Here is a 45,409-nt window from a genome sequence, read left to right on the forward strand (position 1 = left end):
ACGGTGACACCATCAGCTGACCGCGAGTGGCATTGAGCACCAAAAGCTTCTTGTCGATGTCGGCAGCCAAGACCTGGTCGACCCCTGTGATGGCCGGTACACCCAGCGCCCGGGCCAGAATAGCGGCATGGGAGTTGACCCCGCCAAGCTCTGTCACTATCCCGGCCAACTTTTGCCGCGGAAACTCGGCCAACAAGGTAGTATCCGCCTCACGGGTCACCAGAATAACCGGCTTATCGGCATTGAGCTCCAACCGTTCCGGCTCAATCAACTGGCGCAGCACCTTCTGCCCCAGGTCACGGATATCGCTGGCCCGCTCTTTGAGATAGGGGTCTTCCATCGCCATAAACTGGGTGATGTAACGCAAAGACACGCGACTGACCGCCGACTCGGCGCACCAACCCGCAAGCACCTCATCGCGATATTCGCCCCCAAGGCTGGCCTCTTCCAGCAAGAGTTGCAGCGCCGAGAAGATAGACACCACCTCTTCATCCTGCTCACGGTCAAAACGCTGTGCCAGGGTACTCAGGGTGTTACGGCAACGCTCGATTGCTGTCTTGAGGCGCTCAAGCTCATTGGGGATATCTGCTGCGGTTTGATCCGGCTGCTCCAGTGATATCTGCCCGCCCAGCACCAAAGCATGGGCAATGGCGATACCATTGGAGGCCGGCGTGCCCTGAAACAGGATTTGCAGCTGATCTTCCTTGACGCTGGCTTTTTGTTTGAGGCCGCGAATGGCCATGGCCAACTGCGCCGCCAGCGTCATTAGAAAGGCTTCTTCCCCTTCACTGAACTGACGGGCACTGGGCTGCTGCACTACTATGACGCCAAGCAACTGTTTCTGATAGATAATGGGCGCGGCGAGAAAGGCGCGATATTCCTCTTCGGCCACTTCGGGAAAGAGTTTGAATCTGGGATGGGCTCTGGCATCAGCAAGGTTGATAGCTTCTTCACGCTCGGCAACCAGGCCTACCAGACCTTCGGTCAACGGCATGCGAACCCGGCCGACGGCACTGGGTTCCAAGCCATCTGTGGCGGAGAGGACCAACTCATTTTTATCCAGAATATAGATAGAACAACACTGAGTGCTCATGGCGGCCTTTATCTGGCCGACCAATAGCTCAAGGGCAGCCTCAAGATCCCTTGCGGCCGCAACTGCCTGAGTAATATCCCTGAGCGTGTTTAACACCTGTTCCCCCTTTCGATATCAAACCTCAGCCTGCTGCTCTTTGTCGTCCCCGTCGGCGTGAAGGCTCCCGTGTCTGCAATGCCAGAGCCGTGGTGGCGAACTCTTTCATAACCTTACGGTAGACGTCACGTTTAAAAGATACGACCTGACGCACAGGGTACCAATAACTTACCCAGCGCCAGTCATCGAACTCAGGATGGCCGGACGAATTCAAGTTGACGGCACTGTCCTGACTCTTGAGCTGGAGCAAAAACCATTTCTGCTTTTGGCCGATACAGACAGGCTTGCTGTCCTGGCGCACCAAACGCTTTGGCAATCTGTATCGCAACCAGGAGCGGGTGGATGTCAGTATCTGCACATGTTCCGGCCTGAGCCCTACTTCTTCATACAGCTCTCGATACATGGCATCTTCAGCGGATTCACCGTCATCCAATCCCCCTTGGGGAAACTGCCAGGAGTGCTGACCGAAACGCCTGGCCCACATTACTTGGCCAAATCTGTTACAGATAATGATGCCCACATTTGCGCGAAAACCGTCGCTGTCAATCACATGGACTCCGAAAAAGCGATAAATTTCAATGATTCGATTGTTTCACAATCCCACGTCGGCAGCAATTCTCTATTTACGGCTTTTTCTCTGGATAAGCAAATGGAGTTTCCCACTTTATCAACAACCGCTCTGCCATGTTTGAGTGGATATCCACAAAAACTGTGGATATCTCTGTTTGAAACTCGACTGAACTTCTGGAAACGCTGTTTTTTGCAACCCTTACAGTCTAAGCCCAAAAGTAAAAATCAAAACAAAATCACTTTAAATACAAAAAGATAGACACATAAAAAAGAAAGCAATCGACAGCAACCCTATCAACAGAGCACTTTTTAACCAACGAGTAATCAGAACCGACTTGCGGGCAATATCACAAAACTTTATTCACACCCCATGGCCAAAAACTTGGCTTAAAGGTCCAAAATGGTGTCAAAACCCGGTTGACACTCACCATTATTTGCTTTATTAAAGCCAAAAATACTCAGTTATCCCAAAATGTTGTGGATAAGTTTGTTGGCAACACAGGGGAAATCGGCGAGTAACTCAGGAAAACCATTATTCGGCGGTCAACCAAAAACACTTTAGCCAATAAAAACATTAAGATACAAACTTGCACACAGGGGATTGGCTTGGTTTGCACAGTGGCGGTCGGTTTTTGTACAACCTTGTTATCCAGTGCCGCTCAGGTAAAATCAGCGCCATGAAAACCAATATCATGCCGCCAAGCTCATTGGCACAACTACTGCAGCGCGCTGACGATATCGCCGGGCTGACTCTTGGACAGCTCGCCGAATCCTTAGGGGTAGCCGTGCCCAGAGACTTTCGCCGCGACAAAGGTTGGACCGGACAACTGCTGGAACTGGCATTGGGGGCGACAGCGGGCTCCAAACCTGAGCAAGACTTCCTGCATCTTGGGGTAGAGCTTAAGAGTATCCCGATAGATGAGCGCGGCATGCCGCTGGAAACCACCTATGTTTGTGTCGCGCCGCTGACCAATATCTCAGGACTGCGCTGGGAACAGAGTCTGGTGTATCACAAGTTGCAGCGGGTACTGTGGATCCCGGTTCAGGGAGACAGAGAACTTTCTCCGGGTGTTCGACGTATCGGCTCACCGCTGCTGTGGGAACCCAGCACAGAGGAAGACAGGCTATTGCGCCAGGACTGGGAAGAGATCATGGAGCTTATCAGCATGGGCAAAGTCAGCAAGATCACCGCCAGGCACGGTGAGGTATTACAGCTCAGACCCAAGGCGGCCAACAGCAAAGTGTTGACCGAAAGTATTGCCGAAGACGGCAATATCCAGATGACAAACCCAAGGGGCTTTTATCTCAAGACCCAGTTCACCAAAGGACTACTTGAGCGCTTTTTTGGCTGATATCGACTCTAATCCGCACTTGCCTTGATTAAGATCACAATTACCACTGGAAATCAGAGGGGTATATTCTATAAACTAGCGCATCCTGAGAAGGCCCCTTAAATTTAGGATAGATTTCACCTCGTGAGAGCGCGTCGCCAGGCCAAAAAGCTTCTGTTTGCCATTATGGCATGGACGGGAGCCATGGCAGCTTTTGTATTTTTTCGCTATGCCCAAACCACTGAGCTGCCTCAGTGGGCTGTCGGCTCGGCGGATCTCGCGACCCTGGCCGCCTACATGGGAGTAATTTTCGGCAGTCTGCATTGGATGTCGAACCTGATAGCCGATTTCAGTGCCATCAATCGCCTGCCCTACGTCTTCTCCGTCATCTTCAAAGGGCTGTTTCTGCTCTTGGGCGCCACTACTTTGGCTTATATGACCCAGTACCTCAATATGTGGGCCATAGAGAACCATATGGCGACCTTGAGACAGATGCTGACAGTGCATATCCTCTATAGCCCCTCATTCCAGGCGCTAATCATCTATCTGGTGGTCGTACGGGTCGGGCTCGCCTTTATCGAACAGATGGCCCTGCTGGTGGGGCCCAGGATCCTGCTGAATATAGGTCTGGGTAAGTATCATAAGCCCAGATACGAGCAGCGACTGTTTCTCTATCTCGATATGGTGGCTTCCACCACCCATGCCGAATCTCTGGGGGATTACCGCTTCAGTCGACTGATCCAGGACAGCTTCAGCTTACTTTCCGACACAGTCACCAACAATGATGCCGAGATCTATCGTTACATGGGTGACGCTGTGCTCATTCACTGGCCATTGGAAGACGGCATCATCAACGACAGATGCATGAACATCTACTTTGAATTCAGCCAGCAGCTCAATTGGCAGCGACGCTATTTTGAAGAACATTACGGCTTTGTTCCCAAGTTCAAGGCGGCAGCTCATTGCGGCCAAGTGGTTGCAGCCGTGGTTGGGGTGCAAAAGCAGGAGATCAGTTTCTTCAGCGACGTGCTCAACACCTTGGCGAGACTGCAGGATCAGTGTAATCCCTTAGGACAAAGGATGCTGCTCTCCGGCGCGCTGGTAGCGAGGCTGGAAAACGACGACAGTGAGTATCAGCTCACCAATCTGGGACCGGTCAAGCTCAAGGGAAAACAACACTCCATTGAAGTTTTCGGGGTTAAGCCCAAACAAGGTAATCAGTCATAAAAAAACGGCCCATCAAAGGGCCGTTTTTTATTGATATGGATTGAATCCAAGCCTAAACCTGCTGCTGCAGCAGCTGCTGGATCTCCAACCCCAAAGTTCTGAAGGTCAGGATCCGGCTGGTTGTCTGACGCCACACCAAGCCTATCTCACGAAATGGTGCCTCCCCTGGAGGGCTCATCACCGCAAGATCCGTGTCTTTCAATATCCCTGCATCTATTGCCATCTGCGGCAGGAAAGTCGTGCCCAGTTTACTGTTCACCATCTGTACCAAGGTATGCAAACTGGTGGCGGCGAAAGGATTGACCTTGGCGCTGTCACCCAGCTGGCAGGCACTGATGGCATGACCGGTAATGCAGTGCTCACTCTGCAACAGAAAAATACTCTCATCCGGCAGCGCCTGATAGTCCACCGGTTCATGAATATCGGCAGACAAGTCCTTGTGCACCACCATCTTGAAAGGGTCTATACCCACCTTCATGCTGTGATAGCCGGAAGTATCGGCCGGCAGAGCTAACAACAACAGATCCAGCTCGCCCTTACCCAAGGCAGTCAACAAACGCTCTGTGGTGTCCTCTTTCAGCAGCAGACTCAGATCCGGATAGGACTTCTGGCACTGCTTAACTACACGGCTCAGCAGGAACGGAGCAATGGTGGGAATACAGCCAAGCCGAATCTCCCCTGTCATGGGTGCGCCCTGGTTCTTCACCAGCTCCACCAAATCGTCGACATCGGTCAGAATCTTCAGCGAACGCTGCACCACTTCTTCACCAATAGCAGTAAACATAAAGGACTTGTGGTCCCGCTCGATCAGCTGATAGCCCAACTGCTCTTCCAGATTCTGGATCCCGCTGGAGAGTGTCGATTGGCTCACATGGCACACCTTGGCCGCCCGGTTGAAGTTCTGCTCCTGATGCAGATTCACCAGATAATAGAGGTTTTTCAAACTGGGTAAGTGTTTCATTTTGTCGATTACCAATTAAGTAATGCATTAGAAAGTTCTATCTAATCTAACACAAAAAGTCTGCCGAGCAGCAGTATCAGATCAGGAGTGTGACCGAGGCGATAAATCATCCAGGTAAGAAATCCATTGCTGAAGCGGAAATAGCAGAAAACCCAAGCCTTGACGGCTAAGGTTCAGGTATTAGAAAAGGGGTAGTGGCGGGAGTTTCTGAGTACCTTGGCAGCGCCGGAGTTTCTCTCCGGCACCCAAGGCCGGAATTTATGCTTTGGCTTCGAGGAAAGACTTAAGTTGCTGCAGATCTTCACCGGCATGTTCAACAATGATTGTCAGCCACTCTTTGTGCCCGGCTTCCCATTCTGCTTCTTCACCGTGTTGCAGTTGCTGTGCTGTCTGTTGGATCCGTTTCAATCCTACAGAGCCGGCAGCACCTTTGAACTTGTGAGCCTCGGCACACAGGGTATCCTTGTCTCCGGCCGCCTCGGCCTTTTGCAGGTTCGCGACATACTCTGGCAGCAACTGTTCAAATAACACCACACTCTTGAGTAAGGTGCCGGCACCTATAGCACTACAGTACTGCTCCAGGGTATTGAGATCTAAGATAGTATCCAGTTCAGTTGTGGCCATGAAGGCGCTCCTCGAATGTGTCAGATTTACCACATCATACCCGCTAAAATTGCAGGTGCAACTTATAGGCGTCAAACGGGTCAAAACTTTCTTGCATTTAACATTAGTGATACAAAAAGCGAGAACAACTCATACAAAAGTTTATAGGCTATTGATTTAAATTGATTAACCCAGAGCCCTGCCCGCCCTTGGCCGCCAACTCATCCACCAGTGCTACCAAACCTATCCAGCGCTGAGCGCACCAATCCGGCGCCAGCAACACGGGACGACTGGCATAGGCGGTCACCCGATGAAACACTATCTCTTTTGGCGTATGACGGATCAACTGCGCCGCACTGATAACATACTCCTCCAGTGTCGGCGGCTGCAACCTGCCCGCTTCCCAGGCCTTGGCCATGGTACTGCCGGCCACTATATGCAGGGGGTGCAGTTTAAGACCCTCCACTCCAGAGTCCAAAACCGCATCCAGAGTTTGTAGATGCTCCGTCATACCTTCTCCCGGGAGTCCGAGGATCAGATGAGTACACACCTTGAGTCCGCGACTACGGGCTCGTAAGACGGCATCCTGATAGACGGCAAAGTCATGGCCACGGTTAATCCGTTTGAGCGTGGCATCGTGAGCACTCTGTAAACCCAGCTCCAACCAGACTTCACTGCCGTTTTGTTGATATTGCGCCAGCAGATCAAGCACTCTATCCGGTACGCAATCCGGGCGGGTACCGACACACAAACCCACTACCTGCTCGCTCTGCAGCGCCTCATCGTATTTACGCTTGAGCTCGGCATACTCTTCATAGGTACTGGTATAAGCCTGGAAGTAAGCCAAAAACCGCGAAGCCTTTGCCTGCATCTTCTGTTTGCCGGCCTCGAGCTGAGCCGCAATCGACAAGTCGGTTCCATGTTCATGACTGAAGGATGCGACATTACAGAAAGTGCAACCACCGCGCCCCAGAGTTCCGTCGCGATTGGGACAGGTAAAACGCGCATCCAGAGTCAGCTTTTGTAACCGTTGACCAAATTGTTGCCGGCAGTATTGACCAAAGGTAGTGACAAAGTCGTCCAGTCCCATTTGCTTCTCTCAAAAAAGTCGCCAGTCTAACGACTCCTGTTCAGGGCCGCTCTGCTCCAGGTCAATTTATGTCACAAATGACTGCTGCTTTTGCTGGTGATCGAAGACCAATTCGATTGGATGCAACCCGATCCAGCTCACACTTTTATGAATATTTAGTCACTCCAGGCAATTTTTTAACGCAAGAGACAATCAGGCTGGAAATCAGTTTTTCTTCTGCAAGGATAATTCGAGGCTATTTGTTAAAATTAAGTGAACATCAAATCACCCCAAAGTAGATTTTCTTTTCATTCATAGTGTTATACAGCTCAATTTTCAGTTTACGTTAACGTAATGCAATTAAAGATTCTGTATGAAACACCCCAAATATCATCAAATATATGCAATATTTAGGTTTGACCTTTAGCAAGTCTCAGGATAATTTGGATGGTTCGGGTGCATATCTATAGAGTTTGGTACTCTCTCCCGAGTAGTAATAGTGATGTTAAGGGAGGTTTTGTATGAGCTTGTATCATCCCAGTTTCGAGCGGGATAACTGTGGTTTTGGATTGATAGCCCAGATGGATGGCGAAGCCAGCCATCGCATTGTTCGCACGGCAATCCATGGCCTCGACCGCATGAAACATCGTGGTGGTATTGCAGCTGACGGACGCACTGGCGACGGTTGCGGTTTGCTGATGCAAATGCCCACAGGATTCTTTGAGGCCATTGCGGCCGAGCAGGGCTGGCATCTCAGCCGTAAGTTCGCCGTTGGCATGCTGTTTTTAAACCAGGACGAAACCCTGGCAGCCGAAGCCAGAATATTGCTTGAGCGGGAACTGGAGAAAGAGACCCTGAGTATTGCCGGCTGGCGTCCGGTTCCGGTTAACCCGGAAGTGCTCGGCGAGATAGGCAAGTCCAGTTTGCCGCAAATTTGGCAAGTGCTCATCAATGCTCCCATTGGCTGGCGTGAAAAAGATCTGGAGCGGCGCCTCTATATGGCTCGCCGCCGCCTCGAGCAGCAATTGACTCAGGATAAAGACTTCTATGTAGCCAGCCTTTCCGGCCAGGTCATTGTCTACAAAGGCTTGATGATGCCGGCCGATCTGCCGGCCTTTTATCCGGATCTGGCCGATATTAGGCTGCAAAGCTCTATCTGCCTGTTCCACCAGCGCTTCTCGACCAACACCTCACCCAAGTGGCCACTGGCACAGCCGTTCCGTTTTCTGGCCCACAATGGCGAGATCAATACCATCACGGGTAACCGCCAATGGGCTCGGGCGCGGGCTTACAAGTTCAATTCACCGCTGCTGCCTGACTTGCAGCAGGCCGCCCCGTTTGTCAATGAAACCGGCTCAGATTCATCGTCACTGGACAATATGCTGGAGATGCTGCTGGCCGGCGGCATGGACCTTTACCGCGCCATGCGTTTGCTTATCCCGCCTGCATGGCAGAGTAACCCCGAGATGGATGAAGAGCTCAAGGCCTTCTATGACTTTAACTCCATGCATATGGAGCCTTGGGATGGCCCGGCCGGGATAGTCATGACCAACGGTCGCCACGCCGCCTGCGCGGTTGATCGCAACGGGCTGCGGCCATCACGCTATGTAATCACCAAAGACAGAATTCTCACTCTGGCCTCGGAAGTGGGTATCTGGGACTATGGCCCGGATGAAGTGATTGAAAAAGGCCGGGTCGGCCCGGGTGAACTTTTGGTGCTCGACACCCTCAGCGGCCGTCTTTATCAGTCATTCGAAATCGATAACGACCTCAAACGTCGTCACCCCTATAAGGAGTGGATGGCAAAGAATAGTCAGACTCTGGTGCCGGCTGAGCAACTGTCGCCGCAGGATCAGGGCGTCAGTGAATTCAACCAGGGCACTTTGCTGCAGTACCAGAAGCTGTTCGGCTACAGCCGAGAAGAGCTTGAGCAAGTGATCTGGGTACTGGCCAGCAAAGGCGAAGAAGCCACCGGCTCCATGGGCGATGACACTCCGATGGCAGTGCTGTCGAAGAAACAGCGCTCACTGTATGACTATTTCCGGCAAAAGTTTGCCCAGGTCACCAACCCGCCAATCGATCCGCTGCGGGAGAAACATGTGATGTCGCTGGCCACCTGTATCGGCCGCGAGCAGAACCTGTTTAACGAAACCACGGGACACGCCTATCGGGTGATGTTCAATTCGCCTATCTTGCTGTTCAGTGACTTCAACCAACTGCTGAGTCTGGACAGCACCTATTACCGTGCCAACAAGGTTGACCTTAACTATCCGGCCTCCGAAGGCCTGAGTCAGGCAATCAAACGGATCACGGATGAAGCCGAGCGCCTGGCACGCACCGGCACTACCCTGATAGTGCTCTCGGATCGCGCCGTCAGCAAAGATACCCTGGTCATTCCGGCCGCCATGGCGGTAGGTTCAGTGCAGCAGATGCTGGTGAACAAGAGCCTGCGCTGTGACACCAACATCATAGTGGAGACGGCCTCGGCCCGGGATCCGCACCATTTCGCGGTACTGCTGGGCTTTGGCGCTACGGCCATTTACCCCTATCTGGTGTACGAGTCCATTGCCGAACTCGCCAAGCGCCATCAGGCCGAGGATATCGTCAATCTGATGCTCAACTTCCGCTACGGCATTGAGAAGGGGCTGCGCAAGATCATGTCCAAGATGGGGATCAGCACAGTCGCCTCCTATCGCTGCAGCCAGCAGTTTGAGGCCATAGGCCTGGCCGACGAGGTCATTAAACAATGCTTCAACGGCGTGGTCAGCCGTATTCAGGGTGTGGGTTTCGATGGCATAGAAGCCGATCAGCAACTGCTGAGTCAGGCGGCCTTCCGCCCCCATGTGCCGCTGCCGCAGGGCGGTTTGCTCAAGTACGTTGAGGGCGGCGAATACCACTGCTTCAACCCGGATGTGGTCAACACCCTGCAACAAGCTCTGAAAGAGGTGGATTACCCGCTCTATAAACGGTTTGCCGAGTTGGTAGACCAAAGGCCGGTCGCCACCTTGAGGGATCTACTGAGCATCAAACAGCAGCGCGAGAGCATAGCGCTCAAGGATGTGGAAGGGGCCAAGACACTCTTTCCCAGATTCGACAGCGCCGCCATGAGTATCGGCGCCCTGAGCCCGGAAGCTCACGAAGCGCTGGCCATCGCCATGAACCGTCTCGGCGGCCGCTCAAACTCAGGCGAAGGCGGTGAAGATGCCCGCCGATTCAACAGCGAGCGCAATTCGGCCATCAAGCAGATAGCCTCTGGCCGCTTTGGGGTAACCGCCCATTATCTGATTAACGCCGAAGTGTTGCAGATCAAGGTCGCCCAGGGTGCCAAGCCCGGTGAAGGCGGTCAGCTGCCCGGTCATAAGGTCAGTGTTGAAATCGCCGGCCTCAGGCATGCCCGCCCGGGCGTGACACTTATTTCACCGCCGCCGCACCACGATATCTACTCTATCGAGGATTTGGCGCAGCTGATCTTCGATCTCAAGCAGATAAACCCCAGGGCGCTTATCTCGGTCAAGCTAGTCTCTGAGCCGGGCGTTGGCACCATAGCCACAGGGGTCGCCAAGGCCTATGCCGATATGATTACCGTTTCCGGCTACGATGGCGGCACAGGCGCCAGCCCGCTGACATCGGTCAAGTATGCCGGCAGCCCTTGGGAGTTGGGCCTTGCCGAAGTTCACCAGTCTCTGGTGGCCAATGGTCTGCGACATAAAATACGCCTGCAGGTGGATGGTGGTCTCAAGACTGGCACAGATGTTATCAAGGCAGCCTTACTGGGTGCTGAGAGCTTCGGCTTTGGCACTGTGCCCATGATAGCGCTCGGCTGCAAATACCTGCGTATCTGCCACCTCAACAACTGTGCCACCGGGGTCGCCACTCAGGACAAGACCTTGAGAGACAAGCACTATCATGGCTTGCCCGAGCGAGTGATGACTTACTTTGAGTTTGTCGCCGAAGAGGTTCGTGAATGGATGGCCAAGCTGGGGGTCAGTGAGTTTGAACAATTGGTAGGACGCAGCGATTGGCTGCAGGCCATCGAAGGCCAGACCGCCAAGCAGCAGGGACTGGATCTTACCCCTATTATGTTCAAACCCGAAGTATTGCCAAGCACCGGTCTGACCTGGAAAGAGACCAATACGCCGGCAGATCCCGGCAGCCTGAACCAGGAACTGCTGGCCAAGTGCGCCGAGCGCGCCACCAAGGGCGAAGGTTTCGATGTCTGCTTCCCCATCAATAACACCGACCGCTCGGTAGGCGCCGCGCTTTCGGGCCATATCGCGGCAACCTGGGGCGTAAAAGGCTGTCCCAAGCCGATAAGGCTCAGCTTCAACGGCAGCGCCGGTCAGAGTTTCGGGGTCTGGAACAGCCCTGGACTCGAGCTGTCACTGTGCGGCGACGCCAACGACTATGTGGGTAAAGGTATGTCCGGCGGCAAGATCGCCATCTATCCGCCGCTCGGCAGCGCCTTCCAATCCGAGCGCAGCGCCATTGTCGGTAATACCTGCCTCTATGGTGCCACCGGCGGCAAGCTGTTTGCGGCGGGACGAGCCGGTGAGCGTTTCGCGGTCAGAAATTCAGGAGCGCTGGCGGTAGTAGAAGGGGTCGGTGACAACGGCTGTGAATATATGACAGGCGGCATAGTGGTGGTGCTGGGTACCACGGGCGTCAACTTTGGCGCCGGTATGACCGGCGGTTTCGCCTATGTGTTCGACCAATTCGGCCGCTTCAACCGTAGGGTCAATACCGAACTGGTCGACACCCTCAAGCTGGAGTCGCCGATTCATCAGCAACACCTCAAAGGGCTGATAGAGCAGCATGTGGCCGAGACCGGCAGTGAACACGCCAGTGCCATTCTCAGTGAGTTTGAAAACTGGCTCGATTGTTTTGTCCTGGTCAAGCCCAAGAATATTCAGGTTTCGGATCTGCTCAAACTGGAACAACCGAGCCCGGAACTGGCCGTAAAAGCGGGGTAAGCGAGCATGAGTAACGATTTTCAGTTTATCGAAGTGGGTCGTATCGACCCGAGCAAGCAGGCTATCTCACGCCGCAAGACAGAGTTTATTGAGATTTACCAACCCTTTGCCCAGGCGCAGGTCGACCAGCAGGCCGACCGCTGCCTGGACTGTGGTAACCCTTACTGCGAGTGGAAGTGCCCGCTGCACAACTACATCCCCAACTGGCTCAAGCTGGCCAAACAAGGACGTATCCTGGAAGCGGCAGACCTGGTGCATGAAACCAATACCCTGCCGGAGGTCTGCGGCCGAGTCTGCCCGCAGGACAGGCTCTGTGAAGGTGCCTGTACCCTGAATGATGACTTCGGCGCCGTCACCATAGGCAATGTGGAAAAATACATCACGGATACCGCCATCGCCCAGGGCTGGCGCCCGGACATGAGCCAAGTGACGCCCAGAAGCGAGCGGGTCGCGATCATAGGCGCGGGGCCGGCCGGTCTTGGCTGCGCCGATATCCTGGCCCGCAACGGAGTCAAGGCGGTGGTCTTTGACAAATACCCTCAGATAGGCGGCCTGCTAACCTATGGTATTCCCGCCTTTAAGCTCGACAAGTCAGTGATGGCGACCCGCCGCAGCGTGATGGAAGACATGGGGATAGAGTTCCGCCTCGGCGTCACAGTCGGCCAGGATATTCCCTTTGCCGAGTTGCTGGCCAACTTCGATGCCGTGTTCCTCGGCATGGGTACCTATAACGCCATGCAGGCGGGCCTGCCCGGTGAAGAGGCCGAAGGGGTTATTCAGGCCCTGCCCTACCTGATTGCCAACACCCGTGAGTTAATGGGGCAAGCCGATCCGGCGCAGCCCTATATCGACCTCAAGGGCAAGAAGGTGGTAGTACTCGGCGGCGGTGATACCGCCATGGACTGTGTGCGCACGGCGGTGCGCCAAGGCGCCGAGTCGGTTATCTGTGCCTATCGCCGCGACGAGGAGAATATGCCGGGTTCGCGCCGTGAGGTGCAAAATGCCCGCGAAGAAGGGGTCGAGTTCCTGTTCAATCGCCAGCCGGTGGCGATTGCTACAGACGATGGCAAGGTCAAGGGAGTCGAATTTGTTGAAACCGCGCTAGGCAACGCCGATGCCAGTGGTCGTCGGCGTCCTGAGCCCATCCCGGGCAGCGACCAGCTGCTGGACGCCGACGCCGTGATTGTAGCCTTCGGTTTCCAACCCAGCCCGGCGCCCTGGTTTGCCGAGTTTGATATCGCCCTGGATCAATGGGGCCGGGTAAAAGCCGAGAAAGAAGCGGCCAATCCGTTCCAAACCAGCAATCCTAAAGTGTTTGCCGGTGGTGACATGGTCAGGGGTTCAGATCTGGTGGTCACCGCCATCGCCGAAGGACGTGATGCGGCGCTTGGGATACTCAACTTCCTCAGCTGACAACTCAACACTTTGAGCGCATCCGGGAACCCACCTCCCGGGTGCGCTTTTTTTCACCTGTTCTACACTCCGGGAATAGCGCAGCCAAAGCCGTTTATTGCACGCAACCTGACTTCAGCGACCAGGCTGTCACCGGCTGACTTATTCGCACCATCCTTGGCTTGTGCTATATTAAGCCGCCCTCAGGCTCACTCAAGACATTTAAAGAAGGTTAAGCCATGAAAATCGGTATTATCGGCGCCATGGAGCCGGAAGTTGCTCACCTGATTGCCTCTTTGGAAAACCCGCAGCACAGCAAGGTTGCCGGCATTGAATTTGTCAGCGGCACTCTGGTTGGCAAAGAAGTCATAGTTACCCGCTCCGGCATAGGCAAGGTTGCCGCCAGCATAGCGACCAGTCTGTTGATTGAAAAGTTCGCCCCGGATGCGGTCATCAATACCGGCTCGGCCGGTGGATTTGTCGATGCGCTGCAGATAGGTGACATAGTCATTTCCGATGAAGTCCGCTACCACGATGTCGATGTCACCGCCTTTGGCTATGAGATGGGTCAGATGGCGCAGCAACCCGCAGCCTTTATTCCTGATCACAAACTGATGCTGGCGGCCAAACAGGCTATCGCAGGTTTAGGAGAGGTCAAAGCCATTGAAGGCCTTATCTGCACAGGTGACAGCTTTATTTGCGATCCCGAGCGCACCGCCGTCATGCTAAAGCATTTCCCCACCATGGCCGCCTGTGAAATGGAAGGCGCGGCCATTGCTCAGGTGTGTCATCAGTTCGGCGTGCCCTTTGTGGTGATCCGCTCTCTGTCCGATAATGCAAACAACGACTCTCCGGTCGACTTTGATGCCTATCTGGTCAAGGCGGGGCACCACTCGGCCCTGATGGTCATAGGCATGCTGCATCACCTTTAATTAAGGAGCACCGGAGCCCATGAGCCTGCCCTTCTACGAGCAGCTGCTGGCCTTAGACGGGCCCCTTATTCAGGGGTTTCTGGTGCTGTTTTTTGCCTTATTACTGGCGCGATTGGCGCCGCTGCCCCAGGCTTTTCAACCTCTGGCCTGGTTGAGCCACCTGGCCAAGTCACTGGCCGCCAAGGTCAAACGGGGCGACAGAGACGAAAGGCAGCAACTGATTGCCGGCTCTCTGGCCATTTTGCTGCTGGTGCTGCCATTTTGGTTAATCATCACCTTCCTGCTGGAACTGGCGGCATTCCCCTGGTTCTTTGAGTTTTTGATCCTCTATCTATGTCTCAACGATGCCTGTTTCATTCAGGAAGCCGAAGAGATATACCAGGCCCTCAGGCGGGGAGACAAACCGGCCGCCAGAGAGTTGCTCTCCCCCTGGGTCGCCCGCGACACTGCCGAACTATCCGAGGCTGGCATCGCCAAGGCTACCATAGAAAAGCTGGTGACTACTCCCATTCATGGCACTGTTACTGTGGTATTTTTCTTCTGCCTCGCCGGCGCGCCCATGGTGCTGCTGGTGAGAATGTTAAAACAGCTGGAGCAAAGCTGGTGGTGTCTGGATCCACAATACCGTTTCTTCGGTCGGCCCGTGTTTCTGGTCAATCAGGTACTGCTGTATATCCCGGCGCAGCTGTGGCGTTTTACCCTGGCGATTCAGGGCGGCCCCCAGGCACTGAAACTGATTTGGCAAACACCTCACAGCCGCTTTCCCATCGGCTTTAACTTCCAGGTGGCAACCATGGCGGCGTATGTATTGATGACAGAGCTTGGCGGACCACAAAAATATTCCGGCATCAAGGTTCAGGTGGAGAAAGTGGGCCCGGGCCCAGTGCCGGATCACAAGACCATTCCCAAGGCGATTTCACTGACATTTCGCACCTTCGCCATCTGGTTTGCTTTCGTCGTATTGTTACCTCTGATTTGGGTTTTGTTACGTTATTCACAAACGCTTTAAATTATTCATTTTCTCCTTATAATGCCTTCATTCCCCGCTTGCCACTGAGAAAACCGCCTTGCTGGACAATATGCATATCTCTTTGACGACCCCGGCACTGCTGTTTCCGGCTATTTCCCTGCTACTGCTGGCCTATACCAACAGATTTTTCTCGCTGGCCGCCTTGATCCGTACCCTGAGTGGCGGTGATAAACCCGTTGCGGCCGAACAGCTGAAAAACCTGCGCCGCCGCATCGTTATCATCCGCCGCATGCAGGAGGCCGGCGTCACCAGCTTCGCCCTGTGCGTGCTGTGTATGATTTTTATCTATCTTGGCTTCAATACCACAGGCTCGGTGATTTTCGGCGCCAGTTTGCTGTTGCTGCTGTATTCATTGATCCTGTCGGTGATTGAAATCCGTATCTCGGTTGATGCCCTCAACATTCATCTCAAAGAGATGAGCTAATGACGCTGTGGGTCTATAGCCTGGATCTGTTTGGTACCGCCGTATTCGCCCTTTCCGGCGCTCTGGCTGCTGGCCGGCACAGGATGGATCCATTCGGCGTTTTGGTGCTGGCAGCGGTCACCGCCATCGGCGGCGGCACCCTCAGAGACACGATTCTGGGCGCTCCGGTATTCTGGCTTCATGACCACAACTATCTCTACGTGATACTGCTGACCGTGGTGTTGACCTTGATTCTGGTACGCCGGCCCTGGCGTTTGCCCCCATCGAGCCTGACCATAGCCGATGCAGTCGGCCTGGCACTCTTTACCGTTATCGGCGCCCAGAAGGCTCTGACAATGGAATACGGCGGTATGATAGCCGTCGTCATGGGCTTGATCACCGGAGTGGGAGGAGGCATTATTCGGGATCTGCTTTGCCGCCGGATCCCCATGGTGCTGCGTACCGAAATCTACGCCACTGCATCTATTCTGGGCGGTCTGGTGTACACCTGCAGCCTGCAGCTGAAACTCGAAGCCGAGGCGGCGCTGATGCTGGCTTTTATCACAGCCTTGATAATGCGTCTGGCCGCCATACGTTGGCACCTGTCGTTACCTGCGTTTGACTTGAAGACCAAGAGAGAATGATTGTGCGTTATTTGGGGTTGATCCTGGCATTGTTAAGCTCACCATTGCTGGCCAACAGCGGCGATATGCCGCCGGAGCAGCAGATGGCCGTGCGCTATATCCATGCCCTGACCACCCACGACTATGATGAGCTGGCAACCTTTTACAATCGCGACAGTGTCTTCAACGACAAAACCGCGGATCGCAAATACACGGGTGGCAGGCATATCATAGAGTTTCTGGAGCGGGCCCACCGCGGCGTGCTCGAGTATCAATTCAACATAGAGCACATGTTCAACTCTGGCTCTCTGGTGGTGATGATAGGCAACTATCACTACAAGGGTCCGGGAGAGCAATTCGGCAAACCGGGCAAAATCATAGACATCGCCATTCCCGGAGTGACCACGCTAAAGCTGGATACCCTTAATCACAGGGTTAAAGAACATATGGATCTGATGGACTATCAGACCATGGCGGACCAACTCTCGGCTCAATAATCCTTGCCGGGAACCCGGCCTGTTTTTTACTGTCCAACCCTCTGAGTGCCAACAGCGAGATCAGGGTTCACTCTGATCCGAGAGGTAAAGATGAGTCGCTTATCCGTACTGGCTGCCCTGCTCCTGTGTTTCCCTTTGATGACTCAGGCCCAGGCAGCATTCAATGCCGAAGAAAAGTTTGAACCACCTCTGGTGGTTTCCTACGCTGCACAACCTGTAAATCGTTTCAATCAAAAGCTGTTGCAGGCGCAACATCAACAGGCTCCCTGGAGTCAAGATCCTGAAGGGATCAGCCGCCAATACTCAGGCTCGGCCTTTAAGTTCGTTCGCATCAGTCACTCTCACGGCAAGACCCTGACCTACAATGTCAGCACCCAGGAAGGGCATCCTCAGATGCTGCTTATTCTGGCGCTCGATAACAATGCCGGCGACTGGTCAGTGGAAAAAGCCGTGCTCAGTTGGCGCTGCCAGAACAAGGTCTACTTTGGTACCGACAACTGCAGCCCGCCTCACAAACACTGAGCCTGATACAGGCAAGAAAAAACCCGGCAGTGCCGGGTTTGATATTTTAAGGGCTAAAACAAGCGCTTAGATTGAAGTACTAAATTGAAGTACTTTGGGCTCAGGCCAGTGTTACCTTGGCAAACTTACGCTTGCCGACCTGGAATACCGCGCATGTGCCGGCGTTCAGTACCAGCTTGCTGTCTTCAAGCTTGTCACCATCCATCTTCACCGCACCTTGTTTGATCATTCGCATGGCATCGGAGGTTGAACCAACCAGACCCGCCTCTTTCAACAGATTGGCAATCGCCAGTCCTTCACCGGCTTCCAGAGTCAGCTCGGGAATATCGTCCGGCATGGCGCCCTTTTGGAAACGATTGATAAAGGCTTGATGGGCAGCCTCGGCAGCTTCTTCACTGTGGAAGCGACCGATAATCTCTTTCGCCAGGGCTATCTTGATATCCCTTGGGTTGGCACCGGCTTCGACATCGGCCTTGAACTGCTCGATTTCAGTCAGTGGACGGAAAGACAGCAGCTCCAGGTAACGCCACATCAACTCATCTGAGATAGACATTATCTTACCGAACATCTCATCCGGAGCTTCGCTGACACCTATATAGTTGCCGGCAGACTTGGACATCTTCTTCACGCCATCCAGCCCTTCCAGCAGTGGCATCATGATCACCGCCTGTGGCTTCATGCCCTCGGCTTTCTGCAACTCACGGCCCATCAGCAGGTTGAACTTCTGATCTGTACCGCCCAGTTCGACATCGGCATTCAGCGCCACTGAGTCATACCCCTGCAGCAATGGGTACATGAACTCATGGATAGCAATCGATTGACCCGAGGCATAACGCTTCTTGAAGTCGTCGCGCTCCATCATACGGGCTACTGTCTGACGGGAGGCCAGACGGATCATGCCGGCAGCGCCGAGATCTTCCAACCAGCTGGAGTTGAACTCAATCCTGGTCTTGGCAGGATCCAGAATCTTGAACACCTGTTCCTTGTAGGTCTCGGCGTTGGCCAGCACCTGCTCACGGGTCAGTGGCGGGCGAGTGCTGTTCTTGCCACTCGGGTCGCCGACCATACCGGTAAAGTCACCGATGAGGAAGATAACCTCGTGTCCCAGGTCCTGGAACAGTCTGAGTTTGTTGAGAATTACGGTATGGCCAAGGTGAATGTCCGGCGCAGTCGGGTCAGCACCCAACTTGATTTTCAATGGTCGACCTTCTTTCAGCTTTTCCAGCAGATCCGCTTCGAGCAAAATCTCGTCGGTACCACGTTTAATTTCCGCCATTATTTGTGCTAAATCAGCCATCTCGCCAACAACTCCCAAGGCTCTTCAAATTCAAAGAGACTTATGTTACTTGTTAGCCAGCCTAAATGAAAGTGTGTACACTAAGGCAATATGCCCAAGAATTAAGAAATTGGTATCGGGGTCGATGGCAAAGCTTATTACTCTCTTCAGACTGCTGCCCAGAAAGCATCAAATCCTGCTCAGTATTTTAACCACCATTACCTTGATAACCCTGTTGCTTCCCTCTGACGAAGCCGAGGCATCGAAAAACAGCGCCGGCCCGCAAACCCAGGTACGCTACCAAGTGCCACTGGCCTTTCGTACCCCCACCTCACCTACAGCCCAGCAAGTGGTTGAAAGCGGGCAACATCCGGATTCAGAAGCCGCCGCCGAGGCGCTGACAGAGAAACTCAATCAACAGGCAGAAGCCGCGCTTGAGGTTCCCGAACAAACCAGTCCGGCCATTGCCGAGCTGGAACACTTCGAGATTAAAAGCGGCGACACCCTGGCGGCACTCTTCAGCCGCGCCTCACTTACCGCCAGAGAAGTTCACGACATTACCCAACTGCCACTGGCAAAGAAAAACCTGCTGAAGATAATGCCAGGTGACGAAGTCGCCATAGGCAAAAACGCCGATGGCGAGCTGCAGGAGCTGAGATACCGCCTCGATGCCGTATCCACCCTGATAGTCCGCAAACAGGGCAAGAGTTATGAAGAAGAACTGGCGGTAAAAACCGTTGAGACCCGGGATAAATTCGCCCGCGCCAATATCAAGAGCAACTTCTGGAATGCCGGTGTCGAAGCCGGACTGACGCCGGCGCAGATTATGCAACTGGCCACCATATTCGGCTGGGATGTCGACTTTGCCCTGGATATCCGCGAAGGTGACAGCTTTGCCCTCATGTATGAAGAAGAATATGCCGACGGCGAGTTTCTGCGTAACGGCAACATATTGGCCGCCGAATTTATCAACCAGGGCGAGCGTTACACTGCGGTAAGATACAAAGACGGTAACTACTACTCAGAGGAAGGCCGCAGCATGCGCAAGGCGTTTCTGCGCTCACCGGTTGACTTCAAGTATGTGAGTTCCAACTTCAACCCCCGCCGTCTGCATCCTGTTACCGGTCAGGTGAAGGCCCATCGCGGGGTAGATTATGTTGCCGCCATAGGCACTCCCATCAAAGCCGCCGGCAGCGGCCGGGTGGTCAAAGCCGGCTACAATCAATACAACGGTAACTATGTGTTTATCAAACACAACGAAACCTATACCACCAAATACCTGCACCTCAACAAGCGTAAGGTTAACCAGGGTGAAAGCGTCAAACAGGGACAGATCATAGGTACCCTAGGCCGTACAGGTCGGGTAACAGGCGCACATCTGCACTATGAGTTTATCGTCAACGGTGTACACAGAAATCCACGTACTGTGGATCTCCCCAAGGCTGAAGCTATTGCCAAGAGCGAACGTGTCGCCTTCCAACAACTCAGTAGCCAATTGATGGCCACTCTGCTGCGCAACAAACAAGTTCAGGTTGCGATGCAATAACAGGGACAGCATAGATGAATTCTGGATACTTTATTGGGCTGATGTCCGGCACCAGCATGGACGGCGTTGACGCCGTGTTGGTGGACTTCAGCAGTGGCCAACCCAAACTGCTTGGCCAACATACAGAGCCGTTACCCACCCATCTGTTCAAGGGCTTGCAACGTCTCTGCCAACCGGATACTGATGAAATCAATCGTTTGGGACGGCTGGATCGCACAGTAGGTAAGGTGTTTGCCAGTGCGGTCAAGCAACTGCTCGCCAACACAGGGGTAAGTAAGGAACAGGTCTGTGCCATCGGCAGTCATGGTCAGACAGTGCGGCATATGCCCAATCTGGAAGTGGGTTTTACCTTGCAGATTGGCGATCCCAACACAATCGCCGCCGAAACCGGCATAGATGTTATCGCCGATTTTCGCCGCAAGGATATCGCCCTCGGCGGCCAAGGCGCGCCGCTGGTGCCGGCATTCCACCAGCAGATATTTTCAAGCCCTGGCACCAACCGCATCATCCTCAATATTGGCGGCATAGCCAATATCACTTTCCTGCCTGCTGATAACCGTGAGATCCTTGGCTTTGATACTGGCCCGGGAAACACCCTGATAGACGCCTGGAGCCAGCAGATAAGACAACTGCCGTTCGATGAAGACGGTCAGTGGGCCGAAAGCGGCAACAGCTCGGCGGAATTTCTGGCACAACTGTTATCACACCCCTATTTCTCGCTGGATTACCCCAAGAGCACGGGCAGAGAGCTGTTCAACAACGCCTGGTTGGATCAACAACTGGCACTGTTCAGCCATCTGCCGGAAGAGGATATTCAATCGACACTCCTGGACCTCACCTGCCATAGCATTGCCAGGGACATAGCCAAGTTGAGCCCGGATGGCGAAATCTACGTCTGTGGCGGCGGTGCACTCAATGGCGCGTTGATGAAACGCCTCGGAGCCCAGTTGCCCAACCACAGCATAGCCACCACCTCTGTGCTGGGTATCGATCCCAAATGGGTGGAAGGCATAGCGTTTGCCTGGTTGGCGCTGCGCCACCATCAGGGGTTGCCGGCCAATCTGCCGGCGGTAACAGGTGCCAGCCGCGAAGCCGTACTCGGCGCCCGCTTCCCCGCAGCCTGACTCCTTTCGATACAAGGTGCTGTAACAACAGCACCTTGACGTTAAACATCAGCCTTGTTTACCCCAAACCAACCTGGGCAACAGCGAATTTTTCAGCCTGTTAACCTTAACCTTCGCGTCCTCCAAGCAGCTGATTTTTCTGACACAAATTGGCGCTTCAGCTCACATTGAACTAGTGTTCATCTGGCTATACTGCGCAGGTATTCGGGAGCTATCCTGAATACCCGCGAATTTGTGGGAAACACATCACTGCACAGGATGCAACAATGAAGATGACACAAAAAATGCTCGCCGAATTTCTCGGCACCCTCTGGTTGGTTCTTGGCGGTTGCGGCAGCGCCGTATTGGCAGCCGCCTTTCCTGAGCTGGGGATCGGCTTTGTCGGGGTTGCCCTCGCCTTTGGTTTAACCGTGCTGACTATGGCATTTACCATTGGCCACATTTCAGGTTGCCACCTCAACCCGGCAGTCTCTTTCGGACTCTGGGCCGGCGGCCGCTTTCCTGCTGCCGAGCTACTGCCTTATATCGTCTCCCAGGTGGCAGGGGCCATTGTCGGCGCCGCCATTCTCTATGTGATAGCCTCGGGTCAGGACGGATTCTCTCTGAGCGCCGGCTTTGCCTCCAACGGCTTTGGCGAGCACTCTCCCGGGGGTTACAGCCTGACGGCCGTGCTGGTTTGTGAACTGGTCATGACACTGTTCTTTCTGCTGATCATTCTCGGTGCCACCGACAAGCGGGCTCCAGCTGGTTTTGCTCCCATCGCCATAGGCCTTGGGCTGACACTTATCCACCTTATCAGTATCCCTGTGTCCAACACCTCGGTGAATCCGGCCCGCAGCACAGGACCGGCACTGTTTGTCGGTGATTGGGCACTGAGTCAGCTATGGCTGTTTTGGGTTGCGCCTATTGCCGGTGCAATCATTGCGGGACTCATCTACCGCGCCTTTGAGAATCCATCCGAGTAAATGTGGATAGTCAAAAAATCGATTGCGCCCTGCGGGGCGCTTTTTCTTGCCCGCAAGCGGTGTTAACATGCCGTCAATTTTTGGCCGGGCGCAGTGCCGCGGCCACCGAGATGAGATGTCACCATGAGCAAGAAACAAACCCAGGCCCAGTTCGCCGGTATGACTCCGGAAGGCCGCTACGACTTTCTGGTAGAGCAGGTCAAAGAGCATAAAGAGCTATGGGTACTACAGGACAATGACGGCTGCGTGATGCTGACCACGGATGATGAAGACTGTATTCCGGTTTGGCCCAGTGAAGAGACGGCGTCCCTGTGGGCCGTGGATGATTGGCAGGATTGTCGGCCGCTGTCCATCGGCCTGGCCGAGTGGCTGGAGCGCTGGGTGCCAGGTATGGAAGATGACGAACTCTATGTTGCCGTCTTCCCTATGCTGGAAGATCTCGGCGTGGTTATTCCACCACATGAGCTGGAGCAGCGACTGGCGCCCAAGACGCGTCACTGAGTCAATAGCGCCATGTTTCAATAGAACATGAGTTAATAGAGCACAAGGAGCGCCGTAAGATGAGCCAAGCCGCCACTGAAAGCTACGCCATTCCCAAACGCCTGCTGTTACTGATGCTGCTTTATATTGCCGCCTCGGTCAGTGGCCTGATTGCCGGTCAGGGTGTCGTCTTTTGTCTGCTGACGCTGATCATGGTGTTGGCGGTATTGGCGCGCCATCAGGCAGGCTTATGGGCACTGCGCTTCTATACCTTGGCGCAGCTCACGCTGGTGAGTTTCCTGCCCTATATTCTGGATCAGGGCGACAGTGTGGCCACAGGGCCCAATACCCTCAATATCGCCGGAATGGAACTCAAGGCTCCGGACTGGGCCATTTTCGGCTTTCTGATAGGCTTTTGCATGCTGCAGGTGTGGATAGCCTTTACTCCTAAGGTCAAAGCCTTCTTCAAGCGTAAGATGAACTTCAACCTGATGCAGTAACCGGCCTTGCGCCCACAAAAAAAGCCGTCCAATAGGACGGCTTTTTGCTGCTTTCGCTCTCGGTTATACCGAGAAGCTGGCGCCACAACCACAGGTCGTGGTGGCGTTGGGGTTTTTGACGAAGAAACGCGAGCCTTCCAGCCCTGAGGTGTAATCTACTTCACCGCCGACAAGATATTGCAGGCTCATGGGATCAACGACCAGCTGTACCCCTTGTTTTTCCACGGTGAAATCGCCTTCATTCACTTTTTCATCAAAGGTGAAGCCATACTGAAAACCTGAGCAGCCGCCGCCCGTGACATAGACCCGCAGCTTCAGCGCACTGTTCTGTTCTTCTTCCAGCAAGGCCTTGACCTTGGTTGCCGCCGCATCGGTAAACTGGATGGGCATAGCTGATTCAGCTTGTTCAGTCATTACTACCTCTTACATCTGTTTGCTGTGGCAGATTATCTGTTACCTGACTGTTTTGTTCAAGTATTATGCCGGGATCTTTTTCGCCCTCCAGCAACTCCGGCAGGCTGAAACTTTGTTCGGTTTCGGCGCCTTTGCTCCAGCGGCTGGCAGGCACGACGACCTTGGCCTTCATCTGCTGTAACTCGAACCCTTCAGGCAGGGTAAATTCCGCTTCCAGTACCTGAAAGTACTTGAAGTTAAATGCCAACTTGGTGTCCACCAGTTTAGCTAAATTCAGTTCGACTTGCTTGCCCTCTTGCATGCCAATGAGAAGTATCTCACTTCTTCCCTTGAGCGCCTGTTTGCGCTTTTGCAACTGGGTCAGTATCAGCTTGAGGCGGTATTGCCCTGGGCCCGCCAACGGCATCAGTTCCAAACCATGGATAGCCACGCCTTCGGCGTTATGCTCCGGCGCCATGATACTGCGGTAGAAGGCCAGCTCACGTTCCAGCTCCTTCTGTTTCTTATGCTGCTTGTTGAACAGCTGCTGCATCTCCTCATTGGCCTCCTTGGCCAGGCTCAGCTCCAGATTACGGCTCGCCAGCAGCTGTGCTTGTTCCTGCAGTTGTCCCTGCAAGCGTTTCTTTTTACCGTCATTTTGTTGCAGCTGGACTTCACCTGGCGGGATAAAAAAGTGATAGCTGAGCAGTCCGGTCAGAAAGGCCACCATGACCAAGAGCAACAAATACAGACTGGATGGACGAATATTTCGCTCCATCACTTGCAGGCGATCGAGCCAGCGATGATAATTTGCCATTAACTAACAGCCCCTTATATAAAAATTTCCATCTTAGGTACTAAGATTTCACATCAGGCTTCGGAAAGCAGCAGTGCAGGCAAGATTCAGAAAGTTCAAACTTGAGGCGCGAAAGTATCTGCGCCACCAGATGAGAGACAAGCTGTCCCAAACGAGGATCAGTATTCAACTGTGTCTGCTGGCCCTGTTGTTTGCGCTGATGGCCTCGGCTGTCATCATACTGTTTCGCCTGCTGCTGCAATGGGCCAATCATTTTACCCAAACACAGGAATGGGATTTTACGGGCTCAATCGGTGACTGGCGAGTCCTGTTACCACTTTTTGGGGCTTTTTTGATCTGGCTGGTAGCCAGGTTTGGCTCCAAACGCTACAAGCGGATGGGTATAGCCTATGTGCTGCACAGGGTGAAACTGCATTATGGCAAGATCCCGCTGCAGTCGGCACCGGGGCAGTTTTTTCAGGCGCTGTTTGCGCTGGCGAGTAACTTCTCGGTTGGTCGTGAAGGCCCGGCCATTCATCTGGGGGCGGTCACCGCCTCGGTATTGGCGGAAAAATTCAAGCTGCCGGACAACAGTGTGCGCATCATGTGTGCCAGTGGCATAGCCGCCGGGATAGCCGCCACCTTCAACGCGCCCCTGGCCGCCGTGGTGTTTGTCCTCGAAGTGGTGCTCAGGGAATACAAGGTGCAGTACTTCTTCCCCATCATGCTGTCGGCCATCTGCGGCGCCGTATCCAGCCAGGTGGCGTTCGGTAATATCCACGAGTTTGACGCCATTAAGGTCAGCCATATTCCACTGGATCAGTACCCGCTGCTGGCCCTCGGCGGTATAGTGCTGGGGGTCGCCGCGGCTCTATTCAATCACAGCCTTATTCAGGTGACCGAGCGCGGCCAACACTGGCCCTTGATTGTCCGCCTGTTGTTGGCGGGTGTTATCACCACTCTGATAGGACTGGTGCTGCCTCAGGCGCTGGGCAGCGGTGAAATGGCCATAGGGCTTGCGGTCAGCGACAACCCGGCCATCTGGTTTTTGCTGGCGGTATTGCTGGCCAAGATTGTTGCTACCATTGCCGCCATCGGCCTTGGGATCCCGGGTGGCATCATAGGTCCACTCTACGGCATAGGCGCCTTGGGCGGCGCCATTCTGGCTCAGGCGACCGCGTTGCTGTTTCCCTCGGTGGCCCCCTATGCAGGGCTCTATACCGTCATCGGCATGACCGCCATGATGGGAGTTTGCCTCAGTGCACCGCTCGCCGCCCTGGTGGCACTACTGGAGATGACCAACGATGCCTCCATCATACTGCCCGGAATGATAGTGGCCGTGCCCGCCTACCTCATCGCCTATCAGGGGCTGAATGCCAAATCCATATTCTTTCGTCAGTTGGACATCATGGGCCTGGGTTACAAGGTGGCCCCGGTTAACCTGGGATTGCAGAAACTCGGGGTACGCGCCCTGATGGACAGGCGCATAGTGATAGTCAACAACAATGACGAGCTGTTGCTGGAGGTGATGAAACGCGCCCAGGGCAGGCCCGTGCTTGTCAGAGATGCCGAAGGGCAGATTGCCATGCTGGATCTGCAGATGCCTTCGTTTGACACTGACACCAGCCTGACCCAGCACAGGATCCAGGGGCTACCCGACTCGGCCACCCTCAACGAGGTGTACGAAATTCTGGCGCCGAAACGTGCCGGTGAAGTCTATATCTATCAGGATACACCGGAGAATATCGTCGGGGTGATCAGTTGGTCTAACCTGCAGCAGGAAATCCGTGCCGGAGAAGTGTAATTTCAATCATGGGTCATTTTCATAGCCGTCACCTTCTGTTATAGTTGCGCCTCAGCCAAACCCTACATAACCCATGGGTCCAGACCTCAGTGTCAGTACCCAATTGCATTGGAAACCAAGGCTGATGAACCAGTTCCAGGGATCACATATCCTCTCCGTAAACCAGTTAGATCTGGACGCCATCCAAACCATTTTCACCGTAGCCCAAAAGATGACCCCATACGCACTGCGCGAAAAGCGTACCAAGGTGCTGGATGGTGCTATTCTCGGCAATCTGTTTTTTGAACCCAGCACCCGCACCCGGGTCAGCTTCGGCTGCGCCTTCAACCTGCTTGGCGGCCGGGTTGCTGAAACGGTCGGCATGGCTTCCTCGTCGCTGTCCAAGGGAGAGTCCCTCTACGATACCGCCAGGGTGTTATCCAGCTACTCGGACGTGATTGCCATGCGCCACCCCGAGTCCTACTCGGTACGCGAATTTGCCGAAGGCAGCCGGGTGCCTGTGATTAACGGCGGCGATGGCGCCAACGAACATCCTACCCAGGCACTGCTGGATCTGTTCACCATACAGAAAGAGCTGCACAGCAAAGGCTTAGGCATAGACGGCATGCATATCGCCATGGTGGGCGATCTCAAATACGGCCGCACTGTGCACTCGCTGTCGCGTCTTCTGTGTATGTACAAGAACATCAGCTTCACCCTGATCTCCCCTGCCGAGCTGGCAATGCCTGACTATGTGATCGCCGACATTGAAAATGCCGGGCATAAGATCACAATAACAGACCAACTGGAAGGCAATTTAGATCAGGCTGATATACTCTATCTGACGCGCATTCAGGAAGAGCGCTTCCCCTCGCAGGAGGAAGCCGATAAGTATCGTGGCAAGTTCCGTTTGAACAGCGCCATATACACCAAAAATTGTAAGTCCAATACAGTGATCATGCATCCATTGCCTCGGGACTCCAGGCTGCAGGCCAATGAGCTGGACAATGATCTTAACAACCATCCCAACCTGGCTATCTTCCGTCAGGCCGACAATGGCTTGTTGATCCGCATGGCACTGTTTGCCCTGACACTCGGGGTGGACAATCAGTTGGAAAAATACGAGTGTCCGGTTAACTGGTATTCACGCAAGGCCGATCGCTAAAGAGCGGCCACTGACTTTAAGGATTAAACATGACCCGTTCTGAAGACCTGTTTGAACAGGCCAAGAAAACCATCCCCGGCGGTGTGAACTCGCCAGTACGTGCCTTCAACGGTGTAGGCGGCTCTCCCCGCTTCATCGAAAAGGCCGACGGTGCCTATATCTATGATGCCGACGGCAAAGCCTATATCGACTATGTCGGTTCCTGGGGGCCTATGATCCTGGGTCACAACCATCCCAAGATCCGCGAAGCGGTTCTCAAGGCGGTGGAGAACGGTCTGTCTTTCGGTGCACCTACCGAGCTGGAAGTGCAGATGGCAGAAAAAGTCATTGAGATGGTGCCTTCCATAGAACAGGTACGCATGGTGAGCTCTGGTACGGAAGCCACCATGAGCGCCATACGCCTGGCTCGGGGTTACACCAACAGAGACAAGATCCTCAAGTTCGAAGGCTGCTACCACGGCCATGCCGACTGTTTGCTGGTTAAGGCCGGCTCAGGTGCCCTGACTCTGGGTCAACCCAGCTCCCCAGGGATCCCTGCTGACTTCGCCAAGCACACCCTGACCGCTGTCTATAACGATCTGGATTCAGTCAAAGAGCTGTTCAGCCAGCATCCGCAGGATATCGCCTGTATCATACTCGAGCCGGTTGCCGGCAACATGAACTGTATCCCGCCGGTTGCAGGTTTCCTTGAAGGACTGCGTGAACTTTGCGATCAGTTCGGCGCCCTGTTGATCATCGACGAAGTGATGACTGGCTTCCGCGTCTCCAAGAGCGGTGCCCAAGGCCACTATGGCGTGACACCGGATCTGACCACTCTGGGTAAGGTGATCGGCGGCGGTATGCCGGTTGGTGCCTTCGGTGGCAAGAAAGAAGTCATGCAGTATATTGCCCCGACCGGCCCTGTGTACCAGGCCGGCACACTTTCGGGTAACCCTATCGCCATGACCGCAGGTCTGGCTCAACTGGAAGCCCTGTCCGAACCAGGCCTCTATGAAGAGCTGGCTGCCAAGACCAAGCGTATTGCCGAAGGCTTCAAGGCCGCAGCCGACAAGCATGGTATCCCCATGGCCATCAACTATGTTGGCGGCATGTTTGGTTTCTTCTTTACCGATGAAGAGAAGATCACCGGCTTTGAGCAGGTTACCAAGTGCAACATGGAGCAGTTCCGCGCCTTCTATCACGGCATGCTGGACGAAGGTATCTACCTGGCACCGAGCGCCTTTGAAGCAGGCTTCCTGTCCATGGCTCACGGCGAGCAAGAGCTGCAGGCGACTCTGGATGCAGCCGATCGTGTTCTGGCACGCATGAAGTAATCCGCAGATGGATTGAAAACGGGGCCTATACGGCCCCGTTTTTTATGCCCACTCTCACCGGGTAGATTTCTCTGGCGTCCAGCTCAAATTCTGGTTGCTCAATTCCCCTTCCACAAAGTTTCCACTCGGCACTTTGTTCACGAACCCATTTAGGCTGAGCCATAGCTGTCAAGCCAACTTGCCATTGACCCGAGTGTAGACTGTCGCCTTTCGCTGCCAAACAGATCCAATCAGTACAAAACACCAAGATACAAAAAACAAACAGACCAAATAACTGGCTCGACCCGAAAGTCGACGGACACTTATCACAAAGTCTAAGAAAATGTGTTCCAGTTAACAGTTGCGTTATCCATGTCAGTGTGGTCTGATCCGCACGCGCTATCACAGCTCGATTAATTGAACCTTGATGGCCGACACAAAAACTGCCCACTTCCCCCAGGGCAGACGAACATAAAATCAGCAGTTGGAATTGCATTTATGCTCTATACCTTTCTTATCATACTGGCGGTGTTGGCACTGCTGAGTATCATTTTTGAAGAGGTGACTCACCTCAACAAAGCCAAAACGACTCTGTTTTTCGGTTGTATCTCTTGGATAGCTCTGTTCATGTCTGCCGGCGACCCCGGCCATGAAAAGCTGGTAGAGCATCAACTCAATGAAAACCTGCTGGAAATCGCGACGCTCTGGCTGTTTTTGATGTCGACCATGACCTTTGTGGCCTATCTCAACGCCAAGGGCATGATCCAGATAATAGTGCAGAAGCTGTTTCCGCAGCGGGTCAGCACCCGGATGCTGATGCTGCAGGTTGCGCTGTTTTCTCTGGTATTGTCGGCCATCTGTGACAACGTCACCGCCACCTTGGTCTCTCTTGGGCTGCTGACCACCTTCAAGCTCGACAAACAGATGCGTCGCCGGATGGCGGTATTGATTATCTTTGCCGTCAACTCAGGGGGGGTTTCTCTGATAACGGGTGACGTCACTACCCTGATGATCTTCCTCGGCGGCCATGTGCATATGTCAGAGCTGTTGATGTTGGTGCTGCCGGCGGCGTTCAGCGTGATGTTGTTGGCAATACTCTTCTCCCTCAATGCCAAGGGCGAGGTGTCCACCACACCTATTCGTCAAAGTTACGAGACAGTGGATGTGCTTATCGCCATCATCTTCTTCACCACCATATTGATGACCATGGCACTGAACATTCTGTTTGCCATTCCCCCCGTGCTAACCTTCCTCACCGGGTTATCAATCATGTTCCTGGTGGGCCACACCGCCCGCAACGACAAAGAAGAACTGCAGATCCTCGAATATATCCGCCAAGTGGAATACGACACCCTGCTGTTCTTCCTCGGGATCCTCTTGTTGGTGGGTATGCTCAAAGAGATAGGCACGCTGGATCTTCTGGCCCAGGTCTACGCCCGTCACGACCCCAACATTTCCAACTTTGTCACTGGTATGGGATCGGCCATATTGGATAACGTGCCACTGACCGCGGCGCTTTTGAAAGCCGCACCTGAACTGACCACGCCTGAGTGGCTGGGCCTGACCTATGCAGTAGGTGTGGGTGGCTCTCTGCTGGTGATAGGTTCGGCGGCCGGGATCATCGCCATGAGCAAGGTCAAAGAGCTGACCTTTGTCTCTTACCTCAAGTATGTTCCGGCGCTGTTGCTGTGCTACTCTGTTGGCTACGCCCTGACACTGTTGCTGGGGAACTACTTCTACGGAGCTTGAGCTCTAAGGAAGGTGCGAACAGGTCCCATGCGTGCTCTGCGTCGGCTTACAGGCCTGGATGCAAGGCGTGGTTCGCAGCAAATGGCCTCAGTCCTTTGTAAGAAGCACAACAAAGCAGGCAGGCCTGTAAGCCACGCCCTTCGGGGCTTGCACAGCAACCGGCTCTCTGCGTTATCCGACTTTGACAGGCCCCGGCATGCCTTCAGTCAGATGCCTTGAACGCCAATTGCTGTGTAAGCCAGAGTGCCGCGAGGACTTATTCGCACCTTCCCTAAGATAAAAAAGCGCCTTAATGGCGCTTTTTTATGCTTGGTTCCAGCCGTTTTGGGTCGACTTAGATGGCCGGCACCCGGAACTTCTGCCCTTGAATTTCCAGCACCACATCCCTTGGACGTATCTCAACGATCTTCAGTTGACCCTTGATGCTGTCCCCCTCCTGCAGTTCGGCACCCTCCACATTCAGCCAACGCTTGGAAGGTTCTGAGGCGTATACGTGAGCACTGATCTCAAACTCAGGTACCTGCAATTGCAGCCCGGCCGGCAAGCCGCCGTAAGGAGGCACCTCTTCCTCAGCCTTGGGAATGGGATCCAATTCGGGAGGCGATACGGGTTTTTCCGCCGAGTGCCGGTGCTCCACATCGGCAAGCGCCGCCTGAAACTGAGCCACCAACTCATCCTGGCGGCGACTCTCGGCACTGGATAGCCCCACATCCTCGGCCGCTTCATTAACCTGGCGCTTGAGAGACTCGAGCACCTCAAGCCCACGGCGATTGGGGTTGGCTCCCAGGATAATCGGCTCATCGTCAGCCGCCGGCATCTCCTGCGCCTGATTTACAGTTGCTGAGCCATCAGCCTGGAGTTGCGCAAACTGCAGCTCTTTAGCCGCTTCAGCCACACTGGCGGCCAATAAATCACTGCCAGTCGACTGTGCATTAACCGAAGCCGGACTCTGGCGGGCTGCAATTTCAGCTTCGCCGCTTTGGTTTATTGAACTCTGGTTTATTGAGCCCTGGTTTACTGAACTTTGGTTTATGGTCGTCCTATTCTCAGCCTGAGCATTTTGAGGCCGCGTATTTTGCGACTGGATTGTCCGAGATTGAACAGCCTGAGTCTGAGGTATCGGCTGGGCCATAGGCAAGGCAACCTTACCGGCCAAACGTACTTCCGTTGCACCTTGTTCAGCCACCTCAGCGGCTTGAGTCGGTTGCTTATATCCTTGAGACTCATCTTGTTGCCTGGCTTGCTGCTGCGAGGCTTGCCCCCCAACTGAAGATGTCTCGGGAGCCAGCGGCTTTTTATTGGTATCAAGCGAGTGCCAGCCCCAAGCCAAGGCGCCACCTGCCAGCACGGCCGCCACCAAGACGGCCAGCGGCTTGAGATAGCTACTTGCTGAAGATTGTCGGCGATATTGCGCCCTGGGGGTCAACACAGGATCCAGTTGTTCACCCATTTCCTGTTGCTTGGCCCGGGTCACGGCATCGAGGAGGATAGACATCAGCTCGCTCCTCCTTCGTGCAATCTGGGGCCTTGATGACTCAAGTACAGATTAAGCTGAACCAGAGTCTGGCTGCCGGCAATGCCGTCCGGTTTCAAGCCGTGGCGCCGCTGAAACTGTTGCAGTGACTGCTCCAGCTCGCTGTCGAAATAACTCATCAGCCTGGCCGGGCGTTCATCCACCTGCGCCAGGGTATTTTCCAGCCACTGCACCTGGGCCAAACCGGCACTTGGGCCTATCGCCTTGAGCGGATCCTTGGGGGCATCCCAGATGATTTCAAAAGTACCGCTGAAATGACGGTTGAACCAATCGACGCTGACCCAGAGTTGTTGTTCATTGAGTTGCAGCAACAACTGCTCACCATCTTTGGTCACCAGAGTGCCATAGAAAGGCTGCTGTTGTTCATCCTCCAGATAGACCACAGCCGGATAGTTGAGCCGCAGTAAGGAGTTGAGATTGCCCTGCTGCTGATAGCAGGCAAGCCCCTGCTGTTCGGCGGCCTGACAGGCACTGATGCCTGAATATGGCACCTTGTCCCAAAGGGCAAACAGGGCCGCAAAGGCGGTATCTATATTGCGGCTCTGATCTATGGCCTGCGTCAAGATCCGCTGCGCCCGATTGACTGCGGGCTTGTCCGCAGCAGCTTGATTGACAGAAAGATGGTTAACAGCAGCTTGATTGCCTGCAACCCGAGTCTGCTTGGCATCTGTCACTGAATGAAGTTGGCGTCCGGACTGATCTTGGGCCACAGCCTGTTCCGGCTGTGCCAGGAAATAGTAACCACCGGCAAATGCCAAAAGCAGCATGGCGGCAGCAGAAGCCGGCAACCAATAATTACGCTGTTTGATTTTCTCTCCCAGCACCTCTTCGGCGGCAGTGGCCACCATTTTGGCATCGATAGGGGTTCGAGACTGACCATAACCCGCCATCAAGGCCCGCTCACACAAGAGGTTGATAAGCCTTGGAATACCACCACTGAATTTATGCAGCGCCCGAATCGCGCCGCGGTTGAACAAGGGCTCGCTGCGCCCGGCCACCTGCAACCTGTGCTGCACATAGAAGCCCACCTCCTCTTCGGTGAGCGGCAACAGATGGTAACGGGCAGTGATTCGCTGCGCCAACTGCCGCAGTTCCTGGCGCTTGAGCAGTTGCTGCAGCTCGGGCTGACCTATGAGGATCACCTGCAGCAGTTTACGGGTATCTGTCTCCAGGTTGGTAAGCAGGCGCAGTTGCTCAAGCACTTCGGCCCGCAGATGCTGGGCCTCATCGATGATCAGCACAGTGTTGCGCCCGGCCTGGTGGTTAGCCAACAGAAAACCACTGATATGATCGGTCAGCTGTTTGAGGGTGGGCCCCTCACCATAGGGAATTTTCAACTCATCACAGAGGGTAGCCAGCAGTTCAAGCTCGGTCAGAGATGGATTGAGGATAAAGGCGGTATCGGTATTTTCCGGCAGTTGCCGCAGCAGGCAGCGGGAAACCGTGGTTTTCCCGGTACCGACTTCACCTGTCAGCAGCACAAAGCCCCCCGTCTCCCCCAGGCCATAGGTCAAATGCGCCAACGCCTCCCTGTGCCTGTCACTGAGAAACAGATAACTGGGATTGGGCGCGATAGAAAACGGGTTATCGTTCAGTCCATAAAAGGCCTTGTACATAGGCACTGCCATCCTTCTTTGATAGAGACAGCCCAGTTTAAGGCAAGGCCATAAATTGTAAAACCCCGGCCGCCATTTATGTGATGCACGGGAAAGTCCCCCACGGCCGGGTCTCATGTTATCCTGAGGCCATTACCAAAGCAGTCGATTATAAGGAATCCACAAGCGTGCAGATTTATCTGGTTGGTGGCGCAGTGCGTGACAAACTATTGGGCTTACCCGTCAAGGACAGGGATCATCTGGTGGTAGGCGCAACCCCGGAGCAGATGGCCTCACTGGGATATCGACAGGTGGGCAAGGATTTTCCCGTGTTTCTGCACCCCAAAACCCAGGAGGAGTACGCCCTGGCCAGAACCGAGCGCAAGACAGGCCTGGGTTATGGCGGTTTCTCCTGCTATGCGGCGCCCGATGTCACCCTGGAAGAGGATCTGCTGCGGCGGGACTTGACCATTAACGCCATAGCCCAAAGTGAGGATGGCGAGCTGCACGACCCCTACGGTGGCCAAAAGGATATCGAGGCCCGGGTGCTGAGGCATGTCTCCCCCGCTTTCGTTGAAGACCCGCTGCGGGTACTCAGGGTGGCCCGTTTTGCCGCCCGCTTTGCCCCTCAGGGCTTCAGCATAGCGCCGGAAACCCTGGCTCTGATGCAGGAAATTGCCGCTGGCCCCGAACTTGGCGCACTGACGCCTGAGCGGGTCTGGCAGGAGCTGGATAAGGTGCTCGGCTGCGAGCAGCCCCAGGTATTTTTTGAAGTACTGCGCCAGGTTAACGCCTTACAAGCACTGATGCCGGAAATCGATGCCCTGTTTGGTGTGCCGCAACCAGCCAAGTGGCATCCGGAAATTGATACCGGCCTTCACACCTTGATGGTACTGGAGCAAGCCGCACTATTAACCCGCGACAAAGCCGTGCGCTTTGCCGCGCTGGTGCACGATCTCGGTAAGGCACTGACCCCGGCCGACATGCTGCCCAAGCACCATGGCCACGGCCAGAAGGGACTTGAACCTATTCGAAACCTGTGCGAGCGGCTGCGAGTGCCTTCCGAGTATCGGGATCTGGCGTTGCTGGTCTGCGATCAGCATCAAAATATTCATAATCTGGCGGAGCTCAAGCCGGAAACCATAGTGAAAATCTTCGACAAAGCCGATTTCTGGCGCAAGCCAGAGCGCCTGGAGCAACTGGCGCTGGCCTGCGAGGCCGATGCCAGAGGCCGCAGCGGGCTTGAACAAGCCCCCTACCCGCAGGCGCAAGCATTGAGGCAGTTATTTGCTGTCGCCTCAGCTATAGATGTCAAACCCATAGTGGCAGCGGGACACAAGGGGCCGGCCATCAGAGAAGAGCTCGCTCGGCAGCGGATTGCCGCCGTACGTCAAGAAAAGCAACTGTTACTGAATTCCGCCGTTTCCTGATAGAAAGGCAAGATATTGACGGCAATATTTTCAGTTATGTTAAGAAAATGGCGAAAGAAACTGGCTATCTTCCCAAAGACTTGGCAATTCAATGAGTATTCGATAAGGTAAAGCGGCCTGTACGTGAATATTCGTAGCAAAATAAATTGACTATGACATAATTAGGCGGTGTCGGCTGTTTTACAGTCGAGCCATTAAAAATCCAACCTATCTAAAGGGATTTCTTCATGAACAAAAAAGTACTGATGATTGCTGGCGTAGCAATGACTGCTCTGCTGGGTGGCTGTGCCAACACCACTGCTCTGGAAGAAAGCGTTGCTAACCTGGGCAACAAAGTTGATCAATTATCAGCCGAAGTTAGCTCTCTGAAAGCAGAGCAAGGCAAACTGTCTGCTGACGTTAAAGATGCCAAAGCTGCTGCTATGGACGCTCAGTCTGAAGCTAAGCGTGCTAACGACCGCTTGGACAACGTTGCTTCTCGTTACAAGAAGTAATTCAGTCCCGGATCGGCAACACCAAGGTGTTGCCGATTTGCTTTTCGCTGAAGCCTACAATGACTTCCAGTCAGTCCTGACCCAAATTCCAGCCACAACCTTCATTTTTCAGCCTAAACCCGAGGCTCAAACTCAGTTCCGTTTAATCACCAACACACGGTAATCCAGCTCCAGCCCCTTGATCGCCCGAGTAGCAAGCGCACGCTTCTGTTTTTCGCTGGCGCGCCAGGCATAAGGAGTGGTTTCCAGAAGCGTCAACGCCTGCTCACCGCTCACATCCAGAGAAAAACTCAAGCTCTCGGTTTCCAGCACAGCCAACTCGGCCGGCAGGCTGATACTGAACTCCCGCTGCTTGAGATCAGCGTTTAATTGCTCACGCAACTGCCATAAGTGTCTGGGCCCGGGTGCCAACATCACAAGATGTGCCCCAGGCTTCATCACCCTGGGGATCTCCTTGCCCTTGAGCTGACCATCGAGCAGAGTCACCAGTGAAAACTGCGCATCTTCAAAGGGCAAGCGTTTGGCAACACTGAGAAATACCTGCGCCGTCGGCAAGGCTTTGGCAGCGGCGAAGGCGGCATTTTGCGCATCACAGATAAGCAGACGTTGCAGCTGTTCCGGCAGTTGCAGCATCTGCTGCAAGGCGCCGTCTCCGGCGTTGGGATCAAGTACAGCGTCACAGTTTTCGGCGAGCCTGGCCAGCTTAAGATTAAGCGCCTGATGCAAAGGCGCCATCAATTCAGACTGCAGCAGAAAACGCCTGGCCCGCAACGCCTGGCGCGACAAGGCATGTACCGCCGCGCTCTTGGGCTTGGCCAGCAGCCAATAGCCGTCTTCCTGGCGGTCGAAGTGATGTTTGTTGGCGCAGTAAAAACCTCTGGATGCCTGATGCTGCTTGAGTTCACTCTGGCAAACCGGGCACTGAAATTGCACTAAATTCATCTTAGCTCCACAGAAAGATAAAGCCGCACAGAAGCGCACCCAGCGCCAGACGGTAGAGCACGAAAGGCAGCATGCCCATCTTGCTGATAATCTTCAAAAACAGGTGGATACAGGTATAAGCCGCCACAAAAGAGAGCACTACGCCCAGTATCAAGGCCTGCCAGTCAATCACATGCCCGCCGTCGAGCAGATCTTTGCCCATCAGCAGCGCCGCCCCCAGGATCACAGGAATCGACATCAAAAAAGAGAAACGCGCCGCCGCTTCGCGATTCAGCCCCAACATCAGGGCCGCCGTCATGGTGATCCCCGAGCGACTGGTGCCGGGAATAAGTGCCAAAGCTTGGGCGAAACCTATCATCAATGCCTTGCGCCAGCCGGTTTGATACTCAGTGAGCTCAAGCCGTGCCATCTTATCCGACCACCAGAGCAGCAAACCGAATACCACAGTAGTGATGGCAATAACGCCCGGCCCCCGCAGATAGGTTTCAACCAGATCTTTGGCCATAAAACCAAAAACGACCGCGGGTATGGTGGCCAGAATAATCCACCAGGCCAGTTTGCTCTCGGCACTGTGGTTACCCTTGAATATGCTGCCAAACCAGGCGTTCAGCATAGCGATGATTTCAGTACGGAAGTAGAGCACCACTGCCAGTAATGAGCCTATGTGCACCGCCACATCGAAGGCCAGTCCCTGATCTTCCCAGCCCAGTAATTGGGAAGGCAAAATAAGGTGCGCCGAGCTGGAGATAGGTAAAAATTCAGTCAGGCCCTGGATCAGGGCAAGGATGATGACCTGTATTGTGTCCATAATTGTCCTTTAAAAAATCAGGCCGACAGGCCCCAATCGAAAGCGATAGGCCAGAGCTTCTGGCTGGCCTTGTCATATTCCTGCCACAACGCTTGGTAGCTGAGTTGTGCCAGAGGATGCTTGGTTTGCGGTGCCAGTTCAGCCAGCGGCCAAAGCACAAAGGCATTGGTCAGGATCTCGGCTCGGGGCAAAACTACCGGCTGCTGGCAGACCTTGTCATCATAGAGCAGCAGATCCAAGTCCAGAGTGCGCGGAGCAAACTTTTTCGCCCCGGGAATACGCCCATGACGCAGCTCTATATCCTTGAAGCAGGCCACCACTTCGGCAATGTCGAGCAAGGTGTGAGCGCCCACCACCATGTTGAGAAAGTTGCTGCCCTTGAATCCCACAGACTCACTCTCGTAAACCGATGACAGCTGCAGCTCACCAAACGCAGCGTGCAGCTCTTTGATAGCAGCACGCAGATAATGTTCCGGGTCGATATTGCTGCCCAGACTGATGTAGATATTTGCCATATTGCCGTTAGATACCACGCTCGATTTCAACACCGACCGCTTTGGCCGAAGGTACGGCGCCGGGCTTCATCACCCGCACCTTGACCCAAGGCACTGAAAATTCACTCATCAGGCAATGGGCTATCATCTCGGCCACGGTTTCAATCAACTCAATGGGCTTTTCGGTGATCAGGGCGGTGAGGCGCTTGCTGACGGTTTCATAACAGAGCGCCTGGCTGTAATCATCACTGTCGGCGGCGGCTCTGTTATCCCAGGCCATATCCAGATCGATAAGCAGTGTCTGATGTACCTGTTTCTCCCACTCATAGATCCCGATAACCGTTTCTATCTGTAATTCCCGTATCAGCACTCTGTCCATAAAATCCCCCTTAGCAGCTGCCGGGCCTGAGGTCAGATAAGCTATCGGCAATAAAACCGCTATAATCCGCCCCGTTCCGGAGATATTCACTGTAGCCCCTTTCTACCTGGCCCGATCTTAAGTAGGATAAGGCATTGAAGGACAAGATGAACCCGAGATTTTTAACCGCCAGCTGACGGTAAAGATGTTCACCTTGGGTTATCCGGGCAAGGGCTGTATATTTCAGTGTGCGCGATAATACCTTAAGACGAGTAAGGAAACCAATTTGAGTACCATGGTACTGACCCCAATTATGATTGTGGCCGCTTACCTGCTCGGCTCTATCTCCAGTGCCGTGCTGGTGTGCCGCCTCAAGGGCCTGCCGGATCCCAGAGGCAAGGGTTCGGGCAACCCGGGCGCCACCAACGTGCTGCGCATCGGCGGCACTTGGGCCGCAGCCATGGTGTTTTTCTTCGATATGCTCAAGGGTGCCCTACCCACTTATACCGCTTATCTGATGGGAATAGATGCCGTCTGGCTCGGGGTGATAGCCATTGCCGCTTGTCTGGGGCACATATACCCGATTTTCTTCGGCTTCAAGGGCGGCAAAGGCGTTGCCACAGCACTCGGTGCCATGGCGCCCATAGGTGAAGGCTTGGCGCTGTGTTTGATGGGCACCTGGTTATTGGTGGTATTGCTGACCCGCTATTCATCACTGGCAGCTTTGGTTACGGCGCTATTGGCGCCTGTATATACCTGGTGGCTGGATGACAGATTTACCCTGCCGGTGGCCATGCTATCGACGCTGATCATTATCCGCCACAAGGATAATATTCGCCGCCTGCTCAAGGGAGAAGAGTCCAAGATGTCGCGCTCTAAGCGCGCTAAATAGGCTCAGCTGCACATTTGTAACGACTGCCATAAAAAACAGCAAAGGCGCCAGTGACGCCTTTTGCTTTTCAGGTACTTTAAACTATGTTGCCGGGTTTCAGGAAACCGCTTCCAACGTATCCAGCGGCCAACGTGGCTGCCCTTTCACCGCCAGCGTCTCACGCTCGCCGGCCTTGAGGCGCTGTAAGCCAGCGTAGGCTATCATGGCACCGTTATCCGTGCAGAACTCGCCTCTGGGATAGAAAACCTTACCGCCTCGGCTTTGCATCAACTCGGCCAGAGACCACCTCAGACGGGTGTTGGCACTGACACCACCGGCAATCACCAAGCGTTTAAAGCCGGTTTGCTCCAGTGCGCGGCGGCACTTGATGACCATGGTATCGACCACGGCTTCTTCAAAAGCCCTAGCGATATTGGCGCGGGTCTGCTCATCATCCGGTTCGGCGGCTATGGTATTGGCGGCGTAGGTTTTCAGCCCTGAGAAACTAAAATCCAATCCCGGTCTGTCGGTCATCGGTCGGGGAAACTTATAGCCGGCCTTTTCCCCCTTGGCGGCGAGCTTGGCCAGTCTTGGGCCTCCGGGATAATCCAGCCCCATCAGTTTGGCGGTCTTGTCGAAGGCTTCACCGGCCGCATCATCTATAGATTCACCCAGTACTTCGTAGCGACCTATGCCTTCCACCTTCACCAGCATGGAGTGACCGCCGGAAACCAAGAGCGCCACAAAGGGAAACTCAGGCGCATCCTCTTCCAGCATGGGCGCCAGCAGATGCCCTTCCATATGATGGACACCTACTGCAGGCTTATTCCAGGCAAATGCCAGAGAACGGCCGACGCAGGCGCCCACCAAAAGCGCACCAATCAGGCCAGGGCCCTTGGTGTAGGCGATGCCGTCGAGATCTTCGATACGGGTATCGGCCTTGGCCAGCGCCTCACGGATCAGCGGTACTATTTTGCGCACATGATCCCTTGATGCCAGCTCAGGCACCACACCACCATAGTCGGCATGTAACTTAACCTGACTGTAGAGAGCATGGGACAACAACCCCTGCTCTTCGTCGTAAACCGCTATTCCTGTCTCATCACAGGATGTTTCAATACCTAAAACCCGCATCTATGAAATCTTTCCGCCTGAAAAGGGGCGCCAATTCTACCCCTAACCAAGAGATTTCTCCAGTTGTAGGCTAAAGTGAATTTACTTTAGGGACTTTACATCCAGTGCCAATCGGTTTAAAATTCCGCACCATTTTAAATACACTTGGGTCAAGTGATTGACTCAATACAAACTTACACCTAAGGGGTGATGGCGTATGCCAATTATTAAAGTACGTGAAAACGAACCATTCGACGTAGCTCTGCGTCGTTTCAAGCGCTCTTGTGAAAAAGCCGGTATCCTGGCCGACGTGCGTGCTCGTGAATTCTACGAGAAGCCAACTACTGCTCGTAAGCGTGCAAAAGCTGCTGCAGTTAAGCGTCTGGCCAAGAAGCTTTCTCGCGAAAACGCACGTCGCGTACGTTTATACTAATTCCTTATGAGCCTGATAGATAAGCTAAAAGACCAAATGAAACAAGCCTTGGTGGCCAAAGAGAAGGTCCGCCTTGGTACGATTCGTATGGCATTAGCTGCCATCAAACAGATTGAAGTGGACACCCGCGAAACTCTGAATGATGAGCAGATAATAGCTGTCTTGACCAAGATGGTGAAACAACGCCGTGATGCCATTGCCCAATATGAGGCAGCAGGTCGTCCGGAGTTGGCAGAAGCCGAAGCAGCAGAGATTCAAGTTATTGAAACTTTTCTGCCCCAGCCTCTGAGCGAAAGCGAAATCGCTGCGCTGATTGATGCCGCTATTCAGGATAGCGGTGCCAGCACCATGGCGGATATGGGCAAAGTAATGGGAGCGTTGAAATCCAAAGTTCAGGGTCGTGCAGACATGGGTGCCATCAGTGCCCAGATCCGTGCCAAACTGCAATAAGCGGGTTTCCACGTATGAACAAGCCGTGCTTCTGCGCGGCTTGTTTGTTTACATCGGTCAAGGGTGCATGACTCAGTCTGATGGCTATACCTCGTGATTTTATCAATGAGCTGATTGCTCGCACAGACATAGTTGATCTTATCGATCACAAGGTACCCCTTAAAAAAGCGGGTAAGAATTATTCTGCCTGTTGCCCTTTCCACAGTGAAAAATCACCCTCTTTCACCGTCAGCAGAGACAAACAGTTTTACCACTGCTTCGGCTGTGGTGCCCATGGCAATGCCATTGACTTCATCATGGAGTATGACCGTCTCGAGTTCCTCGATGCCATTGAGGAGCTGGCAAGCCAACTGGGGCTGGAAGTGCCGCGGGAGAACAATCCCAACCGTCGTCGCGACGAAGGGCTCAGCCGCGATCTCTACCAGTTGATGGAAGAGGCCAACAGGTTTTATCAAAGCCAGCTCAGGCAACACCAGGACAAACAGAAGGTGTTGGACTATCTGGCCTTTCGTGGGTTATCGGACCAGGTTGTCGAGCGCTTCGGCATAGGGTTCGCCCCCGACGGCTGGGACGGTTTACTGAGCCGTTACCGCTCGCAGCAAGAGTCGCAGGACAAGCTGCTGACTGCGGGGATGATCATCAGCAACGACAACGGCAAGCGTTATGACCGCTTCCGTGACAGATTGATGTTCCCGATCCGCGATAGGCGCGGCCGGGTGATTGCCTTTGGTGGCAGGGTGTTGGGAGATGGTACCCCCAAATACTTGAATTCTCCGGAAACGCCCATATTTCATAAGGGTAATGAGCTTTACGGTCTGTATGAGCTGAAGCAGGCCCACAGAGAACCCCGGCAAGTGCTGATTGTCGAAGGTTATATGGACGTAGTGGCGCTGGCTCAATTTGGGGTCGATTATGCGGTAGCCTCTCTGGGCACCTCGACCACAGCCGAGCAGTTTCAGCTGTTGCTGCGCAGCGCCAAAGAGGTGGTTTGCTGCTACGACGGCGATAACGCCGGTAAAGAAGCCGCCTGGCGCGCACTGGAAACCGCCCTGCCACTGCTGAAGCCCGGCGATACAGTGCGCTTTATGTTTTTGCCCCAGGGGGAAGATCCCGACTCTATGGTGCGCAAGACAGGCAAAGAAGCCTTCGAAGCTTTGATAGATGAAGCGCAAACACTGACAGGGTTTCTGTTCGATACCCTGACCACTAAATACGGGACAGACAAGGGCAACCTGGCGAAACAGGCCATAGCCCTAATTGAAAAGATTCAAGACACTGTGCTGCAAAATCTGTTGCTCGAAGACCTGTCACACAGGCTCGGCATGAACAGCGCAGATGATCTGAAGAAAAAGCTGGGATTCAAGGGCCCCCAAGGGGTTGCCCCCGCCCGGCATAAAGCGCTTAAGGGCCGGGGTACACCGCTGCGACTCGCCGTCGCCTTGCTGGTACAACACCCACAGTTGGGGCTGAATTTGATCCCCCAACCGGCTCTCAAGCATTTACAGATGGCCGGCATAGACTTGCTGGTCGAATTACTGGATTTGACTCGTGCCCAGAAGATGAACAGCGCACAACTACTTGAGCAATTCAGGGATACGGACGAATTTTCCGCCCTGAGAAAACTGGCCCAATGGGAGCATCAAGTGGCGGATGAAAACCTGGAGCAAGAGTTCAAAAAATCCCTGGTATGGCTGAATAATCAATACATTGAGCAGCGCTATCAGGAATTAAGTCTGAAACAGACCCATACTAAAGAAGAGAAAGTACAGCTTAAGAAGCTAATCGCGGCCATGAAAAGCCGCCAATGAGCTCTCTCAATTTATGGGTCCGGTCGCCGGACTAGCACAGGGATGCGCACATGGCTATAATTGACGATTTGTGCGGCAAGAGCCCAAGGCCGCTGCCCATCGTTGTAACAGTTACCCAACTTGGATGATATCTATGGATCAAACTCCGCAGTCGCAACTTAAACTGTTGCTCGCCAAAGGCAAAGAGCAAGGTTACCTAACCTATGCAGAAGTGAATGACCACTTGCCTGCAGATATGGTCGATTCCGACCAGATCGAAGATATTATCCAGATGATAAATGACATGGGTATCCGAGTGTTTGAAGAAGCACCGGATGTCGATGACATTATGATGTCGGAAGACAGCACGGATGAAGATGCCGCCGAGGAAGCCGCCGCCGCCCTGGCCTCAGTCGAGAGCGAGCTGGGCCGCACCACAGACCCAGTGCGTATGTATATGCGCGAAATGGGCACAGTGGAACTGCTGACCCGCGAAGGCGAAATTCAGATCGCCAAGCGTATCGAAGAAGGCATCAACACGGTACAGAGCTCAGTCGCCGAGTACCCACAGGCGATCGCCATGATCCTCGAACAGTTTGATCAGTTCGAGGCCGAAGAGATCCGCCTGTCCGACATTATCTCTGGATTTGTCAATCCCGACGAAGACGATGTAGGCCCAAGCGCCACCCATATTGGTTCTGAACTGTCCGATGATGATCTGGATGATGAAGACGATATGGACGACGATGACGAAGATGACGACAGCGATTCCGAAGATGAAGGCTCCAAAGGCCCGGATCCGGAAGAAGCCCGTGAGCGTTTCGGTCAACTGCGTACCGTCTATGAGAACTCACTGAAGCTCATCGAACTCAAGGGGCGCGATCACCCCGAGTCAGTAGCGGCTCTGTTCCACATCGGCGAAATTTTTAAAGAGTTCCGTCTGGTGCCCAAGCAGTTTGACCGTCTGGTCAAGAGCATGCGCAGCATGATGGACAAAGTGCGGGTTCAGGAACGCCTGATCCTCAAGCTTTGTGTTGAACAGGCCAAAATGCCGAAGAAGAACTTTGTTAAGCTCTTCACCGGCAACGAAACCGATATCAGCTGGTTCAACGCCGAGATGAACTCCGGCAAGCCATACGCCGAAGGCCTGAAAATGGTCGAGGAAGACGTGCTGCGCTGTCGCGCCAAGCTGGAAGCCATCGAAGCCGAAACCGGCCTGTCTATCGCCTCAATCAAAGACATCAACCGCCGCATGAGCATAGGTGAAGCCAAGGCTCGCCGTGCCAAGAAGGAAATGGTTGAAGCCAACTTGCGTCTGGTTATTTCTATCGCCAAGAAATACACCAACCGTGGCCTGCAATTCCTGGATCTTATCCAGGAAGGCAACATAGGTCTGATGAAGGCTGTAGATAAGTTTGAATACCGTCGTGGCTATAAGTTCTCTACCTATGCTACCTGGTGGATCCGTCAGGCCATTACCCGCTCCATCGCGGACCAGGCCCGTACCATACGTATCCCGGTACACATGATAGAGACCATCAACAAGCTCAACCGTATCTCGCGGCAGATGCTGCAGGAAATGGGACGCGAGCCTTCTCCGGAAGAGCTGGCCGAGCGGATGATGATGCCGGAAGACAAGATCCGCAAAGTGCTGAAAATCGCCAAAGAGCCTATCTCCATGGAGACCCCTATCGGGGACGATGAAGATTCGCATCTGGGGGATTTCATTGAGGATACTACCCTCGAGTTGCCACTGGACAGCGCCACCAGCGAAAGTCTCAAGAGTGCCACTCATGAAGTGCTGGCAGGCCTGACAGCCCGCGAAGCCAAGGTCCTCAGAATGCGTTTTGGTATCGACATGAACACTGACCACACCCTGGAAGAAGTGGGCAAGCAGTTCGACGTTACCCGTGAACGTATCCGTCAGATTGAGGCCAAGGCACTGCGTAAGCTGCGTCACCCGAGCCGCTCGGAAATCCTCAAGTCCTTCCTGGACGAGTAAGCAAGCTTTTGTACAAAAACCCCGCTACGCGTAATGCCGTTCACTTAGTGTGAACGGCATTTTTCTTAGGCTTAATGGGATACTTGTTTTTACTCATTTTTAACGCACGTGGATAGGCTCTATCCCGTTTCCCATCAAGCTTGAACTGCCTCGCGTTACGCACTATGTCCAAGACCTCTCTCGGAACATTCCCAGGCATTTGAGATGACAGCTGAGTCAGTTTAAAAATGATATAACTCGATGCATCTCTAAAGCTTAATTGGTTCGGATGTAACGACGGTAAGCTCTTAGCCATCAACACCATCTTGTATCTGATGAGGTTATAGGCCAATAGTACCCCCCACAATTCTTGGATAACCAGCTCTGGCAATTGACTGCGTAACGTAAAGCGACTCTCCAGAAGATGCTGCTTCATCTCCCGATAGCCCACTTCTATCTCCCATCGATGGGCATATAAATCCGCTATCTCTGCCCCCGGATAACGCAAGGGGTCTGTTAATGACGTCAAAATGGAAACCGACTTGCCTTTTATCGTCTTCGTCAGTAAGCGAGCTTCAATATTCTCAGGCAGCATAGGCCACTTCTTTCTGGCTTGAGGCGTGGTGGCTAACTGCGCCAGTTGGTCGTGTTTTCCTAAAGAGCGTACCACTTCATATTGCGTCCCTTTCTTCAACGGCAGCAGCCAGTGGCTGTTCGGTTGAGCCTGTTGC

At 53.9% G+C, this 45,409-nt stretch carries 42 protein-coding genes (1 of these 42 running past the window's edge); 26 read left to right on the plus strand and 16 right to left on the minus strand.

Going from position 1 to position 45,409, the window contains the following annotated elements:
• Together ptsP and rppH are read right to left on the minus strand one after the other, a co-directional pair.
• A protein-coding gene (ptsP, locus tag ACMHXI_RS19580; protein WP_044734950.1) for a phosphoenolpyruvate--protein phosphotransferase crosses the window boundary here: on the minus strand, window positions 1-1,189 show its 5' portion. The gene continues 1,046 nt to the left of window position 1, outside the view; the window shows 1,189 of its 2,235 coding nt (coding positions 1-1,189); the start codon lies at window positions 1,187-1,189; its stop codon lies off the left edge, out of view.
• Window positions 1,190-1,214: 25 nt separating this feature from the next.
• Window positions 1,215-1,739 carry an RNA pyrophosphohydrolase gene (rppH, locus tag ACMHXI_RS19585; RefSeq protein WP_025010542.1) on the minus strand — a complete coding sequence of 175 codons (525 nt, stop codon included), beginning with the start codon at window positions 1,737-1,739 and terminating at the stop codon, window positions 1,215-1,217.
• A gap of 697 nt (window positions 1,740-2,436) precedes the next feature.
• On the opposite strand from rppH, the gene mutH reads away from it, so the two are divergent.
• Together mutH and ACMHXI_RS19595 are read left to right on the plus strand one after the other, a co-directional pair.
• Window positions 2,437-3,111, plus strand: a complete 675-nt coding sequence (mutH, locus tag ACMHXI_RS19590) for a DNA mismatch repair endonuclease MutH (protein ID WP_208184962.1) — start codon at window positions 2,437-2,439, stop codon at window positions 3,109-3,111.
• A gap of 123 nt (window positions 3,112-3,234) precedes the next feature.
• Window positions 3,235-4,317: an adenylate/guanylate cyclase domain-containing protein gene (locus ACMHXI_RS19595; RefSeq protein WP_025010540.1), complete on the plus strand. Its 1,083-nt coding sequence runs from the start codon at window positions 3,235-3,237 to the stop codon at window positions 4,315-4,317.
• Window positions 4,318-4,369: 52 nt separating this feature from the next.
• Here ACMHXI_RS19595 and oxyR read toward each other — a convergent pair whose 3' ends face one another.
• The 3 genes from oxyR to ACMHXI_RS19610 form a co-directional block, all read right to left on the minus strand.
• The gene (oxyR, locus tag ACMHXI_RS19600; protein ID WP_028779775.1) at window positions 4,370-5,278 is read right to left on the minus strand and encodes a hydrogen peroxide-inducible genes transcriptional activator OxyR; all 909 of its coding nucleotides are present in this window, start codon (window positions 5,276-5,278) and stop codon (window positions 4,370-4,372) included.
• 258 nt (window positions 5,279-5,536) lie between these two features.
• Window positions 5,537-5,902: an Hpt domain-containing protein gene (locus tag ACMHXI_RS19605; RefSeq protein ID WP_025010539.1), complete on the minus strand. Its 366-nt coding sequence runs from the start codon at window positions 5,900-5,902 to the stop codon at window positions 5,537-5,539.
• Window positions 5,903-6,050: 148 nt separating this feature from the next.
• Complete coding sequence (locus tag ACMHXI_RS19610) at window positions 6,051-6,971, minus strand: TIGR01212 family radical SAM protein (protein ID WP_145839032.1); 921 nt, start codon at window positions 6,969-6,971, stop codon at window positions 6,051-6,053.
• 500 nt (window positions 6,972-7,471) lie between these two features.
• Here ACMHXI_RS19610 and gltB point away from each other — a divergent pair, with 500 nt between their 5' ends.
• The 8 genes from gltB to ACMHXI_RS19650 all read left to right on the plus strand — a co-directional run bounded on the left by gltB (window position 7,472) and on the right by ACMHXI_RS19650 (window position 17,319).
• Entirely contained in the window at window positions 7,472-11,920 is a 4,449-nt protein-coding gene (gene gltB, locus ACMHXI_RS19615; protein ID WP_413735892.1) for a glutamate synthase large subunit, read from the plus strand.
• Between the two features lie 6 nt (window positions 11,921-11,926).
• Entirely contained in the window at window positions 11,927-13,333 is a 1,407-nt protein-coding gene (locus ACMHXI_RS19620) for an FAD-dependent oxidoreductase (RefSeq protein ID WP_025010538.1), read from the plus strand.
• Between the two features lie 218 nt (window positions 13,334-13,551).
• Window positions 13,552-14,244 (plus strand): 5'-methylthioadenosine/adenosylhomocysteine nucleosidase, encoded by a 693-nt coding sequence (locus ACMHXI_RS19625; protein ID WP_045283528.1) that lies wholly within the window; start codon window positions 13,552-13,554, stop codon window positions 14,242-14,244.
• A gap of 19 nt (window positions 14,245-14,263) precedes the next feature.
• Window positions 14,264-15,253: a cobalamin biosynthesis protein gene (locus ACMHXI_RS19630; protein WP_144159506.1), complete on the plus strand. Its 990-nt coding sequence runs from the start codon at window positions 14,264-14,266 to the stop codon at window positions 15,251-15,253.
• 70 nt (window positions 15,254-15,323) lie between these two features.
• Window positions 15,324-15,698: a DUF2721 domain-containing protein gene (locus ACMHXI_RS19635; RefSeq protein ID WP_025010535.1), complete on the plus strand. Its 375-nt coding sequence runs from the start codon at window positions 15,324-15,326 to the stop codon at window positions 15,696-15,698.
• Entirely contained in the window at window positions 15,698-16,321 is a 624-nt protein-coding gene (locus ACMHXI_RS19640) for a trimeric intracellular cation channel family protein (RefSeq protein WP_345857689.1), read from the plus strand. The genes ACMHXI_RS19635 and ACMHXI_RS19640 overlap by 1 nt, the downstream gene beginning before the upstream one ends.
• Window positions 16,322-16,323: 2 nt before the next feature.
• Window positions 16,324-16,797 (plus strand): nuclear transport factor 2 family protein, encoded by a 474-nt coding sequence (locus ACMHXI_RS19645; protein ID WP_025010533.1) that lies wholly within the window; start codon window positions 16,324-16,326, stop codon window positions 16,795-16,797.
• A gap of 90 nt (window positions 16,798-16,887) precedes the next feature.
• Window positions 16,888-17,319, plus strand: coding sequence for a hypothetical protein (locus ACMHXI_RS19650; protein WP_093982513.1), 432 nt, complete (start codon window positions 16,888-16,890; stop codon window positions 17,317-17,319).
• Window positions 17,320-17,419: 100 nt separating this feature from the next.
• Here the strand turns inward: ACMHXI_RS19650 and tyrS are convergent, their stop codons facing one another.
• A complete protein-coding gene (gene tyrS, locus ACMHXI_RS19655; RefSeq protein WP_025010531.1) occupies window positions 17,420-18,616 on the minus strand; it encodes a tyrosine--tRNA ligase in 1,197 nt (398 codons plus the stop codon).
• Between the two features lie 124 nt (window positions 18,617-18,740).
• On the opposite strand from tyrS, the gene ACMHXI_RS19660 reads away from it, so the two are divergent.
• The 5 genes from ACMHXI_RS19660 to ACMHXI_RS19680 all read left to right on the plus strand — a co-directional run bounded on the left by ACMHXI_RS19660 (window position 18,741) and on the right by ACMHXI_RS19680 (window position 23,210).
• Window positions 18,741-20,141, plus strand: a complete 1,401-nt coding sequence (locus ACMHXI_RS19660; RefSeq protein WP_025010530.1) for a peptidoglycan DD-metalloendopeptidase family protein — start codon at window positions 18,741-18,743, stop codon at window positions 20,139-20,141.
• 14 nt (window positions 20,142-20,155) lie between these two features.
• Window positions 20,156-21,265 (plus strand): anhydro-N-acetylmuramic acid kinase, encoded by a 1,110-nt coding sequence (locus ACMHXI_RS19665; RefSeq protein WP_025010529.1) that lies wholly within the window; start codon window positions 20,156-20,158, stop codon window positions 21,263-21,265.
• 266 nt (window positions 21,266-21,531) lie between these two features.
• Window positions 21,532-22,230 carry an aquaporin Z gene (gene aqpZ, locus ACMHXI_RS19670; RefSeq protein WP_096140821.1) on the plus strand — a complete coding sequence of 233 codons (699 nt, stop codon included), beginning with the start codon at window positions 21,532-21,534 and terminating at the stop codon, window positions 22,228-22,230.
• Window positions 22,231-22,353: 123 nt separating this feature from the next.
• Window positions 22,354-22,731, plus strand: a complete 378-nt coding sequence (locus ACMHXI_RS19675; protein ID WP_025010527.1) for a DUF2750 domain-containing protein — start codon at window positions 22,354-22,356, stop codon at window positions 22,729-22,731.
• A gap of 59 nt (window positions 22,732-22,790) precedes the next feature.
• Complete coding sequence (locus tag ACMHXI_RS19680) at window positions 22,791-23,210, plus strand: hypothetical protein (protein WP_025010526.1); 420 nt, start codon at window positions 22,791-22,793, stop codon at window positions 23,208-23,210.
• 63 nt (window positions 23,211-23,273) lie between these two features.
• On the opposite strand, the gene erpA is transcribed toward ACMHXI_RS19680, so the two are convergent.
• Window positions 23,274-23,624: an iron-sulfur cluster insertion protein ErpA gene (gene erpA / locus ACMHXI_RS19685; RefSeq protein ID WP_025010525.1), complete on the minus strand. Its 351-nt coding sequence runs from the start codon at window positions 23,622-23,624 to the stop codon at window positions 23,274-23,276.
• Window positions 23,617-24,420 (minus strand): DUF6776 family protein, encoded by an 804-nt coding sequence (locus ACMHXI_RS19690; RefSeq protein ID WP_025010524.1) that lies wholly within the window; start codon window positions 24,418-24,420, stop codon window positions 23,617-23,619. The genes erpA and ACMHXI_RS19690 overlap by 8 nt, the downstream gene beginning before the upstream one ends.
• 130 nt (window positions 24,421-24,550) lie before the next feature.
• Here ACMHXI_RS19690 and ACMHXI_RS19695 point away from each other — a divergent pair, with 130 nt between their 5' ends.
• The 4 genes from ACMHXI_RS19695 to nhaD all read left to right on the plus strand — a co-directional run bounded on the left by ACMHXI_RS19695 (window position 24,551) and on the right by nhaD (window position 30,388).
• Complete coding sequence (locus ACMHXI_RS19695; RefSeq protein WP_107352824.1) at window positions 24,551-26,203, plus strand: chloride channel protein; 1,653 nt, start codon at window positions 24,551-24,553, stop codon at window positions 26,201-26,203.
• Window positions 26,204-26,327: 124 nt separating this feature from the next.
• Window positions 26,328-27,347 carry an aspartate carbamoyltransferase gene (locus tag ACMHXI_RS19700; RefSeq protein ID WP_025010522.1) on the plus strand — a complete coding sequence of 340 codons (1,020 nt, stop codon included), beginning with the start codon at window positions 26,328-26,330 and terminating at the stop codon, window positions 27,345-27,347.
• A 29-nt stretch (window positions 27,348-27,376) separates the two neighbouring features.
• Window positions 27,377-28,660, plus strand: a complete 1,284-nt coding sequence (gene hemL, locus ACMHXI_RS19705; RefSeq protein ID WP_028779763.1) for a glutamate-1-semialdehyde 2,1-aminomutase — start codon at window positions 27,377-27,379, stop codon at window positions 28,658-28,660.
• 477 nt (window positions 28,661-29,137) lie between these two features.
• Window positions 29,138-30,388, plus strand: a complete 1,251-nt coding sequence (gene nhaD / locus ACMHXI_RS19710) for a sodium:proton antiporter NhaD (RefSeq protein WP_045283525.1) — start codon at window positions 29,138-29,140, stop codon at window positions 30,386-30,388.
• 334 nt (window positions 30,389-30,722) lie between these two features.
• Here nhaD and ACMHXI_RS19715 read toward each other — a convergent pair whose 3' ends face one another.
• Window positions 30,723-31,883 (minus strand): general secretion pathway protein GspB, encoded by a 1,161-nt coding sequence (locus ACMHXI_RS19715; RefSeq protein WP_243885979.1) that lies wholly within the window; start codon window positions 31,881-31,883, stop codon window positions 30,723-30,725.
• Window positions 31,883-33,538, minus strand: a complete 1,656-nt coding sequence (locus tag ACMHXI_RS19720) for an AAA family ATPase (protein ID WP_413735899.1) — start codon at window positions 33,536-33,538, stop codon at window positions 31,883-31,885. The genes ACMHXI_RS19715 and ACMHXI_RS19720 overlap by 1 nt, the downstream gene beginning before the upstream one ends.
• Before the next feature lie 167 nt (window positions 33,539-33,705).
• Here ACMHXI_RS19720 and ACMHXI_RS19725 point away from each other — a divergent pair, with 167 nt between their 5' ends.
• Window positions 33,706-34,947: a multifunctional CCA addition/repair protein gene (locus ACMHXI_RS19725; protein WP_413735901.1), complete on the plus strand. Its 1,242-nt coding sequence runs from the start codon at window positions 33,706-33,708 to the stop codon at window positions 34,945-34,947.
• Window positions 34,948-35,174: 227 nt separating this feature from the next.
• Window positions 35,175-35,441, plus strand: coding sequence for an Lpp/OprI family alanine-zipper lipoprotein (locus ACMHXI_RS19730; RefSeq protein WP_025010519.1), 267 nt, complete (start codon window positions 35,175-35,177; stop codon window positions 35,439-35,441).
• 132 nt (window positions 35,442-35,573) lie between these two features.
• On the opposite strand, the gene ACMHXI_RS19735 is transcribed toward ACMHXI_RS19730, so the two are convergent.
• The 4 genes from ACMHXI_RS19735 to folB are packed head-to-tail and all read right to left on the minus strand — an operon-like array spanning window position 35,574 to window position 38,064.
• Complete coding sequence (locus ACMHXI_RS19735; RefSeq protein WP_413735903.1) at window positions 35,574-36,383, minus strand: putative RNA methyltransferase; 810 nt, start codon at window positions 36,381-36,383, stop codon at window positions 35,574-35,576.
• Between the two features lies 1 nt (window position 36,384).
• A complete protein-coding gene (locus ACMHXI_RS19740) occupies window positions 36,385-37,191 on the minus strand; it encodes an undecaprenyl-diphosphate phosphatase (RefSeq protein ID WP_025010517.1) in 807 nt (268 codons plus the stop codon).
• 17 nt (window positions 37,192-37,208) lie between these two features.
• Window positions 37,209-37,706, minus strand: a complete 498-nt coding sequence (folK, locus tag ACMHXI_RS19745; RefSeq protein WP_413735905.1) for a 2-amino-4-hydroxy-6-hydroxymethyldihydropteridine diphosphokinase — start codon at window positions 37,704-37,706, stop codon at window positions 37,209-37,211.
• 7 nt (window positions 37,707-37,713) lie between these two features.
• Complete coding sequence (gene folB, locus ACMHXI_RS19750) at window positions 37,714-38,064, minus strand: dihydroneopterin aldolase (RefSeq protein WP_025010515.1); 351 nt, start codon at window positions 38,062-38,064, stop codon at window positions 37,714-37,716.
• 274 nt (window positions 38,065-38,338) lie between these two features.
• Between folB and plsY the strand changes: the two genes are divergently transcribed.
• Window positions 38,339-38,935, plus strand: coding sequence for a glycerol-3-phosphate 1-O-acyltransferase PlsY (plsY, locus tag ACMHXI_RS19755; protein ID WP_391564267.1), 597 nt, complete (start codon window positions 38,339-38,341; stop codon window positions 38,933-38,935).
• Between the two features lie 96 nt (window positions 38,936-39,031).
• Here plsY and tsaD read toward each other — a convergent pair whose 3' ends face one another.
• A complete protein-coding gene (gene tsaD, locus ACMHXI_RS19760; protein WP_208184966.1) occupies window positions 39,032-40,048 on the minus strand; it encodes a tRNA (adenosine(37)-N6)-threonylcarbamoyltransferase complex transferase subunit TsaD in 1,017 nt (338 codons plus the stop codon).
• 196 nt (window positions 40,049-40,244) lie between these two features.
• Between tsaD and rpsU the strand changes: the two genes are divergently transcribed.
• From rpsU to rpoD, 4 genes are all read left to right on the plus strand, one after another.
• On the plus strand, window positions 40,245-40,460 hold the full coding sequence (rpsU, locus tag ACMHXI_RS19765) for a 30S ribosomal protein S21 (protein ID WP_006080725.1): 216 nt from the start codon (window positions 40,245-40,247) through the stop codon (window positions 40,458-40,460).
• A 6-nt stretch (window positions 40,461-40,466) separates the two neighbouring features.
• Window positions 40,467-40,910, plus strand: coding sequence for a GatB/YqeY domain-containing protein (locus ACMHXI_RS19770; protein WP_025010513.1), 444 nt, complete (start codon window positions 40,467-40,469; stop codon window positions 40,908-40,910).
• 80 nt (window positions 40,911-40,990) lie between these two features.
• Window positions 40,991-42,718: a DNA primase gene (gene dnaG, locus ACMHXI_RS19775; RefSeq protein WP_115389932.1), complete on the plus strand. Its 1,728-nt coding sequence runs from the start codon at window positions 40,991-40,993 to the stop codon at window positions 42,716-42,718.
• Between the two features lie 133 nt (window positions 42,719-42,851).
• Window positions 42,852-44,699 (plus strand): RNA polymerase sigma factor RpoD, encoded by a 1,848-nt coding sequence (gene rpoD, locus ACMHXI_RS19780; RefSeq protein ID WP_093982505.1) that lies wholly within the window; start codon window positions 42,852-42,854, stop codon window positions 44,697-44,699.
• 40 nt (window positions 44,700-44,739) lie between these two features.
• Here the strand turns inward: rpoD and ACMHXI_RS19785 are convergent.
• A partial coding sequence (locus ACMHXI_RS19785) for a transposase (RefSeq protein ID WP_413735908.1) occupies window positions 44,740-45,409 on the minus strand: 670 nt, incomplete at its 5' end.

It is taken from the genome of Shewanella sp. BJSY2023SW005 (assembly GCF_047314585.1).
Classification (GTDB): Bacteria; Pseudomonadota; Gammaproteobacteria; order Enterobacterales; family Shewanellaceae; genus Shewanella; species Shewanella algae.

Excerpts from the sequence above, each read along its gene's own strand:
- mutH (WP_208184962.1), top strand. The coding sequence starts at position 2,437 with ATGAAAACCAATATCATGCCGCCAAGCTCATTGGCACAACTACTGCAG.
- oxyR (WP_028779775.1), bottom strand. The coding sequence starts at position 5,278 with ATGAAACACTTACCCAGTTTGAAAAACCTCTATTATCTGGTGAATCTG.
- ACMHXI_RS19605 (WP_025010539.1), bottom strand. The coding sequence starts at position 5,902 with ATGGCCACAACTGAACTGGATACTATCTTAGATCTCAATACCCTGGAG.
- ACMHXI_RS19610 (WP_145839032.1), bottom strand. The coding sequence starts at position 6,971 with ATGGGACTGGACGACTTTGTCACTACCTTTGGTCAATACTGCCGGCAA.
- gltB (WP_413735892.1), top strand. The coding sequence starts at position 7,472 with ATGAGCTTGTATCATCCCAGTTTCGAGCGGGATAACTGTGGTTTTGGA.
- ACMHXI_RS19620 (WP_025010538.1), top strand. The coding sequence starts at position 11,927 with ATGAGTAACGATTTTCAGTTTATCGAAGTGGGTCGTATCGACCCGAGC.
- ACMHXI_RS19625 (WP_045283528.1), top strand. The coding sequence starts at position 13,552 with ATGAAAATCGGTATTATCGGCGCCATGGAGCCGGAAGTTGCTCACCTG.
- ACMHXI_RS19630 (WP_144159506.1), top strand. The coding sequence starts at position 14,264 with ATGAGCCTGCCCTTCTACGAGCAGCTGCTGGCCTTAGACGGGCCCCTT.
- ACMHXI_RS19635 (WP_025010535.1), top strand. The coding sequence starts at position 15,324 with ATGCATATCTCTTTGACGACCCCGGCACTGCTGTTTCCGGCTATTTCC.
- ACMHXI_RS19640 (WP_345857689.1), top strand. The coding sequence starts at position 15,698 with ATGACGCTGTGGGTCTATAGCCTGGATCTGTTTGGTACCGCCGTATTC.
- ACMHXI_RS19650 (WP_093982513.1), top strand. The coding sequence starts at position 16,888 with ATGAGTCGCTTATCCGTACTGGCTGCCCTGCTCCTGTGTTTCCCTTTG.
- tyrS (WP_025010531.1), bottom strand. The coding sequence starts at position 18,616 with ATGGCTGATTTAGCACAAATAATGGCGGAAATTAAACGTGGTACCGAC.
- ACMHXI_RS19660 (WP_025010530.1), top strand. The coding sequence starts at position 18,741 with ATGGCAAAGCTTATTACTCTCTTCAGACTGCTGCCCAGAAAGCATCAA.
- ACMHXI_RS19665 (WP_025010529.1), top strand. The coding sequence starts at position 20,156 with ATGAATTCTGGATACTTTATTGGGCTGATGTCCGGCACCAGCATGGAC.
- aqpZ (WP_096140821.1), top strand. The coding sequence starts at position 21,532 with ATGAAGATGACACAAAAAATGCTCGCCGAATTTCTCGGCACCCTCTGG.
- ACMHXI_RS19675 (WP_025010527.1), top strand. The coding sequence starts at position 22,354 with ATGAGCAAGAAACAAACCCAGGCCCAGTTCGCCGGTATGACTCCGGAA.
- ACMHXI_RS19680 (WP_025010526.1), top strand. The coding sequence starts at position 22,791 with ATGAGCCAAGCCGCCACTGAAAGCTACGCCATTCCCAAACGCCTGCTG.
- erpA (WP_025010525.1), bottom strand. The coding sequence starts at position 23,624 with ATGACTGAACAAGCTGAATCAGCTATGCCCATCCAGTTTACCGATGCG.
- ACMHXI_RS19690 (WP_025010524.1), bottom strand. The coding sequence starts at position 24,420 with ATGGCAAATTATCATCGCTGGCTCGATCGCCTGCAAGTGATGGAGCGA.
- ACMHXI_RS19695 (WP_107352824.1), top strand. The coding sequence starts at position 24,551 with ATGAGAGACAAGCTGTCCCAAACGAGGATCAGTATTCAACTGTGTCTG.
- ACMHXI_RS19700 (WP_025010522.1), top strand. The coding sequence starts at position 26,328 with ATGAACCAGTTCCAGGGATCACATATCCTCTCCGTAAACCAGTTAGAT.
- hemL (WP_028779763.1), top strand. The coding sequence starts at position 27,377 with ATGACCCGTTCTGAAGACCTGTTTGAACAGGCCAAGAAAACCATCCCC.
- nhaD (WP_045283525.1), top strand. The coding sequence starts at position 29,138 with ATGCTCTATACCTTTCTTATCATACTGGCGGTGTTGGCACTGCTGAGT.
- ACMHXI_RS19715 (WP_243885979.1), bottom strand. The coding sequence starts at position 31,883 with ATGTCTATCCTCCTCGATGCCGTGACCCGGGCCAAGCAACAGGAAATG.
- ACMHXI_RS19720 (WP_413735899.1), bottom strand. The coding sequence starts at position 33,538 with ATGTACAAGGCCTTTTATGGACTGAACGATAACCCGTTTTCTATCGCG.
- ACMHXI_RS19730 (WP_025010519.1), top strand. The coding sequence starts at position 35,175 with ATGAACAAAAAAGTACTGATGATTGCTGGCGTAGCAATGACTGCTCTG.
- ACMHXI_RS19735 (WP_413735903.1), bottom strand. The coding sequence starts at position 36,383 with ATGAATTTAGTGCAATTTCAGTGCCCGGTTTGCCAGAGTGAACTCAAG.
- ACMHXI_RS19740 (WP_025010517.1), bottom strand. The coding sequence starts at position 37,191 with ATGGACACAATACAGGTCATCATCCTTGCCCTGATCCAGGGCCTGACT.
- folK (WP_413735905.1), bottom strand. The coding sequence starts at position 37,706 with ATGGCAAATATCTACATCAGTCTGGGCAGCAATATCGACCCGGAACAT.
- folB (WP_025010515.1), bottom strand. The coding sequence starts at position 38,064 with ATGGACAGAGTGCTGATACGGGAATTACAGATAGAAACGGTTATCGGG.
- plsY (WP_391564267.1), top strand. The coding sequence starts at position 38,339 with ATGGTACTGACCCCAATTATGATTGTGGCCGCTTACCTGCTCGGCTCT.
- tsaD (WP_208184966.1), bottom strand. The coding sequence starts at position 40,048 with ATGCGGGTTTTAGGTATTGAAACATCCTGTGATGAGACAGGAATAGCG.
- rpsU (WP_006080725.1), top strand. The coding sequence starts at position 40,245 with ATGCCAATTATTAAAGTACGTGAAAACGAACCATTCGACGTAGCTCTG.
- ACMHXI_RS19770 (WP_025010513.1), top strand. The coding sequence starts at position 40,467 with ATGAGCCTGATAGATAAGCTAAAAGACCAAATGAAACAAGCCTTGGTG.
- dnaG (WP_115389932.1), top strand. The coding sequence starts at position 40,991 with ATGGCTATACCTCGTGATTTTATCAATGAGCTGATTGCTCGCACAGAC.
- rpoD (WP_093982505.1), top strand. The coding sequence starts at position 42,852 with ATGGATCAAACTCCGCAGTCGCAACTTAAACTGTTGCTCGCCAAAGGC.